General features: G+C 73.2%; 41 protein-coding genes and 1 pseudogene (1 of these 42 only partly in view). 20 read left to right on the forward strand and 22 right to left on the reverse strand.

The annotated features are described in order from the left end of the window. Window positions 1-674, forward strand: partial view of a LysR family transcriptional regulator gene (locus ACWGR4_RS38970; RefSeq protein WP_452132336.1) — the 3' portion only. 343 nt of this gene lie to the left of the window's left edge; only the last 674 of its 1,017 coding nucleotides appear in the window; its start codon lies off the left edge, out of view; it ends in the stop codon at window positions 672-674. A 30-nt stretch (window positions 675-704) separates the two neighbouring features. On the opposite strand, the gene ACWGR4_RS38975 is transcribed toward ACWGR4_RS38970, so the two are convergent. Further along, the gene (locus tag ACWGR4_RS38975; protein ID WP_452132337.1) at window positions 705-1,757 is read right to left on the reverse strand and encodes a 2-dehydropantoate 2-reductase; all 1,053 of its coding nucleotides are present in this window, start codon (window positions 1,755-1,757) and stop codon (window positions 705-707) included. Window positions 1,758-1,920: 163 nt separating this feature from the next. Between ACWGR4_RS38975 and ACWGR4_RS38980 the strand changes: the two genes are divergently transcribed. The 3 genes and pseudogenes from ACWGR4_RS38980 to ACWGR4_RS38990 all read left to right on the forward strand — a co-directional run. Next, window positions 1,921-2,685, forward strand: a complete 765-nt coding sequence (locus ACWGR4_RS38980) for an SDR family NAD(P)-dependent oxidoreductase (protein WP_452132338.1) — start codon at window positions 1,921-1,923, stop codon at window positions 2,683-2,685. Window positions 2,686-2,808: 123 nt separating this feature from the next. Further along, window positions 2,809-3,183 carry a MerR family transcriptional regulator gene (locus ACWGR4_RS38985; RefSeq protein ID WP_452132339.1) on the forward strand — a complete coding sequence of 125 codons (375 nt, stop codon included), beginning with the start codon at window positions 2,809-2,811 and terminating at the stop codon, window positions 3,181-3,183. Window positions 3,184-3,399: 216 nt separating this feature from the next. After that, window positions 3,400-3,829: pseudogene (locus tag ACWGR4_RS38990) on the forward strand (sigma factor); the annotation flags it as partial. A gap of 130 nt (window positions 3,830-3,959) precedes the next feature. On the opposite strand, the gene ACWGR4_RS38995 reads toward ACWGR4_RS38990, so the two are convergent. Beyond that, on the reverse strand, window positions 3,960-4,349 hold the full coding sequence (locus tag ACWGR4_RS38995; RefSeq protein ID WP_380003593.1) for a MerR family transcriptional regulator: 390 nt from the start codon (window positions 4,347-4,349) through the stop codon (window positions 3,960-3,962). Window positions 4,350-4,413: 64 nt separating this feature from the next. On the opposite strand from ACWGR4_RS38995, the gene ACWGR4_RS39000 reads away from it, so the two are divergent. The 3 genes from ACWGR4_RS39000 (at window position 4,414) to ACWGR4_RS39010 (ending at window position 7,271) form a co-directional block, all read left to right on the forward strand. After that, the gene (locus tag ACWGR4_RS39000) at window positions 4,414-5,631 is read left to right on the forward strand and encodes an MFS transporter (RefSeq protein ID WP_452132340.1); all 1,218 of its coding nucleotides are present in this window, start codon (window positions 4,414-4,416) and stop codon (window positions 5,629-5,631) included. Between the two features lie 93 nt (window positions 5,632-5,724). Further along, window positions 5,725-6,504, forward strand: a complete 780-nt coding sequence (locus ACWGR4_RS39005; RefSeq protein ID WP_452132341.1) for an SDR family NAD(P)-dependent oxidoreductase — start codon at window positions 5,725-5,727, stop codon at window positions 6,502-6,504. 197 nt (window positions 6,505-6,701) lie between these two features. Continuing rightward, window positions 6,702-7,271 carry a GNAT family N-acetyltransferase gene (locus ACWGR4_RS39010; protein ID WP_452132342.1) on the forward strand — a complete coding sequence of 190 codons (570 nt, stop codon included), beginning with the start codon at window positions 6,702-6,704 and terminating at the stop codon, window positions 7,269-7,271. Window positions 7,272-7,310: 39 nt separating this feature from the next. Here the strand turns inward: ACWGR4_RS39010 and ACWGR4_RS39015 are convergent, their stop codons facing one another. Further along, window positions 7,311-8,777, reverse strand: a complete 1,467-nt coding sequence (locus tag ACWGR4_RS39015; RefSeq protein WP_452132343.1) for an MFS transporter — start codon at window positions 8,775-8,777, stop codon at window positions 7,311-7,313. A gap of 230 nt (window positions 8,778-9,007) precedes the next feature. Between ACWGR4_RS39015 and ACWGR4_RS39020 the strand changes: the two genes are divergently transcribed. Continuing rightward, window positions 9,008-9,385: a VOC family protein gene (locus ACWGR4_RS39020; protein WP_452132344.1), complete on the forward strand. Its 378-nt coding sequence runs from the start codon at window positions 9,008-9,010 to the stop codon at window positions 9,383-9,385. A 72-nt stretch (window positions 9,386-9,457) separates the two neighbouring features. On the opposite strand, the gene ACWGR4_RS39025 is transcribed toward ACWGR4_RS39020, so the two are convergent. Beyond that, window positions 9,458-10,888, reverse strand: coding sequence for an aminotransferase-like domain-containing protein (locus ACWGR4_RS39025; protein ID WP_452132345.1), 1,431 nt, complete (start codon window positions 10,886-10,888; stop codon window positions 9,458-9,460). Between ACWGR4_RS39025 and ACWGR4_RS39030 the strand changes: the two genes are divergently transcribed. Beyond that, entirely contained in the window at window positions 10,887-11,804 is a 918-nt protein-coding gene (locus ACWGR4_RS39030; protein ID WP_452132346.1) for a DMT family transporter, read from the forward strand. The two genes, ACWGR4_RS39025 and ACWGR4_RS39030, sit on opposite strands and share 2 nt — an antisense overlap. Window positions 11,805-11,836: 32 nt before the next feature. Here the strand turns inward: ACWGR4_RS39030 and ACWGR4_RS39035 are convergent, their stop codons facing one another. Beyond that, entirely contained in the window at window positions 11,837-12,742 is a 906-nt protein-coding gene (locus ACWGR4_RS39035; protein ID WP_380003581.1) for a LysR family transcriptional regulator, read from the reverse strand. A 158-nt stretch (window positions 12,743-12,900) separates the two neighbouring features. On the opposite strand from ACWGR4_RS39035, the gene ACWGR4_RS39040 reads away from it, so the two are divergent. From ACWGR4_RS39040 to ACWGR4_RS39050, 3 genes are all read left to right on the forward strand, one after another. Further along, window positions 12,901-13,836 carry an NADP-dependent oxidoreductase gene (locus ACWGR4_RS39040; protein ID WP_380003580.1) on the forward strand — a complete coding sequence of 312 codons (936 nt, stop codon included), beginning with the start codon at window positions 12,901-12,903 and terminating at the stop codon, window positions 13,834-13,836. A 211-nt stretch (window positions 13,837-14,047) separates the two neighbouring features. Further along, on the forward strand, window positions 14,048-14,716 hold the full coding sequence (locus ACWGR4_RS39045; protein WP_380003579.1) for an alpha/beta fold hydrolase: 669 nt from the start codon (window positions 14,048-14,050) through the stop codon (window positions 14,714-14,716). Window positions 14,717-14,904: 188 nt separating this feature from the next. Next, window positions 14,905-15,543, forward strand: coding sequence for a LysE family translocator (locus tag ACWGR4_RS39050; RefSeq protein ID WP_452132347.1), 639 nt, complete (start codon window positions 14,905-14,907; stop codon window positions 15,541-15,543). 42 nt (window positions 15,544-15,585) lie between these two features. Here the strand turns inward: ACWGR4_RS39050 and ACWGR4_RS39055 are convergent, their stop codons facing one another. The 5 genes from ACWGR4_RS39055 to ACWGR4_RS39075 all read right to left on the reverse strand — a co-directional run bounded on the left by ACWGR4_RS39055 (window position 15,586) and on the right by ACWGR4_RS39075 (window position 18,662). Continuing rightward, window positions 15,586-15,945, reverse strand: coding sequence for a GNAT family N-acetyltransferase (locus tag ACWGR4_RS39055; protein WP_380003577.1), 360 nt, complete (start codon window positions 15,943-15,945; stop codon window positions 15,586-15,588). Between the two features lie 178 nt (window positions 15,946-16,123). Further along, the gene (locus ACWGR4_RS39060; protein WP_452132348.1) at window positions 16,124-16,306 is read right to left on the reverse strand and encodes a hypothetical protein; all 183 of its coding nucleotides are present in this window, start codon (window positions 16,304-16,306) and stop codon (window positions 16,124-16,126) included. 128 nt (window positions 16,307-16,434) lie between these two features. Continuing rightward, window positions 16,435-16,806 (reverse strand): hypothetical protein, encoded by a 372-nt coding sequence (locus ACWGR4_RS39065; RefSeq protein WP_452132349.1) that lies wholly within the window; start codon window positions 16,804-16,806, stop codon window positions 16,435-16,437. 103 nt (window positions 16,807-16,909) lie between these two features. Beyond that, window positions 16,910-18,031 (reverse strand): poly(ethylene terephthalate) hydrolase family protein, encoded by a 1,122-nt coding sequence (locus tag ACWGR4_RS39070; protein WP_380003573.1) that lies wholly within the window; start codon window positions 18,029-18,031, stop codon window positions 16,910-16,912. A 94-nt stretch (window positions 18,032-18,125) separates the two neighbouring features. Then, window positions 18,126-18,662 carry a helix-turn-helix domain-containing protein gene (locus ACWGR4_RS39075; protein WP_452132350.1) on the reverse strand — a complete coding sequence of 179 codons (537 nt, stop codon included), beginning with the start codon at window positions 18,660-18,662 and terminating at the stop codon, window positions 18,126-18,128. An 84-nt stretch (window positions 18,663-18,746) separates the two neighbouring features. Here ACWGR4_RS39075 and ACWGR4_RS39080 point away from each other — a divergent pair, with 84 nt between their 5' ends. Continuing rightward, entirely contained in the window at window positions 18,747-19,913 is a 1,167-nt protein-coding gene (locus ACWGR4_RS39080; protein ID WP_452132351.1) for a pyridoxal phosphate-dependent aminotransferase, read from the forward strand. A gap of 40 nt (window positions 19,914-19,953) precedes the next feature. Here ACWGR4_RS39080 and ACWGR4_RS39085 read toward each other — a convergent pair whose 3' ends face one another. Both ACWGR4_RS39085 and ACWGR4_RS39090 read right to left on the reverse strand, forming a co-directional pair. Beyond that, on the reverse strand, window positions 19,954-20,556 hold the full coding sequence (locus ACWGR4_RS39085) for a hypothetical protein (RefSeq protein ID WP_452132352.1): 603 nt from the start codon (window positions 20,554-20,556) through the stop codon (window positions 19,954-19,956). Window positions 20,557-20,691: 135 nt separating this feature from the next. Further along, entirely contained in the window at window positions 20,692-21,135 is a 444-nt protein-coding gene (locus ACWGR4_RS39090) for a MarR family winged helix-turn-helix transcriptional regulator (RefSeq protein ID WP_380003568.1), read from the reverse strand. A gap of 56 nt (window positions 21,136-21,191) precedes the next feature. Here ACWGR4_RS39090 and ACWGR4_RS39095 point away from each other — a divergent pair, with 56 nt between their 5' ends. Next, window positions 21,192-21,602, forward strand: coding sequence for a VOC family protein (locus tag ACWGR4_RS39095; RefSeq protein ID WP_452132353.1), 411 nt, complete (start codon window positions 21,192-21,194; stop codon window positions 21,600-21,602). Here the strand turns inward: ACWGR4_RS39095 and ACWGR4_RS39100 are convergent. The 6 genes from ACWGR4_RS39100 to ACWGR4_RS39125 form a co-directional block, all read right to left on the reverse strand. Then, window positions 21,599-24,862 carry a BTAD domain-containing putative transcriptional regulator gene (locus ACWGR4_RS39100; RefSeq protein ID WP_452132354.1) on the reverse strand — a complete coding sequence of 1,088 codons (3,264 nt, stop codon included), beginning with the start codon at window positions 24,860-24,862 and terminating at the stop codon, window positions 21,599-21,601. The two genes, ACWGR4_RS39095 and ACWGR4_RS39100, sit on opposite strands and share 4 nt — an antisense overlap. Window positions 24,863-25,053: 191 nt before the next feature. Continuing rightward, on the reverse strand, window positions 25,054-27,051 hold the full coding sequence (locus ACWGR4_RS39105; RefSeq protein ID WP_452132355.1) for a CocE/NonD family hydrolase: 1,998 nt from the start codon (window positions 27,049-27,051) through the stop codon (window positions 25,054-25,056). Between the two features lie 349 nt (window positions 27,052-27,400). Continuing rightward, window positions 27,401-28,354: an alpha/beta hydrolase gene (locus tag ACWGR4_RS39110; RefSeq protein ID WP_452134134.1), complete on the reverse strand. Its 954-nt coding sequence runs from the start codon at window positions 28,352-28,354 to the stop codon at window positions 27,401-27,403. A gap of 3 nt (window positions 28,355-28,357) precedes the next feature. Beyond that, window positions 28,358-31,354 (reverse strand): ABC transporter permease subunit, encoded by a 2,997-nt coding sequence (locus tag ACWGR4_RS39115; RefSeq protein ID WP_452134305.1) that lies wholly within the window; start codon window positions 31,352-31,354, stop codon window positions 28,358-28,360. Further along, window positions 31,347-33,689 carry an ATP-binding protein gene (locus ACWGR4_RS39120; protein WP_380003561.1) on the reverse strand — a complete coding sequence of 781 codons (2,343 nt, stop codon included), beginning with the start codon at window positions 33,687-33,689 and terminating at the stop codon, window positions 31,347-31,349. The genes ACWGR4_RS39115 and ACWGR4_RS39120 overlap by 8 nt, the downstream gene beginning before the upstream one ends. A 4-nt stretch (window positions 33,690-33,693) precedes the next feature. Then, window positions 33,694-35,028, reverse strand: coding sequence for a type 1 periplasmic-binding domain-containing protein (locus ACWGR4_RS39125; protein ID WP_380003560.1), 1,335 nt, complete (start codon window positions 35,026-35,028; stop codon window positions 33,694-33,696). A gap of 250 nt (window positions 35,029-35,278) precedes the next feature. Here ACWGR4_RS39125 and ACWGR4_RS39130 point away from each other — a divergent pair, with 250 nt between their 5' ends. Both ACWGR4_RS39130 and ACWGR4_RS39135 read left to right on the forward strand, forming a co-directional pair. Beyond that, the gene (locus ACWGR4_RS39130) at window positions 35,279-36,181 is read left to right on the forward strand and encodes an alpha/beta fold hydrolase (RefSeq protein WP_452132381.1); all 903 of its coding nucleotides are present in this window, start codon (window positions 35,279-35,281) and stop codon (window positions 36,179-36,181) included. 149 nt (window positions 36,182-36,330) lie between these two features. Further along, window positions 36,331-38,628, forward strand: a complete 2,298-nt coding sequence (locus ACWGR4_RS39135; protein ID WP_452132382.1) for an alpha-L-rhamnosidase-related protein — start codon at window positions 36,331-36,333, stop codon at window positions 38,626-38,628. A gap of 8 nt (window positions 38,629-38,636) precedes the next feature. Here ACWGR4_RS39135 and ACWGR4_RS39140 read toward each other — a convergent pair whose 3' ends face one another. Further along, window positions 38,637-39,278 carry a TetR family transcriptional regulator gene (locus tag ACWGR4_RS39140; RefSeq protein ID WP_380003557.1) on the reverse strand — a complete coding sequence of 214 codons (642 nt, stop codon included), beginning with the start codon at window positions 39,276-39,278 and terminating at the stop codon, window positions 38,637-38,639. Window positions 39,279-39,447: 169 nt separating this feature from the next. Between ACWGR4_RS39140 and ACWGR4_RS39145 the strand changes: the two genes are divergently transcribed. Then, on the forward strand, window positions 39,448-42,018 hold the full coding sequence (locus ACWGR4_RS39145; RefSeq protein ID WP_452132383.1) for a beta-glucosidase: 2,571 nt from the start codon (window positions 39,448-39,450) through the stop codon (window positions 42,016-42,018). Window positions 42,019-42,478: 460 nt separating this feature from the next. Further along, window positions 42,479-43,165, forward strand: a complete 687-nt coding sequence (locus ACWGR4_RS39150; RefSeq protein ID WP_452132384.1) for a hypothetical protein — start codon at window positions 42,479-42,481, stop codon at window positions 43,163-43,165. Window positions 43,166-43,182: 17 nt separating this feature from the next. On the opposite strand, the gene ACWGR4_RS39155 is transcribed toward ACWGR4_RS39150, so the two are convergent. Continuing rightward, window positions 43,183-43,716: a YceI family protein gene (locus tag ACWGR4_RS39155; protein WP_452132385.1), complete on the reverse strand. Its 534-nt coding sequence runs from the start codon at window positions 43,714-43,716 to the stop codon at window positions 43,183-43,185. A 123-nt stretch (window positions 43,717-43,839) separates the two neighbouring features. On the opposite strand from ACWGR4_RS39155, the gene ACWGR4_RS39160 reads away from it, so the two are divergent. After that, window positions 43,840-44,631: a TetR/AcrR family transcriptional regulator gene (locus ACWGR4_RS39160; protein ID WP_380003548.1), complete on the forward strand. Its 792-nt coding sequence runs from the start codon at window positions 43,840-43,842 to the stop codon at window positions 44,629-44,631. Between the two features lie 91 nt (window positions 44,632-44,722). Here ACWGR4_RS39160 and ACWGR4_RS39165 read toward each other — a convergent pair whose 3' ends face one another. Together ACWGR4_RS39165 and ACWGR4_RS39170 are read right to left on the reverse strand one after the other, a co-directional pair. Continuing rightward, window positions 44,723-50,191 (reverse strand): amino acid adenylation domain-containing protein, encoded by a 5,469-nt coding sequence (locus ACWGR4_RS39165; protein WP_452132386.1) that lies wholly within the window; start codon window positions 50,189-50,191, stop codon window positions 44,723-44,725. Then, window positions 50,188-55,197 carry an amino acid adenylation domain-containing protein gene (locus ACWGR4_RS39170; protein WP_452132387.1) on the reverse strand — a complete coding sequence of 1,670 codons (5,010 nt, stop codon included), beginning with the start codon at window positions 55,195-55,197 and terminating at the stop codon, window positions 50,188-50,190. The genes ACWGR4_RS39165 and ACWGR4_RS39170 overlap by 4 nt, the downstream gene beginning before the upstream one ends. A gap of 468 nt (window positions 55,198-55,665) precedes the next feature. Here ACWGR4_RS39170 and ACWGR4_RS39175 point away from each other — a divergent pair, with 468 nt between their 5' ends. Further along, window positions 55,666-57,603 (forward strand): glycerophosphodiester phosphodiesterase family protein, encoded by a 1,938-nt coding sequence (locus tag ACWGR4_RS39175; RefSeq protein ID WP_452132388.1) that lies wholly within the window; start codon window positions 55,666-55,668, stop codon window positions 57,601-57,603. The last annotated feature ends 49 nt before the right edge of the window (window positions 57,604-57,652 follow it).

Here is a 57,652-nt window from a genome sequence, read left to right on the forward strand (position 1 = left end):
TCGCCGAGGTGACCGAGCCGGACCGGTTCGGCGTCGACCCACCGGCCGAACCGGTGCACCTGGCCGGTCCCGCCGACATCCTGTGCACACTCGTCCTGCCCGCGCTGGTCCCGCTGATCGAGCGCGGCGTGCTGCTGCGGATCGCCACCGGGCTGACCGACGACCTCCTCGAGGGGTTGCGCGCGGGTCGGCACGACCTCGTGCTGGCCACGATCCGGCCGCGCGGCCGGACGCTGGCCGCCGTACCGCTGATGGACGAGGAGTTCGTACTGGTCGCGGCGCCGGTGTGGGCACGCCGGGTCGACCCGGCGCGGATCGCCGCCGAGGGCCCCGCCGCGCTGCGCGGGATCCCGCTGGTCAGCTACGCCGAGGACCTGCCGATCGCCCGCCGCTACTGGCGACACGTGTTCGGCACCCGGCTCACCGAACGTGCCGCGATCACCGTCCCGGATCTGCGCGGCGTACTGGCCGCGGTGGTCGCCGGCGCGGGCCTGACCGTCCTGCCGCGCTATCTGTGCGCGGCCGAGCTGGCGACCGGCGCGCTGGTACCCCTGCTCACCCCCGACGACCCGCCGATCAACACCGGCTTCCTGGTACGCCGTGCGGGCGCGGCGCAGCACCCGCATCTGGGCCTGGTGGAGCAGCGGTTGATCCGGGCCGCACGGGGGTGGTGAGGCGGGCCGCGATGGCTCGAGCCGCCTCGATCAGGCCGCCGCGACCGCCCGGGTGAGTTCGGCGAGCAGGTCCGCGCCGCTCCAGTGGCGGGATTCGCCCGGCGGGGCGGCCTCGGCCTCGCGGATCAGTTCGATCAGGCGCGCGTTGGCCGGGGCGGTCAGGCCGTTGCGCTCGGCGATGGCCAGGACCTCGCCTTGGACGCTGTCTATCTCGGTGGGCCGGCCGCGTTCCAGGTCCTCCCACATCGAGGAACGCGCCTGCGCGTCCACCCGCAGGGTCGAACTCGCCAACCGGCGGAACAGCGGGTCGGGCAGCGAGAGCAGTTGTCGGGTGCGCGCGGCGGAGGCGGGGCCGAGCTTGGCCGGGTGGATGCCCGCGGCCCGGAAGGCGGCCAGCGCCTCGCCCTGGCACAGCGCGAGGCAGGCCCGGTAGTCGCGGCGGCCGAGTTGGTCGCGCAGCGGCAGGCCGGACAGCGCATTGATTGCGTTGTTCAGGTTCATCAGCAGCTTGGCGTGTTGTACCTCGGGCATGTCCTCGCGGACCTGGATCGGTACGCCCGCCTCGACCAGCACGTCGACCAGCGGCAGCGCCCGGGGGTTCGCGTCGATCATCAACGCGCCCGAAGTGCCCTGGTGGAACACGGCGGGCTCGGTGCGTACGACGTTGAACGGGACCATGCCGGCCAACACGGTGTGCGCGGGCAGCGCGGCGCGCAACACGGCGGGATTGCGCACCCCGTTCTGCAGGCTGACCACGAGCGCGGCCGGGCTCAGCCGCCCCGCCAGTTCCCGGCCGGCCTCGGCGGTCGCCGCCGACTTGACGGTGACCAGCACGAAGTCGGCGCCGGCGACCGCGTCGGGCGTGGTGGCCACGGTCAGCCGCTCCGGTTCGACCACCGTCGGGGGCCGGCCCCCGCCCGTGACCGTCAACCCGTCCCGGAGCGCGTCGGCGAGGGCCGGTCGGCCGATGAGCGTGACGTCGGCGAATGCGGCGAGCCGACCGCCCAGGTAGCCGCCGATGCTGCCGGCGCCGAAGATCGCGATCCGGGTACGGGGCCGCGAACGGGGAGCGGGTTGGGACATCTACAACCTCCGCCTACGGGTGGCACGGGCCAGGGGCCGGCCAGGGAACCAATCCGCAAGGGTACGTCCCCGCACCGCACCCGTGTTCGAGGTGTCCGGGGCCGGCGCGTGGGCCGATGTGCGCTCGACCCTGCCGTTGGCGGCAGGGTCGGAGCATCGCCGCATGAACACCACCGAAACCCCCACCGCCGGCCCCCGCATCGTGCTGATCACCGGCGCCGGCACCGGCATCGGCCGGGCCACGGCCCGCGCGTACGCCGCCGAAGGCGCGCACGTGATCGCCGTCGGCCGACGCCGCGAACCCCTCGCCGAGACCGCCGAGGGCCACGCCCGGATCACTCCGCTCACCGCCGACATCACCGCCGAGGGCGAGCCCGAGCGCATCGTCCGCGCCATCGCCGAGGCGCACGGCCGGCTCGACGTCCTGGTCAACAACGCCGGCATCGTCGGCACCGGCGGGCTGGGCGCCTACACCCGCGCCACGATCGACCCGCTGCTCGCCACCGACCTGATCGCCCCGCTGCTGCTCACCCGGGCCGCACTCCCGCTCCTGGAGCGCGCCGGCGGCGTGATCGTGAACATCACCACGTCGGTCGGCCAACGCGCGTGGCCGGGCAACTCGCTCTACGCCGCGACCAAAACCGCGCTCGAACTGCTCACCCGCAGCTGGGCGGTCGAGTTGGCCCCGCGCGGCGTACGGGTGGTCGCGGTCGCCCCGGGCGCGGTCGGCACACCGATCGCCGAGCACAACGGGGTGAGCCCCGAGCGGCAGGCCGCCATCCGCGCATGGCAACTGGCCCACACCCCGCTGGGCCGCATCGGCGCCCCGGAGGAGATCGCGTGGGCCATCACGGCCCTGACCGCTCCGGGCGCGTCCTTCGTCACGGGCATCGTGCTCCCGGTCGACGGCGGCGCGGTTGTGGGTTAGGCCGGGGGCCGTTCCGCCGACAGCGGGGGGGTTCGACCGGTCCGCCCTCCCCGTACCCGCCGTGCGAGGATCGGGTGGATCGGGCCGGGATGCCGACCCGTCCAGGCGGACCGGGAGGGTCGGGTGCGGATCGGGGAGTTGGCGGACGCGACCGGGACCACCCCGCGCGCGTTGCGGCACTACGAGCAGGCGGGGCTGATCGAGTCGGCGCGGGCCGCGAACGGCTACCGGGAGTACGACGCGCGGGTGGTGGCCCGGGTCCGGTCGATCCGGGACCTGCTCGCCGTCGGCCTGACGCTGGACGACGTACGGGCATTCCTGCCCTGCCTCGACGCCGGCGTCGACGTCGCCGCCCGCCCCCCGTCGGGCACCGCCCTGCGCATCGCCCTCGACCGGCCGGCCGTACTGGACGCCCGAATCGCCGCACAGACCACGGCCCGCGACAACCTGGCAACGGCCCTGTGCCGCGCGGGCGTCGAACGCATCCGCAGCGCATAGGCCCGCCCGTGCCGGCCGCCGGCCGAAACCGCGATGTCACACCCGGCGGGGCTGTCTCGTCTCGGGTCGTGAGGCCGGTTTCCGATACGGGAGGGTGACGGGTATGCGGGTGTTCGTGGCAGGTGGCGGCGGGGTGTTGGGGCGGCGGCTGGTGCCGCGTGGGCAGCCGCGTTGCCCGTCGTGGCGGCGACGGGGGTTCGAGGAGGCGACGGCGTGATGTTCCGGGAAGGCGTCGGGGCGGCCCGCACCCGGGAGTTCGAGGAGTTGCGGCCGCTGCTGTTCTCGATCGCCTACCGCCTCCTCGGCAGCGTCGGCGAGGCCGAGGACGCGGCACGGAGACCTGGCTGCGCTACGAGACGTCGCCGACCCGGCCCGTGTCGGCGAAGGCGTTCCTGTCCGCCGTGGTCACCCGGATCTCGATCGACGTGTTGCGGTCGGCGCGGGTGCGGCGGGAGGGGTACGTCGGGCTTGGTTGCCCGAGCCGCTGCCGACCGACCCGTACCAGGATCCGGAACGGTCGGCGGAATCGGCCGACTCCATCTCGATGGCGGCCCTGTTGTTGCCGGAGCGGTCGAGTCCGCTGGAGCGCGCGGTCTTCGTGCTGCGCGAGGTGTTCGCGTTCGGCTTCCCGGAGATCGCGGCGGCTTGAACGGGAAGGGTGGGCAAGGGGCTTGGGGCCCGGGGGGACGGCCCGGGTGCGGAGTTGGTGGGCGTGTTCGAGTGGTGTGGGGCGAGGGACGGGCCCGGGCAGGGGGCGGTACCCACGCCGGGGGTCGTCAGGAGGGGGCCGTGGTGGTTTCCAAGGGGCGGTCGGTGCGGACTGCGTCCAGGTATTCGGCGATCGCGTCTCGGTTGCGGATCAGGCAGTTGACGCGTTCGGTCATTCGATCGCGCTCGTGTTCGAGCGTGGCGATCATCTCCGGCGTCGCGTCGGGGAAGTGGATGATCCTCGGCTTGTCGAGGCAGGGGAGGATCTGTCGGATGATCCGGGTCGGCAATCCGGCGTCGAGCAGGCCCCTGATCTGCATCACCCGGTCCACGAAGAACTCGTCGTAGTCCCGGTATCCGTTCGCCGAACGATCGGCGACGATCAGGCCCTGTTCCTCGTAGTAGCGCAGCAGTCGTCGGGGGGTACCGGTGCGCTCCGACAACTCTCCGATACGCATGTGATCCACCTCACGTCTCGTCGCTTGACCTTCACATCAATGTGAGGGTTCGAGCATACGCAGCATGAGCAACGACATCACCGCACAATCACCTTCCCACACCACGATCGCCCACCGAAAGCTGCCGATGGGCGCGCTGTTGGCACTGGCCACCGCGGTGTTCACGACCAGCCTGACCGAGACGCTGCCGGCCGGGGTGCTGCCCGCGATGAGTTCCGATCTCGGGGTCGGCGAATCCGCGATGGGCCAATCCGTGACGATCTACGCGATCGGCACCGCGCTGACCGCGATCCCGCTGTCGGCCGCCACCGCCGGTTGGCGTCGCAAGCGGCTGTTGCTGACCGCGATGGGCGGTTTCGCGGCGGCCAACACGGTCACCGCGGTCTCGGCGAACTACCCGCTCACCATGGTCGCCCGCTTCGTGGCCGGCGTGGCCGCGGGCGTGGCCTGGGCGCTGCTGGCCGGATACGCCCGCCGCCTGGCGCCCCCGCACCTTCAGGGTCGGGCGATCGCCATCGTCATGGCCGGCATCCCCGTCGCGCTGTCCCTCGGGGTACCGGCCGGCACCTTCCTCGGCGACGCGTTCGGCTGGCGCACCACCTTCTGGATCATGACCGCGCTGGCGGTGCTGCTGATCGGCTGGATCGTCGCGCTCGTCCCCGACCACCCCGGCCAACGCCCGGACGAACGTAAGCCCCTGCTGCGCACGGTGGCCATTCCCGGGGTGGGCCCCGTCCTGTTCGTCACGCTGGTGTTCGTATTGGCGCACACCATCCTCTACACCTACATCGCCTCCTACCTCGACCACGTCCACATGGACGGCTCCACCGACCTGGTCCTGCTCGTATTCGGCGGCGCATCGCTGGTGAGCATCTGGATCGTCGGCGCGCAGATCCACGGCCGGCTGCGCGCGCTCACCATCGCCGCCACGCTGCTGTTCGCCGCCGGAGCCGGGGTGCTCGCGGTGCTCTCCGACAGCCACGCCATGGTCTATCTCGCGGCGATCCTGTGGGGCCTGGGCTGGGGCGGTGCACCCACGCTCCTCCAGACCGCCGTCGGCGAGGCGGGCGGCGAGGACGCGGACGCGGCGCAGGCCATGCTCGTCACGCTGTGGAACGTGGCGATGGCCGGCGGCGGTGTGGTCGGCGCGATCCTGCTCGACGCACTCGGCGCCACGTCCTTCCCGTGGAGCGTGTTGGTGCTGCTCGTCCCGGTCCTGGCCGTGGTGATCGGCGCCCGTACACACGGCTTCCCGGCCCGACGCGGCTCCTCCGGCGAGTGATCCGAAACGCCGGTCGACGCCCCTGCGACACCGCCCGACGACCCGGCCCGACCCCCGCCTCCACGACGGGGATCGAGTCACTAGGGTGCGGACATGAGCGCGCAGGGATATCTCTCCGAACTGTTCTCGCTGGACGGCCGGGTCGCCGTGGTGACCGGCGGCAGCTCCGGCATCGGCCGGGCCATCGCCGGGGCGCTCGCCCGGGCGGGCGCGAGTGTCGTGGTCCTCGCCCGGCGCGAGGCCGAACTGGTGACCACCGTCGACGAGTTGACCGCCCGGGGAGCCAAGGCGGCCTGGGTGAGCGCCGACCTTGGCAGCCGCGCCGGGGTACGGACCGCGGCCGACGCGGCGGCCGAGATCTTCGGTGAACCCGACATCGTGGTCAACAGCGCCGGGATCAACCTGCGCCCGCCGATGGGCGACATCGACGACGACGTGTGGGACACCACGATGGCGGTGAACCTGACGGCGCCCTACCTGCTCGGGCAGCGGTTCGGCCCCGGCATGGCCGAGCGCGGCTACGGCCGGCTCATCCACGTCTCCTCGCAGCAGGCACACCGCGCGTTCGTGCAAAGCGGCGTCTACGGCGTGTCCAAGGGCGGGTTGGAGTCGCTGGCCCGCTCCCAGGCCGAGGCCTGGTCGCCGCACGGCGTCACTGCCAACACGCTGGTGCCGGGGTTCGTGATGACCCCGCTCAACGCCCGACTGTCCGCCGACCCGGAGCGGGTCGCCGCGCTGGCCGCCCGCACCATGGTCGGACGCAACGGCGTGGCCGAGGACTTCGCCGCCGCCGCGGTGTTCCTGGCGAGTGCCGGTTCGGCGTATGTCACCGGCCAGTCGATCTTCGTCGACGGCGGACTCTCGGTGCACTGAGCCCTTCGGGCTCGGCGGGGTGAAAGCCCGGGACCGGTGCGGGAGCGGCCTGTCCCGGCACCGGCAAGGGCCGGCGCGAGCGAGGACCGGCATGAGCGGGGGCCGAGGCGAGGCGGCTCGCGTCCGAACGGGCGATTGCGGCAGGGGCGGCGGGAAATGCGATGGACGGCCGCTCGACCGTCGCCGATGATCCGCTGGTGAACAATCCCGCTGATGCCTCCCGACCCCCGTCCACCACCTCCGAGCGGCAGGTCCGCTGGATCCCGCTGGTCGGCCGACCGCTGACCGCCCTGCTGGCCGGGGACCTGGCCGAGGCCCGTGAGCAGACCGGCCTCGACCTGCCCGAGTTCTTCGTGTCCGAAGAGGCGCGTTGGTTGTGGCGATACCGCTTCGACCAGGTGACCGCCGACCCGGCGAGCGCCCCGTGGCTGGTCCGGGCGGCGGTCTCCGAACCGGACGGCGCGGTGGTCGGCTACGCCGGCTATCACGGGCCGCCGGACGAGAACGGCATGGTGGAGATCGGCTACACCGTGGTGCCGGAGGCGCGCCGCCGAGGCTACGCGCGGGCGATGCTCGGGTCGCTGCTCGTACGCGCGGCCGAGGAGCCCGACGTGCGGATCGTCCGGGTGACCATCTCCCCCGACAACTCCGCGTCGCTCGCGACCATCCAGGGCTTCGGCTTCGTCGAGACGGGCGAGCAGATGGACGAGGAGGACGGCCTCGAAATCATCTACGAGGTCCCGGCCGATCGCATCCCGACCACCTGACCGACCCCGTCCCGGGCGGTGCGGCCGACCCACCCGTGGTCAGGACGCGCCGGCCCGGGAGCCCTCGGCGGCCGAATCCCGCTCCGCCGCCCGGTCGCCGCTCCCCGCCCGCCGGAAGTTCAGCGCGACCAGTGCGGCTGCCCCCGCACCGACGGCCGCGCCGAACACCGCGACGCGCAGGCCGTGTGCGGTCGCCACCCGCAGCGCCTCACCGCTCCGGCCGTCGCCCGTCCCGGAGTTGGCCAGTGCGACCAGTACGGCCAGGCCCATCGCCCCGCCGACCTGTTGCCCCGTGGACGCCATTCCCGACGCGACGCCCTGCTCCGGGGCCGGCACACCGGTCGCGGTGGCGGCGAACATCGTGGTGTAGACGACGCCTTGGCCGAGCCCGAAGACCAGCAGGCCGGGAACCAGGTCGAGGTAGGCGCCGTGTGCGGAGATACCCAGGCCGATCGCGACCACGCCGAGTGCGCTCGCGGCCAGACTGACGAGCAGCGTGGACCGTACGCCGAACCGGGTCGCCGCCCGGCCGCCGAGCAGCGAGCCGAGGAAGCCCCCACCCAGCGGGATCAGGAACGCGAAGCCGGTGCGCAGCGCGCCATACCCGTGTACACCTTGAAAGTAGACGGTCAGAAAGTACGGCAGCGTGCCGAGCGTGGCCATGAACAGGAACGTCACGGCCATCCCGGTGCCCAGGTTGCGGTTGCGCGGCAGGTGCGGCGGCATCAACGGGTCGGCGGTGTGCCGCTCGATCGGCGACAACGCGGCGAGGGCGACGATCCCGACCGCGCCGGCGGCGAGTACGCGCGGTGCGGTCCAGCCCTGTTCGGGCCCCTGCACGAGGGCGAACACGATCGACGTGGAGCCGACCGTCGCGGTCAGCGCTCCGGGCACGTCGAAGCGGCGGCCGACGGAGCGGTCCGGATCGGCCGGCAGTGCGACGAACGCGAGCAGCGCGGCGCAGCCGGCCAGGGGCACGTTGACGAAGAACACCGCCTGCCAACCCAGCGCCTGGGTGAGTACGCCGCCGAGCAGCGAACCGAGGATCAGCCCGCCGGAGCCGGTCGCGGCCCACACGGAGAGCGCCCGATTGCGCGCCCGGCCCTCCGCGAACGTGGTGTTGACCAGGGACAACGTGGCGGGGAAGAGGAGAGCGGCGCCCAGGCCCTGCCCGGCGCGGGCGGCGATCAGCGCTCCGGGGACGCCGGCCAGACCGCCCGCGAGGGAGGCGATCGCGAACAGGCCCATGCCGAGCACGAACATCCGCCGCCGGCCCAGCAGATCGGCCATCCGGCCGCCGAGCAGCAAAAACGCGCCGAAGACCACCGCATACGCACTCACCACCCACTGGAGGGTCTGCGCCGAGAAGCCGACGCCCGCGCCGATGTCGGGCAGCGCGACATACACGATGTTGTAGTCGAGCGAGGTGATCAGACTCGCGAAGGCGAGCAACGCAAGGGCGGCGCCGGGCCGGCGCAGACCGGGAGCGGTGTCGGATGCGGGCATGGCGAAGCCTTCCGGGCAGGGCGGGGAGGTCGCCGGTGGCCGTCCGAAAGGCGCCGGCGGTGACTGTCCGAACGCTGCCACGACCACGCCCCACGCAGCAGTGGAGCGCCCACCCTGGGATCGCCGGTCCCTGGATGTCCGGGTCTCTGCCGGCCGGTCGTCCGGCGATCGAGGATCAGGGGACACGGCGCGGGCCGGCCCCCGACGCGCCGCCCAGCCGAGGAGTCGAGATGCCGGTACAGCTCAACCACACCATCGTCGTCGCCACCGACAAGCGCCGCTCCGCCGCCTTCCTGGCGCATGTCCTGGGTCTGACCGTCGGCGCGCCCTACGGCCCGTTCCTCCCGGTCGGCACGGCGAACGGGGTCACCCTCGACTTCTGGGACGCGCCCGAGGAGCGGGTGGCCCCGCAGCACTACGCGTTCCTGGTCGAGGAGGCCGAGTTCGACGCGATCGTGGACCGGCTGCGCAGCGCCGGGGTGAGCGTGTACGCCGATCCGGACCGGCGCCTGGCCGGACGAATCAACACGTGGAACGGCGGCCGAGGCGCGTTCTTCGCCGACCCGGACGGCCACAACATGGAGATCATCACCCGGCCGTACACCTGACGGTGGCGGTCGATGGGCGAGGCAAGGGTGGTTCCGAAGCATGCTCCCGGTCGGGCGGGCCCGACCGGGCCCTCAAGCCTGCCCGGTGTAGGCCCGATACAGCCGCTCCACGCCCTCGACGAGCCGCTCCGGGCCCTCGGCGCACGCGTACCCCACGCGCAGGTACGGGGCCGGGGGCTCGGCGGTGAAGTAGCCCGGTCCGGGCGTGACCGCGACGCCGGCGCGCAGCGCGGCCGAGGTCAGCGCCCGGACGTCCCGGCCGTCGGGCAGCCGCAGCCAGAAGTGGTAGCCGCCGTACGGCAGTCGGGCCGGCAGCAGTTCGGGCAGCAGCCGGGTCAGCGCGTCGACCACGACCCGGCGTCGATCGCGCAGCGCGATGCCCAGCGTGCGCAGGTGTTGCGGCCAGCCCGGGGCGCAGACCAGTTGCAGGGCGGTCTCCTGGAGCACGCGCGGCACGAAGAAGCTGTCCACCGCCAGGACGGCGCGCAGCCGCTCGAACGCCGGTCCGCGCGCGACCAGGGCGGCGACCCGCAGGCTGGGCGAGCCGGCCTTGGTCAGCGAACGGATGTGCACCACCACGCCGTTCGGGTCGTCGGCGGCCAACGGCGCGGGCAGCGGCGGCGCGTCGGCGTGCCCGAGCCGGCGGGCGAAGTCGTCCTCCAGGACGAACGCGCCCGCCGCGTGCGCGATGCGCACCACCTCCGCGCGCCGCTCGGGGGCGAGCACCGTACCGGTCGGGTTCTGGAACAGCGGCTGGCAGACGAACGCGCGCGCCCGGGTGGCCGCGAACGCGTCGGCGAGCAGATCGGTACGCACCCCGTCGGCGTCCACCGGCACCGGCACCGCACGCAGCCCGGCGGCCTGGGCGACGGCCAGTATGCCGGGGTAGGTCGGCGATTCGACCAGTACCGGCGACCCGGGCGCGACCAGCGAACGCAGCGCCGTGGTCAGCGCGTTCTGCCCGCCGGCGGTGATCAGCACATCCGAGCCGGCGACCGCGCCGCCGATGTCCCGGGCGAACCAGGCACGCAGCTCGGTCAGGCCCTCGATGGGCGGCCGCTCCCACGCGCCGGGGCGCCGGCCGGCCCGGGACAGCGCGGCGGCCAGCGCGCGCTCGGGTTGCAGCGACGGGTGCAGATAGCCGCTGTTGAGGTCGATCACCTCGGGCGGGGCCACCGCGAGCGCGGACAACACGCCGGTCGCGTCCGGGCTGCGCCGGGGCGGGAGGCCGGGTTCGGCGCTGAGCGCGACCTCCTGCCAGGAGGTGTCGCCGGTCGCCGGCACCCGGCGGGTCGGCTCGGCGCGGTAGACGCCGGCACCGGGGCGGGAGACGACCAGGCCCTCGGCGGCGAGTGCGGCCATCGCGCGAGAGACGGTCACCGGGCTGACCCGATGGCGCTCGACGAGCGAACGACTGGACGGCAGCTTCTCGCCTACCGAGTAGCGGTCCAACTCACCACGCAGGAGCGCCACCAGATCGACCGCACCGCTACTGTTGTGCATGACAGCACAGAATAGCGCTATCCGCCCGGCGTCGGTAGCGGTCGGCGGAACGGCCCTGGCCGCACTGGCGATCCTGGCCTTCTCGCTCAGCTTCCCGGCCACCGTCTGGGCCCTGGAGAGCTTCGGCCCGTGGAGCGTCACGGGTCTGCGCGGCCTGCTCGCCGCGCTGTTGGCCGGGGCGGCGCTGCTCGCCGTACGCGCGCCGCTGCCCGGTCGGGCGGACCGGCTCGGCCTGGTCGTGGTCGCCGTCGGCTGCGTCCTCGGTTTCCCGCTGCTCACCACGCTCGCGCTGCAGACCTCGTCGACCGCGCACTCCGCGGTGGTGATCGGCCTGCTGCCGCTGGCCACCACGGTGTGCTCGGTGTTGCGCACCGGCGAGCGGCCGAGCCGGACCTTCTGGGCGGCGGCGCTCGCGGGGGCCGCGGTGGTCCTGGCCTTCGCGGTGACCCGGAGCAGCGGCGGCATCGGCCTGGCGGACGGATACCTGTTCGCGGCCCTGGTGTTGTGCGCGGCCGGCTACGCCGAGGGCGGCCGACTGGCCGGACACCTCCCCGGATGGCAGGTGATCGCGTGGGGCGTGGTGGCGGCGTCGCCGTTCACCGCCGCGACCGCCGCGGCGGGCCTGGCCACCGAGCCGGTCCACCTCGGCGGCCAGGGCGTCGCCGGCGTGCTGTACCTCGCGGCCGTCTCGCAGTTCCTCGGCTTCGTGGTCCTGTACCGGGGCATGGCGAGCATCGGCGTCCCGGCCGCCAGCCAACTGCAACTGGCCCAACCGCTACTGACGTTGCTCTGGGCGGTACTGATCCTGAACGAGACCCTGACCCCCTCGACCCCCCTCACCGCCCTCGCCGTCCTGGCCTGCATCGTCCTCACCCAGCGCACGAGATCGACACCGCCGCAGGGATCGAACGACTAGGGTGCGGCCGCGAGTTCGGGGCGGGAGGTGGATCACGTCGAGGCGCCCTCCGGGATGCCGGCGACCTCGCGCACGGTCTCGACGAACGCGCGTACCCGGGGCATCTGCCCGGCGCTCGGCCACAGCAGCCCGTAGGCGACCGGTGGGGCATCCCGGAAAGGGACGAATGCGACGCCGGGGCGGGCGTGGTAGTGGGCGGCGCGGGCGGAGACGGGAAACACGCCCTTGCCGGCCGCGACGAGGGTGAGCACTTCCGGCCAGAACGTGGTGACCGGTCCTCGGGGTATCGGCCGGCCCGAGGGCGTGTGGGTCGGGAAGTGGTGGTCCAGCCAACCCTGCGGAATCCTTCCGGCGACCGTCACCAGCGGCGCGTGGGCGAGGTCTTCCAGCGACAGGGTCTCCCGCCGGGCGAAGGGGTGGGCGGCGGGCACCATCAGGGCCCGAAGTTCGGAGAAGACCACGGGACCGGCCCGGATGTCGGGCTCGTCGATCGGGAACTCGGTGATCTGGAGCTGGAGTTCACCGGACCGCAGGGCGCCGAGCGGATCGCCGAGCCCGACCTCGCGCACCCGGACGTCACAGTCGGGATGACGGGCCCGGAACACGTCGCCGGCATGGACGACGAGATCACCCACCCACGGCGTGGAGTAGCCGACGTGCACGGTGTCGGTGATCCCCCGCCCGGTCGCGATCGCCCGCGCGATCGCGCGTTGGGTCTGCTCGTATGCGGGCAGCAGGTCGTCGCGGAGCTGCCGCCCGGTCGGGGTCAGGGCCACCCGACGGCTGGTGCGTTCGAACAGCGGTACCCCGATGCGGCGTTCCAGCTTCTTGATCGTCTGACTCACCCGACCCTGCGCCAGCCCCAGCCGCGCGGAGGTCCGCCGGAAGTGCAGCTCCTCGGCGAGCGTCAGAAAGGTCTCGATTTCGTGCCGTTCCACCGTCGCCTCCATTGGTGAGTTCGGATCACCGACCCTTGCACACTTCGGCCTTGATCCGAACCGGGCGAAGATCGACAGTGATCACGATCGAAAAATCGTGCGGACCGACCGTGCGAGCAGCGCGCTCTCGTTCCGGAGGGCCGGAAAAGGAGCGGACCATGCGTGCCATCGGCCAGGACTCGTTCGGCGGCCCCGAAGTGCTGAGGATCGTCGAGGTGGCGCGCCCCGAGCCGGGGCCGGCCGAGGTACTGGTGCGAGTACACGCGGCGGGGGTCAACCCGACCGACTGGTGGCACCGCGCCACCGGTGGACTGGCGGGCGACGTCCCGATCCGGCTCGGCTGGGACGTGTCGGGCGTGATCGAGGCCGTCGGGCCCGGCGTGACGCTGTTCGAGCCCGGCGACGAGGTGTTCGGCATGCCGTGCCAGCCGCGTCCGGCGGGGACGTACGCCGAATACGTGGTCTCGCCCGCACGGCACCTGGTCGCCAAACCGGCCGGGCTCTCGCATGTGGAGGCCGCCGCGTTGCCGCTGGCCGCGCTCACCGCGTGGCAGGCGCTGGTCGACACCGCCGATGTTCGTCCCGGTGGGCGGGTACTGATCCACGCCGCGGCGGGCGGTGTCGGGCATCTCGCCGTACAGATCGCCAAGGCCCGTGGTGCGTACGTGATCGGTACCGCCCGTGCGGCCAAGCACGACTTCGTGCGAGGGCTGGGCGCCGACGAGACGATCGACTACACCGAGGTCGACTTCGCGTCGGCGGTCGCGGACATCGACGTCGTGCTCGACACCATCGGCGGCGACTACGGACCACGCTCCCTTCGGACGCTGCGCACGGGCGGCATCGTCGTCTCGCTCGCCTCCCCGGCCGAAGCGAACCTGGCCGTCGAGGCCCGCTCCCTCGGACTGCGCTCCACCTTCATGATCACCGAAGCCGACCAGGCCGGTATGCGGGAGATCGCCTCCCTCGTGGCCTCCGGCCTGCTGCGGGCCGAGATCGCCGCGACCGTGCCCTTCGACCAGGTGGCCAAGGCGCACGAGATCGGTGAGACGGGCCGCACCACCGGAAAGATCGTGCTCACCGTCGCCGACTGATGCGATCGAGTGCTCGTCAGGACGCGTGCGCGGCGTCCACGCCGGCCACCAGGGGTGTGAGCTCGTCGGCCGGCCCGCGGCCAAGCGGGGTCGGCGTCACCCGACGGGTGTACCGACCCGTCCGACCGAACCCCCTCCCGGGGCCACCGAACCGCCGAAAGGATCGCCCTCCCATGCCCGATCACTCCTTCCCCGCACCACGAGGCGACCGATGACCACCTTCGTCCTCGTCCCCGGCGCCTGGCACGGCGCCTGGACCTTCCAGCCTCTGGCCCGGCGGTTGCGCGAGCACGGCCACGACGCCTACCCCCTGACCCTGACCGGCGTCGGCGACCGGAAACATCTGCTCACGGCCTCGGTCAACCTCGACACCCACATCGACGACGTGCTGAACCTCCTGGCGGACGAGCGAATCACCGACGCCGTACTCGTCGGGCACAGTTACGGCGGAATGGTGATCACCGGTGCCGCCGACCGGGCGCCGGATCGGGTGCGAGGGCTCGTCCATGTCGACGCCCTGGTGCCCCAAGACGGCGAATCGTGCTGGTCCCTGGTCAACGACCAGGAGCGCGAGTGGTATCTCCGGGGCATCGGCCGCGACGGATACTCCAGTGCGCCCCTGCCGTTCTTCGATCCACGGGCCACGCCGCACCCGCTGGCCTCGCTGATGCAGGCTGTGCGGCTCGAAGGCGGCCTCGACCGGGTGGCGCGGCGGGACTTCGTATACGCGACCGGCTGGGACGGAGAGTCGCCCTTCGAGGAGGTTCATCGGCGACTGGCACAGGACCCCACCTGGCATGTGCACAGCGTCGCGTCCGGCCACAACGTGATGCGCGACGCCCCGGACGAACTCCTGAAAATCCTCCTCGACGCCGCCTGATCGCTCATCGTGCCGCCCGAGAGCCTCCTGGATGTCCAGGAGCTCTACGACACCTACTTCACCGACAGCGTGTCCTGGAACGCGCGCCAGGTCCTGAACCCGCCTCCCCGAGACCGCCGTCACGCTCCCGGCGCGGCGCCCGGGGAAATGGGTGGCCGGGCGGGTTGTCTCGGGGTCAGGATGCCGGGATGACTCATACGTTGTTGGCGTTTCTGGGTGCCTGTGCGTTGATCGCGGCCAGCCCGGGGCCGAGTTCGGTATTGATCATTCGGCATTCGTTGCGAAGTCGGCGGGCCGGGTTCGCGGCCGTGCTCGGGAACGAAAGCGGGGTGTTCCTCTGGGGGCTCGCGGCGGCCTTCGGGCTGACCGGGTTGTTGGCGGCGTCGCACTTGGCCTACGACATCATGCGCATCGTCGGGGCCGTGGTGCTGGTCGGGTTCGGGGTGCAGGCCATCCGGGCGGCGCGGCGGGACGGGCTGACCGGGTTCACCGCCGCGGCCGAGGGGGCGGCGGGCGAGGAGGAGTCGGGCGGCAGGTGGCGGGCCTATCGGGCGGCCTTGACGCTGAACCTGGCCAATCCGAAGGCGGCGGTGTTCGCGATGTCGTTCCTGCCCCAGTTCGTCCCGAGCGGTTCGCCGCAACTGCCCACGATGGTCGTGCTGGCCGCGATCTGGGCCACCTTCGAGATCGGCTTCTACGGCCTGTACGTGTGGTTCGTCGGCCGCATGCGCACCGTGCTCGGCCGGGCCAAGGTGCGGCGCCGGCTGGAGCAGACGTCCGGCGGGGTGATGGTCGCCCTGGGCATCCGGATGGCCGTGGAGTCGTAGCCGGGACGGGTCCGCGGGGCCGCCGTCCGCCGCGGCGGGGGCTTACACCCCGAAGGCGTCGCGGCGGTCCTCCGGGACCAGGTGGGTGTACTCCGGGTGCTTGGCGATCCAGTCGCGGATGAACGAGCAGTACGGCAGCACCGCCAGGCCCCGCTCGTGCACCGCGTCCAGCGCCGCGTGGGTCAACCGCCCGCCGAGACCCCGACCGCCGAAGCGCGGTTCGATCTCGGTGTGCGTGAAGGCGACCTCGTCGCCGCTGACGAAGTATTCGGCGAAGCCCGCGAGTTCGCCGGCCCGCAGCGGCGGCGCGACCGGGCCCGAAGCGCCCTCTGCGGCGTTGTCGGCGGCGATGAATATCTCGTAGCGGGACTTCGCCGGGTTGTCGACGACGCGCGTTTCCATGCTGCTGCCTCCTGGCTCACGATCGAACGGTCGCACGATCGAGTCGGCGGCCCGGGAATCCGGACCCACGCGCACGCCCTCGGTCACACCGATCGCCGCTCGCGAACCCCAACCGTATCGACCCGGCGAGCGGGGCCCGCGGGCCGCTCCACGGGATCCGGCCGGCGGGATCCGCGCGTCACTCCTCCTCGTCGACGTACACCTTCGTCCCGTCCGGGTACACCTTGTACACGCGCCCGTTCTCCCCGCCGATCGCCGGCAGACCCGCCGCATGCAGGTCCGCGACGGCCTTCTCGACGGCCTTGGTCATCAATTCCGCGGCCCGCTCCCGGCCGATCTCGTCGATCAAGGACTTCGTCATCGATGTCTCCTCATCTCCGTAACCCCGTGCGGCACCCGCGACTTCGCGGCCCCACCCCCAGGGTGCCAGGCGTGTTGCCACCCCGACACCCCCGCACCGGGCGGCTCGGTCGGCGAACGGATGTGCGGTCAGGCGGGGTCGACCAGTTCGGTCCGGTCCGTGCCGCCCGATCTGACCTCGAACACGGTGAACCCGTGCGGCCCGGCCAGCACCTGGTGCACGCAGCCGGACGGGATGAACACGACGTCGCCCACCCGCATGTGCACTCCGCCGCTCAGCCCGTCGCCGGAGAAGACGTCGCAGCTGCCGGCGGTGAGCAGCACGACGGTCTCCTCCCCCGCGTGGTGGTGCACGGCCGTACGCTCGCCCGGTCCGAGCGTGGCGAAGAAGCCGCACAGGCGTCCGGAGCCCACCGTCGCGGTGGATACACGTTCGCTGATCCGGATGCCCTGGGCACCGACGAGGTCGGCGCCGGCGGGCACGAGCACGGCTTTGGTCATCGGTTCACGGTCACCCATGAGTTCAGGGTCGACGCCGCTCGAAGCCGGGAAACACACAGGAGAGCGAACCACACCAAATGGGCGAGTGTCGGCCTTCACCGCGCTAGCGGGCGATGCGCTTCTCCACCTCCGTCGTGACCCGTTCCACCCCTCGGGCCAGGTCCCGCACGAGCCCGTTGACCCGGAGCGCCAGCGCCGACGCCACCGTGCCGGCCGCGCCGACGAGGTCGCCGGCAACCGCCGCCGGCACCGCTGCCGCCGCCGCGCCGCGTACCCCCGCCGGCGCGGCGGGGAACGGCAGCGGCAACGGCCCCGCCACCGAGCGCAGGTCGGAGAGTACGCCGCTCGCCAGCGCCAGCAGCGCGTCCGCGCCGGACACGTGGGCCTCGCAGTGGCCGTATCCCTTCAGCGCCGCGTGCAGGAAGGCGGTCGCGTACACGTTGGTGATCGCGTGCTGCTCGGCGAAGGTGATCGAGGGCTTGCCGTCCCGAGGCAGCCCGGGCAGGTGGATGTCCACGTCGCACGGGTCGAGGAACTGCACGTGGTTCCCGCCGGAGATCTCGACGTACGCCTTGTAGCCGCGCGGAACCAGGTCGAGGTAGTGCAGCCCCGATCCGGGGGAGATCCGGTCGTTCTGACCGGACACGATCAGCGTGGGCGTGGCCACCGTGCGGATCTCGACGTCGATCCCCGCGTACAACGCGGCCTGCTTCACGTTGCGGCCCGGCGCGAAGCCCAGCACCGCGCGGATGCGCCTGTCCCGCGCCGCCGCGAGCAGCGCGCCGGCCCCGCCCAGGGACACCCCGACCGCCGCGAACGCGTCCCTTTTGATCAGGCCGCGCAGCGGGTTGAACCGGTCGTCGTCGATGTCCAGCAGCTTGTCGATGGCGTCGCCGATGGTGTCCGCGTGCATGTGCGGGTCGAGCGCGAGGATGTTCTCCGGGAAGTAGCGGAAGACGATGTAGCCGTGCCGCACCACGTAGTCGGTGAACCAGTCGTACATGTTCGAACCGGTCCAGGTCGCGGGCGCCATGATCACCGACGGGTACGAACCCTCGGAGGGGTCGGCCGGGGCCAGCCAACCGTCGTATTCGGCCGGGTAGCTGATCTTGGCGAGGGTGAACCCCGGCCCACCGGTCCAGAACGGGAACTCGATGGTGCCGATGTGGAAGGGTCCCGGCAGGTCCGGCCGAACCGGATCCCCGAGGACGAAAGAGGATGCCATAGCGGGAGTCAACCGCCCCGAACTCGCTGCGATACGACGAACGTTGGTCACAGTACGGTAACCCCGCCCACTTCCGGCGGCGCCGGCGCCGGGGTCAGTGATGCACCATCAGCAGCACCGCCCGATTGTGCTCGTCCAGCCCCCGGTACACGTGCGGCCGGGCCGCGTCGAAGCGGATCGAGTCGCCCGCCGCCAACTCCCGCGGATCGGCGGCCGGTCCGATCTCCACCCGGCCCTCGGTGACCAGCAGGCACTCCTCCACGCCGAGCCGGTGCGGGTCGGACACCTGTTCGGTGGTGTCCACGTCGAGTTCGTACAGCTCGACCCAGCCGCGCACGTGCACCCGGTGCAGCAGGCGGGCCCGGACCGCGTCGCCGCGCGCCGTCGGACCCTGGTCGGCCCGGACCACGGTGACGGCCGACGCACCGCCGTCGAGCAGGCCACCCAGCGGTACGTCCAGCGCGGCGGCGAGCGCCCACAGGGTGCTGAGCGTCGGGTTGGCCTCGCCCTGTTCGATGCCGTGCAGCGTGGTCTTGCTCAGCCCCGCGCTCGCGGCGAGGTCGGCGAGCGAGTGGCCGGCCGCCTCGCGGAGGACGCGGATGTTGTTGCCGATGTCGCGCGCGATGGTCATGCGGGTTCCCTTGCGATGGTCATGGCGTTCATTATGCTGGACCGACGTACCAGTTTACCGGCATGTTCGAGGGAGATCGGCATCATGGTCACTCGGGTAACCCGCCTCCGGCACATCCCGGGCATCGGCGTGGACAAGGTCGGCGACGCGGCCGACGCCGCGCACGACCCGGAGTTGTTGCGCCTGGAGAACCTGGACACCGACATCCGCCCGCCGGCCGTGGCGCTGGCCGCCACCCGGGCCGCGATCGACGACGACGACGCCAACAGCTACCTGCCGTTCCACGGCTCGGCGCGGCTGCGTGCGGCCGTCGCCGCGCACGTGGGCCGGATCGCGGGGCGCACGTACGACCCGGACACCGAGGTGGTCAACGCGGCCGGTGGCCTCAACGGCGTGCTCGACGTCCTGCTCGCCACCGTCGAGCCCGGGCGCGAGGTGGTGATCGCCGACCCGATCTACGCCGGCCTGGTCAACCGGATCCGCCTCGCCGGCGGCGTCCCGCGCCATGTGCCGTGCCGGCCGAGCGCCGCCGGCTGGCACACCGACCCGGACGAACTCGCCGCCGCCGTCGGCCCGAACACCGCCGCCGTGCTGGTGATGGCGCCGGCGATGCCCACCGGCGCGCTGCTCGACGGCGGCCACTGGGACGCGCTGGCCCGGGCGGTCGCCGAGCACGACTGCTGGGTGATCTACGACGCGGCGATGGAGCGCATCCGCTTCGACGGCAAGGGCCCCGACCACCCCGCCGCGCATCCGGGTCTGGCCCACCGCACGGTCACCTGCGGCGCGGCCTCCAAGGAGCTGCGAATGATCGGCTGGCGGGTCGGCTGGGTGGTCGGCCCCGCCGAGCTGATGGCCGACGTCAAACTCGTCGGCCTGAGCAATGTGGTCTGCCCGGTCGGCATCGCCCAGGAGGCGGTCGCCGCCGCGCTGTCCGCACCGGACGCCGACGCCGACGTCGCCGCCGCGACCGCGATCTGGCAGGGCCGCTGCGCGAGGATCCTCGACCGGCTCGCCGACTATCCGTGCGTCCGCCCGCACGGCGGCTGGTCGCTGCTGATCGACACCGTGGCGATGGGCCTGTCGCCCGAGGTCGCCGCCGAACGGCTGTTCCGGCTCGGCCGGGTCGCGGCCACGCCGATGAACGGGTGGGGGCCGGCGGGCGACACGTACCTGCGCCTGGTGTTCGCCAACGAGCCGGCCGAGCGGCTGGACGACCTGCGCACGCGGTTCGTGGCGGCGTTCGGCTGAGCGGGTGTGGCGGGCACGCCGGGCACGCCGGGGGTGCTCCTCAGCAGCTCGAATCCTCCGACACCAGGCGCAGGATCGGCCTGCCGGACTCGGTACGGCGCAGGTCGTCGGCGCCGAAGCCGAGTTCGGGGTCGGCGTCGTTGAGGATGCGACACATCGCCTCCCTGGACTGGTTGCCCTCGGCCAGCAGCCGCCGTATCAGCGGCTCGTCCTCCGGCCGGTCGGCCCGCTCCGGGTCGGCGCTGCCCTCGTACAGCCGCTGCACCAGGTCGAGCAGCGCGTGGTCCTCCGGCCGCAGCGCGCCGGGGCGTCGGTTCCGGCCCGCCGGGTGGTTGCGCCGCAGCGCCGCGCCGGCGGCCACGGCCCGGACCGAACTCACGTCCCGCATCGCGGCGACGGCCCGCGCGGCCCAGGCGCGCGGGCTCTGCCGGCGTCGGTAGTCGAGCCGGTGTTCGGGCGGCGCGATGCCCCGCCGGCCGGCCCGTACGGCGGCCACGTGGGCGCGCATCCGGTCCACCGTGGGCCCGTCGACCCACTCCAGGCCCCAGGCCGCGAAGCCGTCCACGACGAGTCGGACCTCGACACCCGCGACACGTGCCAACTCCCCGTCGAGGCCGTACTCCCGGATCCCGCGATCGCTCATTGGTGTTCCTCTCCGAGCGCGTGATCTTCGTCCGGCCACTGCACCGGATCATGCCCATGCCCGGATACTCGAACACACTTTGAATCCGCAGGCCAAATCGGCGCCTCGGGGGCGCGGGCACCGCCCGGTCTCGGATCAGCGAAGCGGCAGTTCGTGGTGCATCCGGAGCAGGAAGTCGTGCAGGAGCGCACGTTCCTCGCCGTCCAGCGGGGCCAGGATCTCCTCCTGTACGGCGCGCGCCGCCGCCTCCTGCTCGGCCAGCGCGGCGCGCCCGGCCGGGGTGAGCGTGACCCGCAGCCGGCGGCGGTCGGCCGGATCGCGCGTGCGCTCCACCCAGCCGGCGGCGGTCAGTTCGTCGAGGACCTTGACCACGTCGCTGGCATGGATCCCGAGGCGTGCGGCCAGGTCGCGCTGGGCGTGCGCGCCGAAGTCGGCCAGCGCGGCGAGCACGGCCGTGTGCCACAACCGCAGCCCCCGCAGCGCCAGTTGCTCGCCGAGCCGACTCCGGGCCGCCTTGCCGACGCGGGAGAGCAGGTAGGTGCTGAGCGCGGTCAGCGTCGGGGGTGTGGTCTCGTCCATGACGTTATTGTAGGGTTACACCAATCATTGGTGACAACCTATGAATAGGAGTTGCGATGGATGCCCTCTACCCACGCCTGCTCGTCGACCGCTTCACCGAGTGTTTCCGCTTCTACGACGCGGTACTGCCCGCGCTGATCGGCGCCACCCGGGCCAAGGGCGACGAGAACGGCCCGTACGCGAGCTGGGACGTGGGCACCGAGGGTGCGCTGGTCCTGTTCGACCGGGCGATGCTCGCCTCGGTGGTCGGCACCGGGGACCTGCCGGCCGCCGCCCCGGGCCCGACCCAGGACCGCACCATGCTGGTCAGCCGGGTCACCGACCTGGACGCGGGCTACGCCCTGTGCCTGGCGCACGGCGCCCGCCCCGTCACCCCTCCCACCCACCGCCCGGCCTGGGGCCCCACCCTGCACAGCGCCCACGTCCGCGACCCGGACGGCAACCTGATCGAACTCCAGCTCTACTAGCGCGGGTTCGGCGCCGAGTCGGCTCGGGCATCGGGGGTGAGCCGGGCGGTCAGCGCGGTCGCCGCCGCGTCCCGGGACAACGTCGCGCCCCGGTCGTAGGCCGCCCGGTGGTCCTCCTCGCCCAGGATCGCGACGAGTCGGTCGACCAGGGCGCGCAGATCCGGGCTGCCCGCGTCGAAGATCCCGCGCAGGGCCGTGCCAAGGCCCAGCACCTCGGCCGCGTCGACGGGCTGCCCCGTCGCCTCCAACAGCGCGGCGAGCAGCTCCGCCGTCGGCGCGACGTCGGCGAAATCGCCTCGCCGGATCGCGCCGGCCGCGGTGGTCGCCAGCAACTCCCGGATCCGCGCGGACACATCGTCGCCCTCGCCCTTTGCGGCCCGGGCCAGGAGGGTGGCCACGCGGCCCTTGGCGACCAGGTCGCCGACCATCTCGGCGGGCAGGGACAGGCTCTCGGCAAGCACGTCCAGCCGGTCGAGCGCCGCTTCGGCCGCCGCGAAATCGCCCATCCGGCGGTGCAGTTCGGCGCGACCGGAGAGCACGGTCAACTCCAGGTGCCGGTGGCCGCGCTCCCGTGCCCGCGCCTCGGCGACACGCAACTCGCGCTCCGCGCCCGCCAGGTCGCCGGCGCGCATCCGCTCCGCCGCGAGCATGCCCCGGTACATGGCCAGGTCGTCCTCGGAGCCGAGTTCGGCCATGAGCGCCACCGCCTCCTCGAAGGCGGCGACGGCCTGCGCGTGTTCGCCGCGGATCGAGTGGTGCGAGCCGACGGCCATCGACACCGACGCCAGGCCCCACCGCTCGCCCAGTGCCCGGAATCCGCGCAGCGCCTCGGCCCGCGCGGACGCGCCGGAGGTCCAGTCGCCGCGGTCGCTGTACACGAAGTCCGTCGCCCAGTGCGCGCATGCCCGGGCCCACGGGTCGGACCCGTTCGACATCCGGGTCAACTCGCGTTCGCCGATCTCGACGTTCCCGGACAGGAACGCGGCCAGCGGCAGCCCGACGGCGAGCGCCGGATAGCGCGCGACCACGTCCGTCCGGGCGCATTCGGCCAGTGCCGCGCGCAATTCCTCGCTGTCCGCGAGTCGGGGCACGGTGATCGCGGCCAGCACGTGCATCGCGCCGAACGCGGCCCGCGCGGCCTCGGGCAGCGCGTCGCCGAAGCCCAGCACCTCCGGGACGATCGTCTCGAACGGCGCGCCGATCCCGCGAATGCCCCAGTACCAGAACAGCGCGGCGGCGAACCGCGCGGCGGGCTCGGCCGCGCCGGCGTCCAGCGTGGCGCGCAGCGCGGCCATCAGGTTGGCGTACTCGGCGTCCAGGACCGCAAGCGCATGCAACTGCGCGGCGGTGCGCAGGAGCGGGTCGTGCCGCTCCGCCAGGTCCAGGCACCAGCGCTCGAACCGGGCCGCGAACTCGGCGCGTTCCCCGGCGCGGTCCAACTGCTCCGCCGCGTAGGCGCGTACCGTCTCCAGCATCCGATAGCGCGGTTCGCCGTCGCCGACCGCGTCCACGATCGACTTCTCCACCAGCGAGCCGAGCACGTAGAAGACGTCGTCCGCGGCCAACTCCCCGCCCGCGCACACCGCTTCGAGCGCGTCCACGGTCGCGCCGCCGGGAAACACCGCCAACCGGCGGGCGAGCATACGCTCCGGTTCGGCGAGCAGGTCCCAGCTCCACTCCACCACCGCGTGCAGCGTGCGCATGCGCGGCGCCTCGGCCCGACTGCCCGCGTTCAGCAGCCGGAACCGGTCGTCGAGCCGCCGGGCGATCTGCTCCACGCTCATCGCCCGCAGCCGGGCGGCGGCCAACTCCAGGGCCAGCGGCATCCCGTCGAGGCGCCGGCAGATCTCCACCACCGGGCCGATGGTGGCCGCGTCCAGTCGAAAGCCCGGCCGCACGGAGGCGGCCCGGTCCAGGAACAGCCGTACCGACGCGGCCTGCGCGACCGTGTCCGGGTCCGGCCCGGCGCCGTGCTCGGGGATCGGCACCGGTATCGGCAGCGGTCCGACCCGGCACAGCGCCTCGCCGGTGATCCCCAGCGGCTCGCGGCTGGTGGCCAGCACGGTCAACCGCGGCAACCGGTCGAGCAGGCCGTAGGCCAGCTCCGCCGCCGCGTCGACCAGGTGCTCGCAGTTGTCCAGGACCAGTACGGCCTCACCCACGTCGAGCAGTTCGGCCACCCGCTCCAGCGGCGAGCCGGTCCGGCGCGGGCGGGCGTCGGAGGAGCGCAGGTCCCAGGAGCCGAGCGCGGCCGACACCGCGTCGACCACGCCGTCCGCGCTGCGCACGCCGGCGAGCGGTACGAACCAGACCCGGCCGCGCCCGTGGGCCGGATGCCGGCTCACCGCCTCCACGGACAACCTGGTCTTGCCCGCGCCGCCGGCGCCGACCAGGGTGACCAGGCGGGAGCCGGCCATCAGCTCGCCCAGCAGCCCCAGTTCCGCGTCGCGGCCGAAGAAGCCGGTCAGCCGGGTCGGCAGGTGATCCGCGACCGGCTCGGGGCGGGCGACGGCGGGGCCGGCCACCTCGCCGCGCAACACCGCGAGATGGGTCTCGCGCAATTCGGGCGAGGGATCCACGCCCAACTCCCCGGCCAGCCGGCCGCGTACCTCCTCGAACACGGCCAGCGCCTCGGCCTGGCGGCCCGCCGCGTACAGCGCGCGCATCCGCATCGCCGCGCTGCGCTCGCGCAACGGATGTGCGGCGCAGGCCGCTTCCAGGTCGGCCAGCACCTCGGCGTGCCGACCGAGCCGAAGTTGTGCCTCGAACCGGTCCTCGGCGGCGTCCACCCGCAACCCGTCCAGGCGGGCGGCGACCGAGCGGGCGAATGGCGCGTCGGCCAGGTCGCCCAGCGCCGGCCCCTCCCACAGGGCCAGCGCGTCGGCCAGCACCGAGGCCGCCGCGGCCGGGCGGTCCGCCGCCAGCTCCCGTCGACCGCGCGCGGCCAGTTCCTCGAAGCGGCGTACGTCCACGTCCTCCGGGCGCAGCGCGAGCCGGTAGCCGCCGCCGACCAGGTCCACGGACACCCCGGCCGCCCGCAGCACCTTGCGCAGCCGCGACACCAGCGTCTGGACCGCGTTGCCGGCGTCCGCCAGGGGTTCGGTGCCCCACAGCCCGTCGACGATCGTGTCGACCGACACGACGTGCCCGGCGTCCAGCGCGAGCCGGGCCAGCAACATGCGCAGCCGCACGCCCCCGATCTCGATCGGCGTCCCGTCGTCCCCCTGAGCCCGAACCGTCCCGAGCAGTGCCACGCGCATCCGCCCAGGATCCCAGAGCCGCGAAACCGCCCGACGACCGGTGGTCGCGGGCGGCACGGATCGGCGCGACGCGGGTCACGGGCGGCGTGCCGGCGCGGCCGGCACACGGGCACGCGCCCGGTCGGGGATGCCTCCCCCGGCCGGGCGCGTGCGGGTCATGCCCTCATCGGGCGGTCATCGAGCGGGCACCGCTACGGGCACACGCTCGTGCACGCCGTGCCGAACGCCGAGGCCGGCGCCAGCGGGATGGTGACCGACGACGGGTTGGCGGGACCGGACTTGAGCTGCCAGATGCCGGCGAGCAGGCCCGGCGTCTGGGTCAGCGTGGCGGACAGGTGCGGGGTGTCCGCGGTGGTCACGTTCACCCGGATCCGGTGGCCGGGGGCGATCGAGGCGAAGGTCGGGAAGACCTCCACGTCGTAGCGCACGACCTGGTTCGTCGGCACGGACGACGTGGTCGCCTGGGTCGACGGGTGGTACGGCATCAGCATGCTGCCGTCCGGGGCGTACCAGCTCTTGGCCGGGTCGATCGCGCGGTGCGAGCCGGCCAGGGCGCCGGAGCTGAGCGGCACCGAGGAGCCGTCGGGGGCGACGTCGGTGACGGTCACCACCCAGTGCGTCTCGGGGGTGTTGGACTGGGCGTACAGGGTCGCGCCGATCGGGCCGGCGAGCACCTTGGTCTCGGTCATCGGGGCCGTGGTGTAGACGAGCGAGCCGGTCCCGGTCTCCCGCGCGGTGTTGCTGTCGGTACAGGCCGGGTCCTTGATGAAGCCGCCGAGCCACTGGGCCGTCGAGCGGGTGCACGGGCTGTTGTTGGCGGTCCAGCTGATCCACTCGCTGCCGTTGGCGGTGGGCGCGGTCGTGCTCAGCCCGCCGTCGTTGGCCGAGGCCGGGGCGCTGCCGGTGCGGCCCTTGTCCAGGTACAGGCGGGTGGGGTCGGCGCCGGTGAACGGGTAGGCGCGGGTGTCCAGCCAGCGGTTGGTGCCCAGTTCCTTGACGTGCAGCGGGTTGGGGTTCGCGGCGCCGGTGATGCCGGTGTCGATGCCCTTGAGCCACTTGTCGTACCAGCGCAGGTGCAGCGCGGGCAGGTCGAGCGTCGGGTCCTGGCGCGGGTCGTGGTACCAGGGGCCCATCAGGAGCTGGTAGCGGTCGGTGACCGGCTGGTCGGCGGTCATCGGCGCGCCGACCGGGCGACCGGCCCACGCGTTCTGCAGCCCGGCGTAGTTCATCAACGCGCCGCGCTGGAACAGGTCGTACCAGCCGCCGACCAGGAACGCCGGCACGCCGTTGGCGACCACGCTCGCCAGCATGTCGGCGGGGCGCCGCTGCTGCCAGAAGGCGCCGTCGTATGCCTGCGCGCCGCCGCCGAGCAGGCCGGTGAGGATGGGCAGGTTGGACTGGGCGACGCCGCCGAGGTGCTGGATCTCCAGGGTGAGGGTGTCCAGGATGTTCTGGGTCGAGCCCTCGCGCAGTGCCTCGGCCAGCGGCGCGGTCATGTGCGAGATGCCGGTGTAGGTGAGCCAGAAGGACATGAACTGGGAGTCGGGGATGCCGCCCATGGTGACCAGTTCGCGGTACAGGTCGTTGCCCGCCACAAGCGGGAAGATCGCCTTGATCGGCGAGTTCGGGCCGACGGCGGCGGCGGTCATGATCTGGTTGATGCCGGCGTACGAGCCGCCGTACAGGCCGACCTTGCCGTCGGCGTGCGGCAGCGCGGCGGCCCAGTTCGCCAGTGCGGCGCCGTCCTGGCCCTCGATCGGCGCCCACGGCGACCAGGAGCCGGCCGAGGTGCCGGTGCCGCGCACGTCGGCGCTGACGGTGATGTAGCCGCGCTGGGTGAACCAGGACAGTTCGGCCTCGACGCTGCCCCGGCCGTAGGGGGTCTGGGTCAGCAGCACCGGGAACGACCCGGCGGCGGGGGTGGTGGTGCCGGCGGCGGCGGGCGTGCGGACGTCCGCCCGGAGCACGGTTCCGTCGGCCATGGTGACGGGGACGTTGAGCTGTGTGGCGACGCCGTACTGCGCGACGCTGCCCTGCACGAGCGGCGTCGCGGCGGCGGGCGTCGAGCCGGCCGGGACCGCGCCGAACAGCGCGGCGACGAGGGCGAGGACCGAGCCGAGGGACACGACGAGGCGGCGTCTGGCCGCGACTTGCCGAGTGGCCCGCTGTCTGCGGATGTGGACGGACACCCTGACCTCCAAAGGTCGTGCGAGGGTGAAAATGAACAAAAATGGATGAAACGGACGAAGATGGCGCGTGTTTCGTCGGGGACGGTGGATCGGGGTGGATGGGAGTGAAGCGGGCCGAGGCGTGGGGGGGGGGGGCCCCGGGGGGGGCGGAGCCCCCCCCCCGGGGGGGGGGGGCCCCCGGGCGGGGGGGGCGCGGGCGCCCCCCNNNNGTACGTGGGGGGGGGGGGGGGGGGGGGGGGGGGGGGGGGGGGGGGGGGGGGGGGGGGGGGGTGGGGGGGTGGTTGGGGGGGGGGGGGGGGGGGGGGGGGGGGGGGGCCGGGGGGGGCCCCCCCCCCCCCCCGCGCCGGGGTCAGGGGGCCAGCGTGCCGGCGAGAGCGCGGCGCACCGACGCCGCGCGCAGGTCGCCCACGAGGGCGTGGGTGACGGTGCCGGGGATGACCCAGCCGCCGTGCAGGTGGGCCAGAACGCGGAAGGCGGCGGCGGGCACACCAGCCTCGTGCAGTCGGGTCAGGTAGCGCTCACCCTGGTCGCGCAGCGGGTCGTGCTCGGCGATGGTGATCACCGCCGGGGGCAGTCCGCTCAGATCCGGCTCGAACAGCGGGGACACGCGCGGGTCGCGCGGGTCGACACCTTCGGGCAGGTACAGGTCGAAGAACTCGTTGCACGCCTCGGGGGTCAGCCCGCCGAGGTCCGCGGTCGCCTCCGGGCCGGCGGAGGGTTCCATCCGGGTCAGATCCACGCCGGGTACGTCCAGCAACTGCGCTACCGGCATAGGCAGTTGCCGATCGCGGGCGACCAGGCACAGCAGCGCGGCGAGGTTGCCGCCCGCACTGCAGCCACCGACCGCGATCCGGTTCGGGTCCAGGCCCAGTTCGGCGTGATGGGCGTGCAGCCACGCATAGCCCGCGACGCAGTCCTCCAGCGGTGTCGGGTAGGGGTGTTCGGGCGCGAGCCGGTAGTCGACCAGCGCCACCGCGCAGGCCACCTGCGCGGTGATCGGCCCCAGTTCCACTTCGGCGGTGTCCAGGTCGCCCTGGAACCAGCCGCCGCCGTGGATGAAGTAGAACGCCGGTGCGACGGCGGGCAGTCCGGCCGGACGCAGGATGCGCACGGTGATCTCGCCGCCCGCAACCGGTATCCGGTGGTCGGTCGCGGTGACGTCGTCGGGGCGACCGGTGAAGGCGAGCCGCATCGTGGCGTTGGCGAGTTCGCGCCGCTCGGCCAACGTGCCCGGCGGCGGGTCGGCGGAACGGTGGTCGGCGAGCAGGTCGATGATGCGTTGGATCGGCGGGTCCAGGGGCATGGGTCAGCTCTCCGGCGCGGGATCGGCCGCGGAGTGCGGCGGGGCGGGAACGGAAACAGGAGCGGGGGCGGGAACGGGAGCGGCGGAAACGGAAACGGGTCGCGGCGCGACGGGGGCGCCGGCGCCGAGTGCTCCGGAGCGGTCGATGGCGCGGGTGTCGGTGCCGAGGTAGCCGGCGATCACCGCCGGGTCGGAGCGCACCTCCTCCGGCGTGCCCTCGCTGATCACCCGGCCCGCGCCCAGGCAGTACAGCCGGTCGCTGATCGACATCATGAAGGGCATGTCGTGCTCGATCACGATCATCGCGGCGTGCAACTCCCGGCGCAGCCGCAGCAGCAGGGGGCCCAGTGCCTCGGTCTCGCGCTGGGCGACGCCGGCGGTCGGCTCGTCCAGGCACAACACCTTCGCGTCGAGCGCGATCAGGTTGGCCAACTCGACGATGCGCCGGGTTCCGGTGGACAGTCGGGCCACCGGGGTGTCGGCGTAGCGGCCCAGGCCGACCAGGTCGATCAGGTCGGCGGCCTCGGCCCGCCGCCGGCGTTCGGCGCGCGTGGCGGCGGGCAGGAACAGCGCGGTACCCGCGAGCCCGGATCGACCGCGCGCCTCCAGCGCGACCAACACCGTCTCCCGCACCGTGAGTTCGGGGAAGAGCCGGGCCGCCTGGAAGGTGCGGCCCAGGCCGAGCGCGGCCCGCCGGGCCGGGGCCAGGCGCGAGACGTCGCGGCCGAGCAGTTCGACCGAGCCGGTGGCCGGCGCGAAGCCGCCGATCGCGTTGAGCAGCGTGGACTTGCCCGCGCCGTTGGTGCCGATCAGGCCCAGGATCTCGCCGGGGCGCAACTCGATGGACACCTTGTCGACGGCGGTGTTGCCGCCGTAGCGCACGGACACGTCGCGGGTGACCAGCACGGGCGCGTCGGGCGCGGCTGCCCCGTCGGGCGCGGCGGACGCCTGGGCCCGCTCCCGAACCCGCATGGGACGTTCCGGTTTCGGCGCCTGCGTCGACGCCGACGCGGGCGCCGAAACCCCGCTCGGCTCGGGGAGCCGCCGCTCGGCCCAGTCGAGGAGCGCGGCGCGGGCCGCGTTGCCGATCTGGGCGAGCCCGCCGGGGAAGTACAGGAGCAGGACGAGCAGCCCGATGCTGGAGGCGAACAGCGGCACCAGCGCATTGCCGGGGAAGAAGGCCGGCAGGCCGACCACCCACACGGAGCCGATCACCGGACCGATCGTGGAGCCGAGCCCGCCGATCACCACGATCGCCACCAGGGTCAACGAGTCCGACACCTGGAAGAACCGTTCGGTCAGCGGCACGCTCTGCACGCTGCCCGCGAGCAGCGCCCCGCCGAGACCGGCGATCGCGCCGGACAGGGCGAACGCGGTGACCTTGGTGCGCAGCGGCGGCACGGTGCAGGCCGCGGCGGCCTCCGGGTTGTCCCGTACCGCGATGGTGCGCCGCCCGATGCCGTGGGCGCGCAGTCGGGCGAGCAGCGCCAGGACCACGATCAGTACGACCAACAGCACGTAGTAGTAGGTGCGTTCGTCGGCCAGGTCCAGACCGAGCAGGTCGCCCCTGGGCATCGGCACGGAGGAGGCGTTTCCGTCGGTCAGGAACGGCCGGCGGTACAGGTAGGCCGCCGCGGCGACGCCGAGCGCGAAGGTGCTGACCGCGAGCAGCATGCCGTCCACCCGCAGCGCCCCGACGCCGACGATCGCGGCCAGCGCGGCGGTGACCAGCGCGGCCAGCAGCACGGCGGGCGCGAACGGCAGGGCCTGGAAGGCGATGGTGCGGTCGCCGCCGATGTCGATCGACACACCGCGCGTGAGCGCGGCGGCGGTGAGCGCGCCCAGTCCGGCGAACGCCATCTGGCCGAGCGAGAGTTGTCCGGCCCAGCCGGTGAGCACGGTGAGCGAGCAGGCGCAGATCGCGAACGCGAGGATCGTGCCGTAGAGCAGGTGCCGGGAGGCCTGGGTGACCACCAGCGGCAGCAGTACGGCGATCAGCAGCGGCACGATCAGCGCGAGCTTGTTCATGTGCCGGATCCACCACACCCCGCGCAGCCGTTCCGGGATCGGGGCCGGTCGTGGTCCGGTGGCGAACGCCCGGGTCCCGGCCCGCTGGTCGGTGCGCGCGTCGCGCCGAGCGCGCACCCACACCGCGGTGACCACGGCGCACAGCAGCAGGAAGTCGACCAGGCCGGTCTGTTCGACGAAATTGAACCGAACGGCCGCTTGGAGAACGCCGATCAGCACGCCCGCGAGCATCGACCAGCGGAACGAGGTGAGTCCGGCGATCACCGCGGCGGCCATCGCCCGCACCATGGTGTTGGGGCCCAGATCGGCGGTGGCCGAGACACGGCCCGACTGGCCGGCGATCAGGATCATCGCGAGCGTGGACAGCAGGCCGGCGATGGTCCACACCACGGTGGACACGATCTTGGGGCTGATCCCGACGGTGCGGGCCAGGTCGGGGTTCTCCGCGCAGGCGGTGACCGCCCGCCCCCGGGTGGTGCGGCCGAGGAACCAGGTCAGCGCGCCGGCCACGACGGGTACCACGACCAGGACGCACACCTGGGCGCCGGTGACCCGCACGCCCGCGATCTGCCACTGGGCGTCGATGGCCACCGGGTAGCTCGCCCGGACCGCGCCGTCCACGTCGGGCAACGAGCGCACCGCGGCCACGCACGCCTGGGCCACCCCGATGGTGGCGATCAGCACGGTGACCCGGGCGGAGTGGAACAGGCGGCGGATGACCGCGAGTTCGACGATGGTGCCGGCGAGCGTGCCGACCAGGAGCGCGCCGAGCAGCGCGGCCCAGAACGGCACGCCGTAGTTGATCACGGCCAGCGGCAGCAGTGCGGCGCCGATCACGCCGAGGTTGCCGACCGCGAAGTTGATCACCCGGCTCGATCGGTACACCAGCACCACGCCGAGCGCGATCAAGCCGATCGCCAGGCCGTTGACCAGACCGTCGAAGGCGATCTGGCGGGTCATCAGGTCAGCCATGGTCGACGCTCTTTCCGGATGCGCTGCGCTCGTGCGAGGTGTCCGCCGCCGCGTCGCCGCCCAGGAACACTGCCCGCACGAAGTCGCGTTCGGCCAGGTCGGCCGCCGCGCCCTCGAACCGGATGCGGCCCTTCTCCAGGAACAGCGCCCGGTCGGCGATCGACATCGCCACGTTCAGGGACTGCTCGACCACGATCATCGCCAGCCCCTCCGCCCGGAGCCGTTCGATCACCTCGAGGAGTTCGCCGACCATCGCCGGGGCAAGCCCGAGCGAGAGTTCGTCGATCAGCAACACCTCGGGGTCGTGCAGCAGCGCCATCGCCAACGCGAGCATCTGCTGTTGGCCGCCCGACAGCGCAGAGGCGGGCTCGTCGGCCCGCTCCACCAGGCGCGGGAACAGCGCGAGCGAGCGCTCGATGCGCTCGCGCACCAGGTCGGGGTCGGCGCGGTGGATGTACGCGCCCATCTCCAGGTTCTCCCGCACGCTCATCCCCGGGAACACCCCCGCCCCGCCCGCCAGCGACACGATGCCCATCCGCACCCGCTGTTCGGGGGCGACGAAGGTGACGGTGCGTCCGTTCAGCCGGATCACCCCGCGTTCGGGCGTGGCCAGGCCCGCGATCAGCCGCAGGATGGTCGACTTGCCCGCGCCGTTGGTGCCGAGCAGGGCCAGCACCTCGCCGCGGCGCACTTCGAAGCCGACGTCGTACAGGACCTGCACCTGGCCGTAGGAGAAGTCCACGTGGTTGACCTGGAGCACCGGCAGCCGGTCCGGTTCGGCCTGCCGGCGCTCGTGTTCGGCCTGCTCCTCGTGCAGTTCGGCGACGATCAGCGCGAGGTCGCCGTGCACGTGCTCGGCGCCGCGCATGATCAGCAGGCCGCCGATGATCGTGGCCGGGACCAGGGTGATCAGTACCGCGGTACGCGGACCGAAGCCGTCGATCAGCGGCGCGGAGACCAGGCCGCCGCCGGTGGCGCCGATGAAGAACACGTAGATCGACGCCATCGCGGTGCCCAGACCGCGCAGCCGGTAAGGCACGATCGTCTGCATCAGCGGGCCCATCAGCGCGAACGCGCAGGACAGCAGCACCACTTGCGGCACCCCGAAGACGGCGAACAACACCGGGTTCGGGGCGAAGAACTGGAGCGGCGCGAACAGCGCCGAGGGCACGATCAGCAACCCGATCAACCGCAGCGCGCGGGCCGGGTCCTCCTGGAACCGCCGGTCGTAGTAGCGGCCGACGAACGGCAGCACGAGCAACCCGGCGACCCCGCCCGCGGTGCCGACCATGCCGCGCTCGAACGCGCCCAGGCCGTACTCCTGTTCCAGGAACAGGTTGCCGAGCACGGGCGTGGTGAACAGGCCGAAGCCCATGGCGGCGAAGGCGAGGATGACCGTCTTGAGGGTGCGGATTCGGCCGAGGCGGGCGAACGCCGCCTCGATCGAGATCGGCGGCGGGTTCTCGTCCTCGATCACCTCGCCGAGCACGTCGGTCTTCTCCCACTGCCCGCGCGGGGGCTCGGGCAGGAAGAAGGCGAACGCGGCGAAGATCACCACCGGCAGGCCGAGCAGGTAGTAGGCCCACCGCCAGCCGTCGGGCCCGCCGACGGCCGCCGCGATCCCGCCGACCACCAGCGGGCTGAGCACCGCGCACAGCCGGCCGCTCACCCCGATCGAGGCGCCGAGCCGGCCGCGGATCCCGATCGGGTAGGTGTCCGCGAGCAACGACCCCTGCACGGGACCGCTGTTGGACTTGGCCACCCCCGCGCCGAAGCGGGTCCAAAAGAACATGAACGCGTTCATCGCGAAGCCCGACAGGAACACCATCATCGCGAAGAACGCGGTCGACGCGCCGATCACCGGGCCGCGCCGGAAGCGGTCCGCGATCCAGCCCATCGGCACCGCGCCGAGCACGGTGAACGCGCCCGCCGCGACGCCGAGGAAGACGATCGTGCCGTTGCCGACGCCCAGGCTGTCCCGGATGTCGGGGGCGAGCACCGCCAGTGCGGCGCCTTCGAGTTCGTCGAGCGCGGTCAGGATCAGCAGCACGGTGAACACCGAGGTGCCGCCGCGACGCAGCCCCTGCCGCAGGGTCGGGCTCTCGGCGGGGGGTTTGCCGGCCGGGTCGACACCGGGGACGGTGGTGTCGGCGCCGCCGGCGGACCGCCGGGTCCGGCCCGACGGCCGCGGCGCGGCCGTCGGGGGTGATTCGTCCAGGACCGCACCGGCGAGGTCGGCCAGATCGCCGCGCTCGCCTCCGGTGCCGTCCCGCTGGGGTGCGGCGGTGCCGCCGTCCATGTGCTGGGCCTTTCTCGGGATTTCGCGTGCCGTCACGGGCTCACTTGACGGCGGAGATCGGCGGTCCGGCCGGGAGCATCTGGCTCTGCGCCGCGTCCCAGCGGAATACGCCGACCGCGTCGCCCGCGCTGTGCTTGCCGGCGCCGAGCGAGGCGAGCGGCATGCCCGGCAGGGTGAGCCTGGTCAGGGATTCCGCGCCGCGCTGCCAGGACGCGGCGTTCAGGTCGCGGCCGGCGGCGTCGGACGCCTGGACGAACAGCCGGAACGCGGCGCACGAGTTGGCCACCGCGCTCAGCGCCTCGCGGCTCGCCGCGCCCGCGTCGAACTTCTCGCCCGCGCCGCCCGCGTTGTACTCCTCGACACACGCGGTCAGCCCGGGATCGGCCAGCAGTTCGGCCTTGGTCGGGATGTACGGCGCAGCCACCGTCACCCGCTCCATGGTGGCGGGCTTGATCCCGGTGGTCTTGACCACGGCCGGGCTCAGCGCCTGGGCCGAGGTCGCGTACACCTGCTCCGGCAGCCAGTTCGCGCGTTGCAGCGCGATCATCAGGTTGGAGAAGTTGGACGTGTTGAGGATGGTGTCCGCGCCCGCCGAACGCATCTTCTGCACCAGCGTGTCCAACGCCTGGTCGCCGGCGGCCTGGTCCTTGCCGTAGTCGTCGAGCGGGGTCTGCACGACCACGTCGACGCCGGCCGCGTCCAGCAGCGGCTTCACGGTGTTCTTGGTGACGGCCGCGTCCTGGGCCTCCCAGTAGAGCGCGACCTTCTTGCCCTGCAACGACTTCTGGTCGAGCAACGCCTTGACGGCGGCGGCGCGTTGCCGGTCGTCGGCCATCTCCAGGGCGACGAACGGCGCCTTCGAGCGGCGGTCGCGCTCGGCGGACTGGCCCCACTGGCCCAGGTAGGGGGTGCCGTGCGTCTCGGTGAAGCACAGCGGGGTGTCCCCGGTGAGGATGCCGATGGCCAGGAACACCTTCTTGTCCTCGCTCAGTTCCACGCACGCGGCCTGCGCCTCGGCGGGGCCGGTGGGCAGGAACGGGCGGAAGGCGAGTTCGATGGTGCGGCCCTGGATGCCGCCGCGCTTGTTCTGCGCGGCGACCCAGGCGGCGTACAGGTCCTTGCTCGCCGGGCCCTCGGTGGGCACGCCGAAGGCCTTGAGCTGGGCGGGGTCGGTGGCGGCGACGCCGAGCTTGACGGTGGTGTCGGTGACGCCTCGGGCCGGACCGCTCGGGGCGGCGGCCGGGCCCGAGGGCTTCTTGGCGTCCGACGTCTTCTCGACCGAGCAGCCGGCCGCGGCGGTCAGGCCGAAGGCGGCGAGCAGGACGCCTACAGCGATACGTCGCGCGGGAGCGGGTCCGTCTCCTCGGAGCAACACAACGGCTCACCTGTCCTTCAAAGGAAGCAATGGATCAACGGTGGTTCGAGCGCGGGTCCGGATCGCGGGTTGAGTCGCGGGTTTCGGATCGCGGGTTCGGGTGGTGCGGGCGGAGGTGGGGGCGATGCCGGGGAGCACCGACGTGCGACGGCGGATCGGGAGTCGAGACGGTGGGCGCGAGGTCCGGGCCGTCGGGAATCCGGGGGATTTGTGTGTCACATCACGACGGCGGGACGCTAACATCGAATACATGCCAGATGGAAGGCTTTCGTGGACGGCATCATCCCGACTCCTCGCCGGCGGTACCCGCGGCGAGGCCCGAGCGCATCACCCCGACCCACCCCGTTCGCCCTGGTCGGCGGCGGATCTGCGGTACCGCGACCTGCCCTCGGCCGACCCCGGATCGGGTGCGGCACCGCTGCTGTTGCTGCACGGATTCGCGGGCAGCGCCGCCGACTGGGACGGCGTGGCGCCGCTGCTCGCCCATGATCGTCGGGTGCTCGCGTACGACCACCGCGGGCACGGCGACAGCGCCAAATTCGGCGAGCGGTCGGCCTACACCTTCGACCACCTCGCGGCCGATCTGGAGTCGTTCACCGAGCGCATGTTGCCCGAGCCGTTCGACCTGCTCGGCCACTCGATGGGCGGTGTGCTGGCGCTGCGCCACACGCTGGCCCACCCGGACCGGGTGCGCTCGCTGGTGCTGATGGACACCGCCGCCGAACCCACCTCGACCGGGGTCCAGCGGGTGCTGAGCCGGGGCCTGAACGCGGTGGTCGGCCGGTGGGGCCTCGGACCGCTGCTCACCCTGCTCAAACCGTTCACCCGCGCACCCGCCGACGCCTCGCCCGAGGACCTGGCCCGCCGCGAGCGGCAGTCCCGGGCACTGGCCGGGATGGACCGCGCCGCATTCGTCGGCTGCGCGCAGGCACTCGGCACGTACCCGTCGCTGGTCGGCCGGTTGGCCGAGGTCTCCTGCCCGGTCACCGTCGTGGTCGGCGAACACGACCGGCGCCTGCGCGGCGCGGCGGAACAGTTCGCGGCAGGCATCCCGGGCGCGCGGCTGCGGGTGATCGCCGGCGCCAAACACAGCCCGCAGACCGAACAGCCACAGGAGTGGCTGGCCGCGGTCCGCGAGCATCTGGCCCGTTAGGGCCCCTCCGGCGGCCCCAGGCGGCTTCGCGCCGCCGGACCGGCCCCGGTGCCCGCCCCGGGCGTACGAGTGCCCAGGGCGTACGGGTGCGCCTTGCTCGCCTCCCCGGCCCGGCCGCACCCACCTCCCCGACACGAAGGAACGATCGCGTGATCGCCGATAACGACTTTCCGCCCGGACGCTGGCGGGCCCGCTGGATCTGGGCCGCATCGCCGGACGGCCCGCCCACCGGGCGGCACACCGTCGCGCTGCGGGCCGTCCTGGAGCTGGACCGGGTCCCCGAGCGGGTGCCCACGCGCCTGGTCGCCCTGTCCGGCTACGCGCTGGCCGTCAACGGGGTCGAGGTGGCCCGCGGGCCGGTGCGCGCGAATCCGCGCATGCGGCCGTACGACGACCTCGACCTGGCCCCGGCGCTGCGCCCGGGCACCAACGTCGTCACGGCGCTCGCCTGGGTACACGACGGCCCCACGGCGTGGTGGTTGCCGCCGTCGCCGTTCGCCAACGATCTCGTGCACGGCGCCTTCGTCCTGGAGGCCCGGCTCGGCTCGGACACCTGGTTCCACACCGACGAGCGCTGGCAGGGCCGGGTCCTGTCCGGCTGGACCGCCACCCCCGGCGGCGGCAGCGTCTCCGGGCGCGGGCGCGAACTGCTCGACGCCCGCGCGCTGCCCGCCGACTGGCAGCGTCCCGACCGCGACCCCGGCTGGCCCGCCGCGGTGGTGCGGCGGGCGATGACCACCGGCGAGCCCGGCCGCCCCGAGCCGCCCAGCTACCCCGGCGGCCCGTTCGGCGGCCGGCCGATCGCCTGGCCGCGACCGCGCCTGATCGCGCTGACCCCGGGCGAGGACGGCGCGTACACCGCCGACCGGGTGCTCTCCGGCACGCTCGTGGTCGACGCGAGCGGCCCGGCGGGCGCCGACGTGCTGGTCCACACCGCCGAGTTCGCCGACCCGACCGGGCGGCCCGCACCCGGCGAACACGACGCGAGCCTGGCCACGACCACCGACGGCACCCGCCGCGCCCTCGAATCCGTCGACTCCTACGGGCTGCGCGGCGCGCTCGTCGAGGCCGCCGAGGGCGTCGTCGTACATGGCGTGGCGGTGCGCGAACGCACCTATCCGGTCACCGGCGACGCGTGGTTCGCCTGCTCGGACCCGCGCCTGGAGCAGATCTGGCGGATCGGCCGGCGCACGGTGACGCTGTGCTCGGCCGACGCCTACCTCGACTGCCCCACCCGCGAACAGCGCGCCTGGACCGGCGACGCGGTGGTGCACCAGATGGTTGACTTGACCACGAACGCCGACTGGCGGCTGGCTCGTTGGCATCCCCGGCTGGCCGCGTCGCCGCGCCCGGACGGCATGTTGCCGATGGCGGTGGCGGGCGACGCCGAGTGGGCCGACTTCACCGTCATCCCGGACTGGGCGCTGCACTGGGTGCATTCGGTGTGGAACCTGTACCGCTATGTCGGCGACCGCGAGGAGATCGCCGAACTGCTGCCCGTGGTCGAGCGGGTGCTGCGCTGGTTCGTCCCGTTCCTGGACGAATCCGGGCTGCCCACCGACGTGTTCGGCTGGGTGATCATCGACTGGTCGGCCGTGCACACCGAGGGTGTCTCGGCCGCGCTGTGCGGGTTGTGGGGTCGGGCGCTGCTCGAATTCGCCGAACTGGCGTCCTGGCTCGGCGATCGCTCCCGAGCCGAGTGGGCGCGCGCCGCGCACGCCCGGTTGGCAGCCGGGTTCGAACGGTTGTGGGATCCCGAACGCGAGCGCTACGCCGACTCGATCGCCGATGGCGAGCGGCGCCCGATGGCGTCCCAGCACGGGCAGGCCGCGGCACTGGTCGGCGGCCTGGTCCCGGCGGCGCGAATCGATCGTCTGGTGCATGTGCTCACCGACGAAAGTGCCCTCGTACACGCCGCGTTCAGTGCCGCGAAGGGTCCCGCCGAGCCCGGTTCGGACACCGAGGTGGGCGGTGCGCACCTGCGGGCCGGGCCGCCCGAGCCGTGGTGGGACACCGGCCGGCAGGTGGTCCGGGCCCAGCCGTTCTTCCGCTACGTCGTACACGATGCACTGGCCCTGGCCGGACGGGCCGACCTGATCGCGGACCTGTGCCTGGACTGGCTCGTCCTGCTCGACCGCAGCGACACCTCGTGGAGCGAGACCTGGTACGGCGGCACGGTCAGCCACGGCTGGTCCTCGACGCCGACCCGCGACCTGATGACCCGGGTACTGGGCGTCGAGCCGGCCGAGCCCGGGTTCGCGGTGGCCCGGATCGAACCCGCGCTCGGGCGGCTGACCCGGGCCGAGGGCGCGGTGCCGAGCCCGGCCGGCCCGATCGGCGTGGTCGTGACGCCGACGGAGCTGACCGTGGACAGCCCGCTGCCGTTCGTGCACGCGGGCCGGCCCTACCCGGCGGGCCGGCACACGATCGCGCGTTCGGCCGGCTGACCGCCCGGCTACCGCTGCGCCGTTCCGCCGTCCTCGGGCCGCGGAACGGCCAGCACGGCCAGGAAACGGTCCAGGAACTGCCCGTACGCGGCGACCATGTCCACCCGATCGGGTTCGAGCAGCCACTGCACCTGGAGGCCGTCCATCGCGGCCAGCATCAACTCGGCGCAGTGCTCGGCGTCCACGTCGGCGGCGATGTCGCCGTCGTCCCGGGCCTGGGCCAGGTGCCGCGTGGCGATCTCCCGCGCGATCCGGTAGCGCTCGACGAAGTACGTGTGCGCCGGATGCGCGGGATCGGTGGCCTGCACCGACAATGTGGCGAACAGCCGGATCAGCAGCGGTTGCCGGGCGTTGAGCGCGACCACGTCCCGGCTCGCCCGCACCCAGGCGATCCCGGAGACGTCGACCGGCTCGTCCGGGGTGAGCGTCAACTCGTCCTTGTACCGCAGCACCGCCGTGAGCAGGTCCTCCTTGGACGCGAAGTGGTGGCGCAGCCCGGTATGGGACAGGCCCACCTGGGCCGCGATCTCGCGCAGCGACACCGCGTCGTACCCGCGCGTGGCGAAGACCTCCAGGGCCGCGTGCACGATCTCCTGCCGTCGTGCGACTCCTCGCGCGTACGGGCCCCGCGCCCCCGTGCGATCCGACATCCGTCCGGCTCCCCTCGTGAAAGCATTCCAGCTGGAATGTATTGAATGTAGTGTGCCCCTCGTGTCGCAGGCCAACGGTCATGATGACCGCACCCACCCCTTGCCCCCGGTCGCGACGGCGTACGGCGCCGCCGCGTCACCCGAAATCGACTCACCGGCCCCGCCGCGCGTGCCGGATCAGCGTGGACCGGATCCCCGCGCTCCGGAAGCCCGGGCCCGGGAGTCGGACCCGCACGCGCCGGTCTCGGAGCCGGATGCGTCGGTCTCCGATCCGCACGCGCCGGTCGTCGACCCGCACGCGCGGATCGAGGCCGCGCTCGCGGAACTGGATCTGGAACGCAAGGTCCGACTGCTCACCGGTTCGGGATTCTGGCGCACCGCCGCCGAACCGGCGATCGGACTGCGCGAGATGGTGCTGTGCGACGGTCCGGCGGGCGTGCGCGGCGAACGTTTCGACGAGCGTGAGCCGTCCGCCTCGCTGCCCTGCCCGACCGCGCTCGCCGCCTCCTGGGACGAGGACCTGGTCGAGCGGGTCGGCGTGCTGCTCGCCGGCGAGGCGCGTCGCAAGGGGGTGGACGTCGTGCTCGGCCCGACCGTCAACCTCCAGCGCAGCCCTTACGCCGGGCGGCACTTCGAGTGCTACTCGGAGGACCCGCTGCTGTCCGGACGGATCGGCGCGGCACTGGTGCGCGGCGTGCAGTCGCGCGGCGTGGCGGCCACGGTCAAGCACTACACCGCCAACGACTCGGAGACCGAGCGCTACTCGGTCGACGTGCGGATGTCCGAGCGGGCGCTGCACGAGGTGCACCTGGCCGCGTTCGAGGAGATCGTGCGCGCGGGCGGCGTCTGGGCGCTGATGGCCGCGTACAACTCCGTCGACGGCGTGACGATGACGGAAAGCCCGCTGCTGGAAACGCCGTTGCGCACCGAGTGGGGCTTCGACGGGCTGGTCGTCTCGGACTGGTTCGCGACCCGCTCGACCGAGGGCGCCGGGCGGGCGGGCCTGGACCTGGCGATGCCGGGCCCGGGTCCGGACCAGCCCTGGGGCGCCGCCCTGGTGGCGGCGGTCCGGGACGGACGGGTGCCGGAGCGGGCGGTGGACGACAAGGTGCGGCACCTGCTGCTCCTCGCCTCCCGGGTCGGCGCGCTCGACGGCGTACGCCCGGCCCCGCCGGCGCCCGCGCCCGCCCCCGCGCCGGAGCCGGCCGCGCTACTGCGCGAGGCCGCCGCGGCGGGCATCGTACTGCTGCGCGACACCGGTACGGCGCTGCCCCTGGATCCGGGCCGGCTGCGCCGGGTGGCGGTGCTCGGGCCCAACGCGGACACGCCGCGGATCCAGGGCGGCGGCAGCGCGACGGTGATCCCGCCGTACACGATCGGCCCGCTCGCGGGCTTGCGGGCGGCGCTCGGGCCCGAGGTACGGGTGGAGCACGCCGTCGGCGCGCGGATCCGGCATCGCCTGCCGGCGGTCACCGAGGCCGAGGTGCGCGACCCGGGGTCGGGCGCCCGTGGACTGCGGGTGCGCTTTTTCGGCCCGGACGGCGACGTGCTGCACGAGGAACTGCGGGGCGGTGGACGGCTGTTGTGGCTGGACGATCCGATCGTGGCGCGGGCCGTGGCGATCGAGGCGGTCGGCGTCCTGGAGGTCGGCGAGGACGGGCCGCACCGCATCGGGGTGGCCGGCGTGGGCCGCTTCCGGCTGGCCGCGGACGACGTCGTGGTGGTGGACGAGGACCTGGTCACCGACGATCCGCTCGGCGGCATCCTGACCCCGCCCGAGCGGTGGGCCGAACTGGACCTGAAGGCCGGCCAGGAGGTCGAACTGCGACTGCGCCACGAGTTCGCGTTGGAACGCCCGGGCACCGGGTTCGTCCTGGGCGTGGACCCGCCGGCGGCGCACGAGAACGAGGACCTGGCGCACGCGGTCGCGATCGCGGCCGACGCCGAGGTGGCGATCGTGGTGGTGGGCAGCACCGAGGAGAGCGACAGCGAAGGCCGCGACCGCATCCACCTGTCCCTGCCGGGCCGCCAGGACGAGTTGATCCGCCGGGTGGCCGAGGTCAACCCGAACACGGTCGTGGTGCTCAACAGCGGCTCGCCCGTACTGCTGCCATGGCGGTCGGAGGTCGCGGCGATCCTGGTCGGCTGGTTCCCCGGGCAGGAGTTCGGCGCGGCGCTGGCCGACGTCCTGCTCGGGCGGGTCGAGCCGGGCGGCCGACTCCCGGTGACCTGGCCCGCGTACGAGGACGACCCGGCGGTCTTGACCACCACGCCGATCGCGGGCCGCCTCGACTACACCGAGGGCATCCACATCGGCCACCGCGGCTGGGCCCGGGCGGGCGCGACCCCGGCCTACCCGTTCGGACACGGCCTCGGCTGGACCACCTGGACCCACGTAGCAGTCGAAACAGCCTCATCAGGCCCGGACTTCGTGGCCCGGGTAACAGTCCGCAACACCGGCACCCGCCCCGGCCGCCACCTCATCCAGGCCTACCTGAGCCGCCCCGACAGCACAGTCGAACGCCCGGTGTCCTGGCTGGTGTCCTACACCCACGCCACCGCCGCCCCCGACACGGAAATCACAGTCGACCTACACATCCCCGCCCGAGCCTTCCAACACTGGGCAGAGGGCAAGGGCCCCCAAACCGAACCAGGCACATACACCCTGCACATAGGCAGCTCCAGCACCAACCTCCCCCTCACCACAACCCTGACAATCCCCACCCCCAACCCAGCCTGAACCGCCCCCCGAACCAAACCCACCCAAGCCCGCCCCCAGCCCACCCAACGCTCAAGCACCCCAGCCGACCCGGCCGACCAGGCCCGGCCGGAGCGGACGAGCCGGGCCGGGCAGGGGCGGGCCGGGCAGGGGCGGGCCGGGCTGGAGCGGCCGGGCGGGCTGAGCTGAGCTGAAGCGGGCCAGGCCGAATGCACACGGTCCACAAACCCAGCCCGTCCGGCGCTTGAGGACCCGGTCGAAGGCCGAACCAAACGAAGCCCAACCGGGCGCCGGGCCGGGCCCGGCCCCGGGTGTCGCGAGCCGACCTCGGGCGGGCGGTGCCCAACGCACGCAGACAGCCCGAGCGCATGCGCGCTCCGACTTCGGAGGATCGCTACGCGTCGACCAAGTGGAAGCCGTCGCGCCTGTGCCTACCTGTACGCGAACGCGTGGTGTGTGCTCTGTGCCCAACCCGCCATCGTTGCCGACCACATCCCGCGCGCTCGCCCTCGCCCACCACCGGCGATCCACCGGCACCTGCCCCGACTGCGGCCAAGCCCATGTCGCCGCCCGCGCCGATACACCGCTACAGCGGCCCGCACCGTCGATCGCGTCCCGGCGAACCCGGCGCACCGCGTTCCTCCTGACCACCGGCCTCCTGCCGTGGATGGCCGTGAAAACCGTCTGGACGCTGGGCGGGGACGCCCTCGGCATCACCGCCGAACGCTGGAAGGCCTCCCACGCCGACGACTCCCGGCCGGTGCGCGCGCTCGCCGACGTGGGCATCGACGCGACCGTACTGGCCGCCTGCGTGGCCCTCTTCCTGATCGCCGGGCTGCTGTACCCATGGGGGCAGCGCTTCCCTCGTCCACTGCCGTGGGTGGGCGGCCGTCACGTGCCCCGACTCCTGCCGCTGGTGCCGGCGGCGCTCACCGCGTTCGGGCTCGCCCTGTACGGCGTGCTGCTGTCGGTGTACGCCCCCCTCGCCGCGCTCGACGTACTCCCCACCCCCGATCCGGACCCTCTCATCGGCGGCACCCGCTCCGGCACCCTGTGGCTGATCGCCTTCGGCGGCGCCGCGTTCGGCGGCCTGGGCTTCGCGCTCGCGGTGGCCGCCCGGTCGTACGCCGCCCGCACCCGGCTGCGCTGTACGCCCGCGTCCCGCTGAACGCCCGGCCCGAACGGTCAACCCGCGTGCACGAGTTCGGCGTGCAGGTCGAGGGTGGCCAGGCGGCTCACGCCGAAGCTGTTGCCGTACGTCAGGCCCGCCTCGAAGCGGTCCACCGTCCCGGTCGCCCGGGCCGTGGCGGCCGTGCCGGACGTCTGCACCGTGTACGTGGTCAGCGTGATCGGCGTGGCCCGGCCCCGAATCGTGAGCAGCCCCCGGATCACCCACGGGCCGCCCGCGCCCGGCCGCGCCACCTCGGTGCTCGCGAACAGCACGTCGGGGTGGCTCTCGGTGTCCAGGAAGTCGGGGTTGCGGACGTGCGCGTCCCGCTTGCGATTGCCGGTGGTGAACCCGGCCGCGTCCATCCGGGCGCGCACCTCGGTCGGCTCGCCGTCGGGGCTCACCGACACCGTCGCCTCATGGATCGGGAACGCCCCGCGCACCGAAAGAACCAGGAAGTTCTTGACCGCGAAGCCGGCCCGGCTGCGCTGCGGATCGACGGTCCACAAACCCGGTCGGATGGTCGGGGTCGCGGAGGTGGGCGCGGTCATGGCGACGGCCTTTCACGGGCAGTGACGGAAGCGCATGGGGCGGTCCCGGGATCGCTCGACGCGTCGATCCACTTCCAGCGTAGAACGAATCAGTTCCGGAACTCAAGAGTTCCGATACCGATCATGCCGGGCAGCCCGCCGGATCGCGACCCGAAGGTGGGATTCTGGGAGAACCGCCGCGACGACTCGCGACGGCGGGACGAAAACCACGAGCACCCCGAGCAGCACGAGGAGGCGGCCATGCCCGACACCGAGGTCGACGGGCCCGCAGGCCCCGCCGCGCCGCTCGACAACGGTGCGCTGCGGCGACCCGCCGTCACTCCGGCCGGGCGCGGTGGGCGACCGCGCGACGCGTACCGCGACGCCGAGATCATGCGTGCCGCGCTGGACGTGCTGATCGAGCAGGGCTACGACCGGCTCACGATGGACGCCGTGGCCACCCGCGCTCGGGCCGGCAAGGCGACGCTGTACCGGCGCTGGCCGTCCAAGGAGGCGTTGATCGCCGAGGCCGCGCTGTGCGCCGGCGCGGACGCCGAGGAGCCGGTCCCGGACACCGGGACGCTGCGCGGCGACCTGATCGCGATGCTGGCCGACACCGCCGACCATATCGACGAGGCGCACGCGCGCGCCGTGGTCGCGCTGCTGCCGATCCTGCCCGGCAATCCCGAACTGGCCCGCGTCGTGCGCGAACGCTTCGTCACCCAGTGGCAGGTCATCCTGCAACCGCTGCTGGCGCGCGGACGCGAGCGCGGCGAGGTGCATCCGGACCGGGATCCGGACCTGCTCGCCCTGGTCCTGCCGTCGATGGCCTTCTATCAGACCGTCTTCGCCGAACACCCGGTCGACGCGGCCGTGTTGATCCGCCTGATCGACGAAATCCTGCTGCCCCTGGCGGCAACGCCACCGCACCGGTGACCCGCAGGCCCGGTGCCTCGCACGCCCGGCCCGGTGACCCACAGGGCCGGGCGGCCCCGATCGCGCCCGCCCGGCCCCGCTTTTCGATCGATCAGCCCGTCGGCGACGCCCCCGATTCCGCCAACTGCCGGTCCGCCGCCGCCTGGATGGCGTCCTTGTCGCCGATCTCCACGTCCGGGACCGCGTCCGGCAACACGTCCTCCATCCGACTCAGCGGCCGGTACGCCAGCCCCAACAGGCCCCACACACCCAGGGTCAGGCCGACCAGAACCAGCAACAGCCCCGTACCGCGCCCCGGCCCCGTGCCCAGGATCGGCCCCAACGACCCGGCGAGCGCACCGTCGGAGCGCAGCAGCGGCTCGAACACCCGGTCCGCCAGCGGCCCGGCGGTCAGGAAGCCCAGCGGCATCATGGACATCGCCAGCATCTGATTGGTGGCCAGCACCCGGCCCTGCAACTCCATCCCGACCTTGGTCTGGATCAGCGCCATCCAGTGCGAGTTGAGGATCATCAGCGCCGCCCACAACACGAACAGTCCGACCGCGACGAAGACCGGCTCGGGCCGACTGCCCGCGAACACCGCGGCCACGCCGACCACCGAGGTGAAGCCGATCATCCCGGTGGCCCGCCGCGCGGTCCCGCCCCACAGGGCCATCACCAGCGCACCGAGCACCGCGCCGATCCCGCCCACCGCGGTGACCACACCCAGCGTCACCGCCGAACCGTCGGCCAGCACCATCGGGGTCACCAGCACGGTCGCCACCGCGAAGAGGTAGTTGAACACCACGAAGAAGACCACCATCGCGACCAGTCCGCGCCGCCGCACGATGTAGCGCCAGCCCGTCACCACCTCGCGCAGCAGCGGTTCCTCACGCTTTTCGAACAGCGTGTCCGGGAAGCGCACCCGCAGCAGTACGGTCACCCCGACCAGGAACGTCGCCATGTCGAACAACACGACGCCGTGCAGCCCGACCGCCGCGACCAGTACGCCGCCGGCCAGCGCGGCGAGCATGTCGCCCGATCCGGTGCCCAGTTGGGCCAGGCCATTGGCCTGGCCGAGGTAGCGCTTGGGTACCAGTTGGGCGATCGCCGCGATGTAGGCGGGCCGTTGGAAGGCGTTGCAGACCGACCCGACGCAGGCCACCACATATACGTGCCACAGGTCGAGATATCCGGTCCACAACAACACGCCGAGCGAGAGCATCGCGGCGGCGGCCGCGGTATCGGTGACGATCATGATCCGCCGCCGGTCCATCCGGTCCGCCACCGCCCCGGCGATCGGCAGCAGCAACACCGCGGGCAACACCGCCGCCACCGAGATCATCGCGAAGTCGAAGGCCGATCCGGTCCGCAGGTAGACCCAGACGCCGAGCGCGAACGTGGACAGCGCGGTACCGATCATCGACACGAACTGCCCGCCGGCCACCTTGGCGAACGTGGCCAGATTCGGCCGGGCCGCCGCCGGTCGCGCGGAAGGGAGTTCGGCCGTCGGTGCCGGCCCGGCCGACCACCGGCCGAGCAACCGGGCCAACTCGCCCGCCTGGTGCTTGAGGAAGTAGTGGCCCGCCCTCGGGATCACCGCGAGTTCGACGCGCGGCCCGAAGTGCTCCCATTCCGCGTAGCGTTCCTCGTACAGCAGGGTCGCCCGGTCCTTGTCGCCGACCACGCACAGGATCGGCGCGGCCACCGGCACGGGCCGCTCGTCGCCGTAGGCGCGGGTGTAGAAGTCCTCCGCCTGGCGCACATCATGTCGCAACGCCCGAATCAGGAACCGCTGTTCCGCCTCGTCGTAGACGTCGGTGAAGCCGCCCATCGCGCGCAGATAGTCGAGGTAGGCCCGGTCGGAGAGCATGCGGTCGCCGGGCAGCCGCGCGGCCACCCACGCCGCGAGCCGGCCCGGGAGCCGCGCGGCGGGGAAGGTGCCGCCGAGCGCCAGACCGCGCAGTTCCGCGCCGGCCGCCTCCAGGCGCGCGGCCAGCGCGGTGGCCAACGCGCCGCCCAGGCAGTGCCCGTAGAGCAGGATCGGCCCCTGGATCCGGGCGACGATCTGCGCGGTCAACCGGTCGGCCAGCGCGTCCAGTTGCTCGGGCTCGTCGTCGGGCCGGCCCGGATCGTGTCCGGGCAGTTCCACCGCGTACAGCCGATGTCCGGCCGGCAACGCGTCGGCGAGCGGTTGGAAGGTGATCGGACTGCCGCCGCCGTACGGAACGCAGACCAGGGACAGCGTGGTCGGCCCCGCGTCCCGGGTGAGCCGGTGCAACAGCGAACGATCGCCCTCGTCGGGTTCGGGGCCGCCGGCGCGGCGGTCGATCAGGGCGGCGAGTTCGCCCACCACCGGGTGCTGGAACAGGTCGATGATGGACAGGCCCCGCCCGATGGCACGCACCGCGCGGACGGCGGAGAAGCTGTCCCCGCCCAGCGCGAAGAAGTCGTCGCCGGCGCCGATGTCGCCGGTGCCGAGTACCTCGGCGAAGGTGGCGGCCACCGCCTGTTCGGTGGCCGTGGCGGGCTCGACGCGGGTATCCGGGGCGGGCGCGAGGTCGGGCTCGGGCAGCGCCGCGCGGTCCACCTTGCCGTTGGGGGTCAGGGGCAGTGCGGGCAGCACCACGACCGCCGAGGGAACCATGTAATCGGGCAGACGGGTGCGCACGGCGGCACGAATCGTGGCGCCGTCGGGGGCGGTTCGGCCGGCCGGCGCGGCGGCCTCGACGACCACGTAGCCCACGAGCTTGCGGGCCGCGCCCTCGCCGCGGGCCACCACGACCGCCTCGCGTACCCCGGGCAGCGCGCCGAGTTCGGCTTCCACCTCGCCGATCTCGACCCGAAAGCCGCGGATCTTGACCTGGTGGTCGGCCCGGCCCAGGAACTCGATCAGGCCGTCGGGGCGCCGCCGGACCAGGTCGCCGGTCCGGTACGCACGCCGCCCGTCGAGGTCGACAAAACGCTCCGCGGTCGACGCGACCGGCCCGAGATAGCCCCGGGCCACCCCCGCGCCGGTCACGTACAACTCGCCCGGTACGCCCACGGGAAGCGGTCGGCGCAGCGGATCGAGCACATGCGCGCCGACGTTGCCGAACGGCAGCCCCAGCGGCGCGCTCGCCGCGCCGGCGGGCACCTCGGTGACAGGTGCGCCGAGCATCGAGACGGTGGTCTCGGTCGGCCCGTAGTGGTTGTGCACGGTCAACTCCGGCCGCGCCGCCCGGATCCGGTCGAGCAGTTCGGCGCGGAGCGGTTCGCCCGCGCAGATCAGCAGCTCGCGCGGCAGCGCGTCGGCGAACCGGCCGCCGACCGCGGCCAGTCCCTCCAGGTGACTGGGCACCAGCTTCATCGCATCGACGCGATGCGCCGTCAGATACGCGGCGAACGCGTCCGGGTCGGTGGCCTGGTCCCGGGTGAGCAGGTGCAGGCAGCCGCCCGAGGTGAGCGCGCCGAACACGTTGGTCGTGCCGAGGTCGGCGGCGAAGGTGGACACCAGTGCCCAGTTCCACGGCCGGCCGTCGGCCGCCCGTCCGGGCCGTATTCGCTCACGCAGCCCGTACAGGTAGTTGAGGTAGTTGCGGTGCTCGACCGCCACCGCCTTGGGCGTGCCGGTGGAGCCGGAGGTGAACAGCACGTAGCACAGGTCCGTGGCATCGACCGGTGTCGGCGGGACGGCCGGGTCCGAGACCGGGACCGGGTCGGCAGGGGCGACCGGGTCGGGGGCGACCACCGGCAGGGTGTCGCCGACGCGGGCGTGCAGATCGGCGGTGGCGACCACGGCGACGGCGTCCGCGGCGGTGAGGAGCGAGCGGATGCGGTCGTCGGGGTAGAGCGGGTCGAGGGGCAGATAGGCACCGCCGGCCTTGAGGATGCCGAGCATGCCGACGATCAGCGCGGCCGAGCGCTCGACGAACAGCCCGACGACACGATTCGGGCCGACCCCCAGGGCGGTCAGCCGCCGGGCCAACACTGCGGCGCGAGCGTCGAGTTCCGCGTAGGTGAGCGTTTCGTCGGCGCCGCGCACCGCCGGTCGGTCCGGGGTGGCACGGGCCTGGGCCTCGATCAGGCCGTGCAGGGTACCGGCGGTATCCCACGCGCGTGCGGTGTCGTTCCAATCGGCGAGCGCGCTCTCCTCGGCGGCGGTGAGCAACGGCAGTTCGGCCACCGGCCGTTCCGGGTCGGCCGCCATCGCGTCCAGGACGGTGGCGAGGTGGCCGAAGGTGCGCCGGGTGGTGGACTCGTCGTAGAGCGCGCTGCGCCAGACCAGGTCGGCGCGCAACTCGTCCGCGGGTCCGGTGTCCAGCACGGCGATCGACAGGTCGAACTTCGCGGCGCCGGTGTACGTGTCGCGCCACTCGACCTCGACGCCGGGCAGCGTGGGGTGTACGGAGGTCTGGTTGTGCACGTTGAGCAGTACCTGGAACAGCGGTGTGTAGGCGAGTTCGCGTTCGAGGTCGAGCGCGTCGACGAGTCGGTCGAAGGGCAGTTCCTGGCGGGCGAACGCGGCGAGGGTCCCCTCCCGGACCCGGTCGAGCAGTTCGCGCACGCTCGGTTCGCCGGACAGATCGGTGCGCATCGCGAGGGTGTTGACGAAGCAGCCGATCAACGTGTCGGTGCTGCGGTGCGTACGTCCGGCCACCGGGCTGCCGACGGTCACGTCGGTGCCGCCGTTGTACCGGGCGAGCACCACCTGGAGAGCGGTCAGCAGCACCATGTACGTGGTGGTGCCGGTGCGTTCGGCCAGGGCCCGGACGCGGCGCGAGCGGTCCGCGCCGAGGGAGACCTGGATGCGCTCGCCCGTGGTGTCGGCCACGGCCGGACGCGGGCGGTCGGTGGGGACGGTGATCGTGGCGGGTGCGCCGCGCAGCCGGTCCAGCCACCAGGCGCGCTGCCGGTCGAGTTCGGCGGCGAGGGTGGTCTCCTGGCGGTAGGCGACGTCGGCGTACTGGACCGGTAGGAGCGGCAGTTCGGGTTCACCGCCGGCCAGGCGGGCGGTGTACGCGGCGGTCAGCTCGCGGAACAGCACGCCCACCGACCAGGCGTCGGCCGCGATGTGGTGCAGCACCACGCTCAGTACGTAGCGGTCGTCGGAGCGTAACATTGCGGCCCGGATGGGCAGTTCCTCGGCCAGGTCGAAGGGTTGGCGGGCCTCGGCGGCGAGCCGGTCCGCTACGTCCGGCTCCGGCAGGTCGAGGACGGGCATCGCGAACCGGTCGACGTCCAGAACGGTGGGCAGCACGTGGCCGTCCACGCTGGGGTACACCGTGCGCAGCACCTCGTGCCGGGCCACCACGTCGGTGAGCGCGGCGCCGAGCGCGGCCTCGTCGGGGCGGCCGGTCAGGCGCAGCACGAGCGGCATGTTGTAGGCCGCGCCGTCGGGTTCGTACTGGGCCAGGAACCACATCCGGCGTTGCGCGGCGGACAGCGGCGTGGGCACGTCGGCGGGCCTGGGGGTCAACTCTGCCCGGGGTGTGGCCGATCGCGCCCGGGCCAGTCGGCGGCGCAGGTGTTCGCGGCGGGCGCGCTCCGCATCCCGGTCGGGGTCGGGGCGCGTGGTCAGGATCTCCTCGGAGTCGGTCATCGTACGTCCCGCACACTCGGGTCCGGGTATTCGGTCGGGCCGGTGTGGTCGACGACGTCCGGATGGTCGTCGAACTCTCCGGGGTCCTCCGGTTCGGCCATCAGAATGTCCTCGATCCGGCGAGCCATCGCGGCCAGGCTCGGCGCCTCGAAGACGACGCGCAGCGGGAAGGTGATCTCGAAGCGCTCCTCGACCATGGCCGCCATCCGCAGTGCCTGGAGCGAGTTGCCACCCAGGCCCAGGAACCGATCGTCGCGGCCGATCCGGGCCGGCCCGAGCAGTTCGTGCCAGATCTCGGCCAGGATCTCCTCACAGTCGCCCTCGGGAGGTGCGCCGCTGCCGCCGGGGCGCGGCTCCGGCAGGGCCTTCCGGTCGATCTTTCCGGCGGGGGTCAGCGGCAGCGCGTCGAGCGGGATCAGTACGCCGGGGATCAGGTGTCGGGGCAGCCGCTCGGCGAGGGCGGCGGTCAACTCGTCGGCGACGAAGGGAATTTCCGAGACGACGTAGCCGACCAGGGTGGGCCCGGCCGGCGCGTCCCACACGCTCGCGACGGCGGCGGTCACCTCGGGCAGTGCGGTCAACCCCGCCTCCACCTCGCCCAGTTCGATCCGGAAGCCGCGCAGCTTGACCTGGTGGTCGGCCCGGCCGTGGAATTCGAGCGATCCGTCGCGGCGTCGGCAGGCGATGTCGCCGGTGCGGTACATCAGCGCGCCGGGCGGACCGAACGGGTCGCGGACGAAACGTTCCGCGGTGGTTTCGGCGTTGCCGAGATAGCCCAGCGCGACACCGGCGCCGGCGATGCACAACTCGCCGGGCGCGTTGACGGGTGCGGGGCGGCCGGCCGCGTCCAGCACGTACACCCGGGTGTTGTCGATCGGCGTACCGATCGGGACCACGCGCATCGCGGCGTGGGCGCGCTCGACGCGCAGCAGGGTGGACCAGACCGTGGTCTCGGTCGGGCCGTACATGTTCCACACCCGCGCGCAGCGGTCCAGCAGCGCGCCGGCCAGGTCGCCGGTCAGTGCCTCGCCGCCGCAGAGCGCGACCAGGCCGGGGCGGCCGGGCCAGTGCGCCTCCAGGAGCATGCGCCATGTGGCCGGGGTGGCCTGGCACACCGTCACCTCGCGGCGGTCGAGCCAGTCGGCCAGTCGGCGGCCGTCGGCGCTGATCTCCCGGTCGGCGATCTCCACCCGGGCGCCGACCACGAGTGGCAACCACAGTTCCAGGCCGGCGATGTCGAAGGTGAGCGTGGTGACGGCGGCCATCGTGTCGGCGGCGGTCAGTCCGGGTTCGCGGGCCATCGAGAGCAGGAAGTTGACGATGGCACGATGCGGGACGGCGACCGCCTTGGGACGGCCGGTGGAGCCGGAGGTGTGGATGAGGTAGGCCGGGTCCTCGGCCTCGATGCCCGGGTCCGGGGTGGCGGCGGGGGCAAGGCGAACCTCGTCACCGTCCACGAGGACCACGTCGTAGCCGGGGTCGGCCAACAGCGGCACCCCGGCCGCGTGCGCGCTCTCCCCGACGATCAGGGTGACCTTGGCGTCGTCGAGCAGGGCCCGGCTACGGGCGATCGGCTGGTCGGTGTCGATCGGCAGGTAGGCGGCGCCGGTGCGCAACACGGCCAGGAGCGCGGCGGGCAGCAGGTGGCTGCGGGGCATGGCGACCGCCACGCGGGTGCCGCGCTCGGCGCCGTAGTAGCGCAGGGTGCGAGCCAACCGGGCGGCGAGAGCGTCCAGTTCGTTGTAGGTGAGGGTGCCGCTCGCGGCGGAGACGGCGATCGCGTCCGGGGTGCGGGCGATCTGCGCGGCGATCAGCTCGGGCAGGGACACGTCGGGGTGCGCGGTCGGGGCGGGGTTGGCGGCCTCGACCACCCGCGTGTATTCGGCCGGATCGAGCATGATCGTTTCAGCAATCGGCAGGTCGGGCGCGGCCAGGCCCTCGGCGAGGATCGCCATCAGGTGGTCGACGATCGTCGCGATCGAGGCCGCGTCGTAGCGCCCGGTGCGGTATTCCACGGACAGCAGCGGCCCGCTCGCCGGGAACTCGACGAACATCGACAGGTCGGTCTTGGCCCCGCCGTTGCACATCTCTTCCAGGAACTCCAGCGTCAGACCAGGTAGTTCGACCGCCGCGCCCGGGTGGTTCTGCACCGCGAGCAGCAGTTGGGACACGGGTGTGGAGGTGTCGGCGCCGGCCACGCCCGCGAAGCGCAGCTGCTCCAGGTAGGGCAGCGCGCTGTGGTCGAGCGCGTCGAGCACGATCGGGCGCAGCCGGTGCACCAGCTCGCGGAACGAGTCGGTGCCCTCGACCCGGAAGCGCAGCGGCACCGTGTTCAGCAACGGGCCGACCACATCCTCCAGTTCCGGCAGCGGGCGGACCGCGAACGGCGTGAGCACGGCCTGGTCGGTGCGGCCGGTGTAGCGGTTCACCAGGATGCCGAGGGCGGCGAGCATGGCCATGTACAGACTGGCCCCCTCGCCGGCCGCCCACTCCTCGGCGGCGCGTACGAGGCCGGCGTCGAGGCGGCGGGCGAACCGGGCCCCGCTCGGGTCGAACGGGTCGGCGTGTGTGCGATCGCCGGGGATGTACTGCTCCGGGCCCAGGTCGGCCAACCGGGCGGCCCAGCGGCGTGCCTCGTCCTCGTGCGCGTCGGCGTACCGACGCTCCCAGGCGGCCACGTCGCGGTACTGGAGCGCGGGTTCGCCGAGCGGCAGGCCCTGATAGGCCCGGGCCAGATCGTTCAGGAGCAGCCCGATCGACCAGCCGTCCATCGCGATGTGGTGGATCACCAGCAGCAGTTCGTACCGGTCCGGGCCGGTGCGCACGGCGACCGCGCGCACCAGCCGGCCCTCGGCCCGGTCCAGCGGCCGGCGCGCGTACGGGCGCAGCGCCGCCTCGACCTGTGCGGGGTCCGCGTCCGGCAGGTCCAGCAGCGGCACCTCGACCGGGTAGGGCGGTCGAATCTTGGCCACCGGCGCGCCGGCGCGGAACATCAGCGCGGTGCGCAACACCTCGTGGCGCCGCACCAGTTCGCCCAGTGCTCGACTCAGTTCGACCGGATTCAGTGCGCCGGTGGCCCGGATCCGCAGCGGCACGTTGTACAACGCACTGCCGGGGGCGACCAGTTCGTGCGTGGCGAACTCGCGTTGGACGGTGCTCACCAGGACGGGGGTGCGCGGGTCGCGGTACGGCGGTTCGACCCGGGGCCCGGTCGAGCCCGGTTCGGCCCGCTCGACCCGTTCGGCCACGGCGGCGGGAGTGGGCAGGGCGAAGAAGGTGTCGAGCGGGATGCGGATCCCGAACTCCCGCTCGACGCGGGCCAGCAGTCCGACGGCCAGGAGCGAGTTGCCGCCGGCGTCGAGGAAAGGGTCGTGCACGCCGATGCGGGGCACGCCGAGCACGTCGTGGAAGATCGCCACGACGCGGGTCTCCGCGGGGGTGCGGGGGCCGATGAACTCGGTGGCCACGAAGCGGGATCGGGTGGCCTCGGGCAGCGCCTTGCGGTCGATCTTGCCGTTGAGGGTGAGCGGCAGCTCCGGGAGCAGGGAAACGGCGTCGGGGAGCATGTAGGCGGGAAGCCGGGTGAGGCAGTGGGCGCGCAGGTCGGCGGGACCGGCGGCAGTCGCCTCGGCGCCCGGCCCGGCCGCCCCCGGCCCGGCAGCGGTCGCCCCGGCGGCGGGCTGCACGAACGCCGCCAGGAACGGTCCGGCCGCGTCCTCGCGCAGCACCACGGCGGCGGCCTGGACTCCGGGGTGTCCGGTCAACACCGCCTCGATCTCGCCGAGTTCGATCCGGAAGCCGCGCAGCTTGACCTGCTGGTCGACCCGGCCGTGATACTCCAGCGCGCCGTCGGGTCTGCGTCGCACCAGGTCGCCGGTGCGGTAGCGGCGCTCCCCCGCCACCGTGACGAAGCGCTCGGCGGTCAGGTCGGGGCGGCCGTGATATCCCTGCGCGAGGCCGTCGCCCGCGAGGTACAGCTCGCCCAACTCGCCGTCCGCGACGGGGGCGCCGTCCTCGGCGTGTACGTGGGCGGTGGTGCCGGGGATCGGTACGCCGATCAGCGGCTCGGCCCGGTCGGCACGGTCCACCACGGCCCAGGTGGAGTACACGGTGTCCTCGGTCGGCCCGTACAGGTTGTACAGCACCTCGACCTGCGGGCACGCGTACACCTGGTCCGCGACCCGCCGCGACAGCGCCTCGCCGACCAGGTTGATCGTGCGCACCCCGGCCGGCAGTCCGGGACCGCGCAGCAGCGCGGCGATCGCGCTGGGCACGGTGTTGATCAGGGTGACCTCGTCCCGCGCGGGCGCGTCGGCGAGCGCGAGCACGTTCTCGACGAGGATCACCGTGCCGCCGACGGCGAGCGGGAAGAACAGTTCGTAGACGGAGATGTCGAAGCACACCGAGGTGGAGCACAACACCCCGCGGACCTGGTCGGGCCGATAGGTGTCGGCCGCCCAGCGCAACATCGCCACGACCCCGCGGTGGGTCACCCGGACACCCTTGGGCCGGCCGGTGGAGCCGGAGGTGTAGAGCACGTAGGCGAGATCGTCCGGGCCGGTCACCGCGCGGGCGGGCGTCGGATCGGCGGGCGGCGGGCCGTCGACGTGCACAAGCCTGGTCGCGGCTGAGGCCAGGAGGTGTTCGTGGGCGTGGTCGGTGACCACGACGGGGGCCTGCGAGTCGCCGATCACCCACTCCAGCCGGTCGCGCGGGTACTCGGGGTCGAGCGGTACGTACGCGGCTCCGGCGCGGAGGATCGCGAGCAGGGTGGCGACCAGATGGGGTGTGCGGGGCAGGCAGACCCCGACCAGGGTGCCCCTGGTCACCCCGGCCGCCGCGAGGCGCGCCCCGACCAGATCGGCCTGCTCGCCCAACTCGCGGTAGGAGAGCCGGTGTTCGCCGGCGATCACCGCAATCGAGGCGGGCATGTGCACGATTCGGGCGTCCACCGGAGCGGCCAGGGGTGCGGCCGGATCCAGCTCGGGGAATGCGGTTGAACTCATCGACTCTCCTGAAGGGTCCTCATGCCGATTCGTGGTCGGCGACGCAGGCGATGTGCTCCCGGGGAGATCGTGGAGGAAGGATTTGACTGTGCCTAGCATCTTCCCCCCACTACTTCGGGTTGGCCGAAAGCAGCCGTAGCACCGTCACGCCCGGAGGGCGACGAACCGGGTCGAATCGCACCGTGCCGGCCGGCTTCGTCGAGAGCAGGTGTATCGCGCAACGCTTGCGAAACGCTTGGCGCACACCGGAGTTGAGGCGGGCCGAGGTTGGCGGGGAAGGGAGTGGGTCGGGAAGGCAACCGGAGCCCCGGGGTGCGCGGGGGCGGCTTCGGCGGGCTCGGGGCGTATGTGACGTGATAGGCGGTTCGCCCGTCTGTCGGCTGCCGGACACCCGGCGGACCCGATCGTTGGTCCGGGCTTCAGGCACGTGTGGTCGGCGGTTCGTCGGCGATCCCTACCGTTTCGGGCATGCCTGCACAGACACCCGCGTCACCGTTCCGGCTGCCTCGGCGGCACCGCTCCCGGCTCCGGGCCGGCGCCCTGGGCACCGCCCTGGGTCTGGCCGCGACCGCCGTGCTCGCCGGCGTCTCGGTCGCCGCCTCGCCCGACTCGGCCCGGGCCGCGCCCGCCGTCGGCGACGTGGTGGTCTCGGAGGACTTCGCCGGCTCCGCGCTGCCCGCCGGCTGGCGCGCGGTCGAGGGCGACTGGAAGGTCGAGAACGGCCGCCTGGTCGGTACGTCCGCCAACTCCGGTCAACAGAGCCGGATCACCTTCGGCCGACACCTGGAGGACTTCCGCTTCGAGGCGGTCGCCCGCTTCGAGAGCGCCGTCGACGCGGCCCGCTGGACCGCGTTCGGCCTGGACGTCCCGGCCACCGGGAACACACCGTGGTCGATTGCCACCATGCGTACCGGCACCACCGCCGCCAACGGCCTCGAATTCGCCCAGCGCACCACCGCCAACGCCTGGAACGTCACCGACACCGGCTCCGCGCCGACCGCCGCCGGCACCGGCCGCGACGTACGGGTCGCGGTCGAGGTGCACGGCGGCCGGGCCCGACTGATCGTGGACGGGCGCGAGGCGCTGCGCACGACCCGGGTCCAGCGCTCCGCCGACGGCGGCCAGGCGCTCCTGGTCAACGGCGCGCGCGTCTCCTTCGACGACGTCAAGGTCACCACGCTCGCCCCGGAGGCCAACGCCTACCTGCGGGCACCGGGTGCGCCGATGTCGGTCGTCGCGCACCGGGGCGCGTCCTCCGCCGCGCCGGAGAACACGCTGATCTCGGACGAGACCGCCCGCCGGGCCGGCGCCGACTGGATCGAGAACGACGTACAGCCGAGCCTGGACGGCATCCCGCACATCCTGCACGACGACACGGTGAACCGGACCACCGACGGCAAGGGCCGCGTCCGCGACCTGACGGCCGCTCAACTCGCGGCCCTGGACGCGGGTTCGTGGTTCTCCCCGCTGCACACCGGGGCCCGGGTGCCGACGCTGCGCGCCCAGTTGGACGACCTGCGCACGCGCGGCGGCAACCTGCTCCTGGAGATCAAGGGCAAGCACACCCGGGACGAAGTGGCTCGCATCATCCGGGACATCAGGGACACCGGAATGAGCGGCCGGGTGTTCGTCCAGAGCTTCGAGGTCGACGCGCTGGAATTCACCCACGAGTTGGCGCCCGACCTGCCGCTGGGCCTGCTCCGCAGCGCCCTGGACGCGGACCCGGTCGCCCTGGCCAAGCGCCTCGACCTCAAGGCCTACAACCCCTCGGCCGGCGGCCTGGCCGCCCGCCCCGGCGTGGTTGCCGACCTGCATCGCGCCGGCGTCGCGGTGATGGTCTGGACGGTCGACGACGCCGCCGGGTGGAAGACCCTGGAGGCGGGCGGCGTGGACGCGGTGATCACGAACCGGCCGGCCGAACTCGCGGGCTGGAACGCGGCGTGGCGCCAGAACGGCACACCGCCGACGCCGGCCGCCCCGACGGTGCGCATCCTCGCCCCGGCCGCCGGAGCCCGCGTCGAACGCGCGGCCTCCCCGGTGCCGGCGCTCGACACCACCGGCGCCGAGTCGGTGCGACTGACCCTGGACGGCAAGGAGTTCGCGGCCGGCACCCCGATCGACACCACCGCGCTCCCCCTCGGCACACACACCCTGCGCGCCGAAGCCAAGGGCCCCGGCGGCACCACGGTCGCGGAATCCACCTTCACGATCACCGCCACGCGCACCGGCCTGGCCCACCTGATCCTGACCTCCGGCGCCGACCGGGTCGCGGTGGCGACCCTGACCACCATGCTCGCCCACGACCAGTACCCCCAGCTGGCCAACTGGGCGGAGAACCAGTCCGGCCGCACCATCGCGGCCCCCAAGGCCCGACAGATTGCCGGCGACGCCCGCGCCCTGAGCTGACGAGCATCGCCGCACACACCGCGACCGCGGTGGACGCACAAGCGTCCAC

Source organism: Embleya sp. NPDC055664 (assembly GCF_053618075.1).

Excerpts from the sequence above, each read along its gene's own strand:
- ACWGR4_RS39005 (WP_452132341.1), top strand. The coding sequence starts at position 5,725 with ATGAGCGCGCAGGGATATCTCTCCGAACTGTTCTCGCTGGACGGCCGG.
- ACWGR4_RS39090 (WP_380003568.1), bottom strand. The coding sequence starts at position 21,135 with ATGGACGAGACCACACCCCCGACGCTGACCGCGCTCAGCACCTACCTG.
- ACWGR4_RS39140 (WP_380003557.1), bottom strand. The coding sequence starts at position 39,278 with ATGTCGGATCGCACGGGGGCGCGGGGCCCGTACGCGCGAGGAGTCGCA.
- ACWGR4_RS39100 (WP_452132354.1), bottom strand. The coding sequence starts at position 24,862 with ATGCGCGTGGCACTGCTCGGGACGGTTCGGGCTCAGGGGGACGACGGG.
- ACWGR4_RS39015 (WP_452132343.1), bottom strand. The coding sequence starts at position 8,777 with ATGCCCGCATCCGACACCGCTCCCGGTCTGCGCCGGCCCGGCGCCGCC.
- ACWGR4_RS39055 (WP_380003577.1), bottom strand. The coding sequence starts at position 15,945 with ATGGAAACGCGCGTCGTCGACAACCCGGCGAAGTCCCGCTACGAGATA.
- ACWGR4_RS39040 (WP_380003580.1), top strand. The coding sequence starts at position 12,901 with ATGCGTGCCATCGGCCAGGACTCGTTCGGCGGCCCCGAAGTGCTGAGG.
- ACWGR4_RS39025 (WP_452132345.1), bottom strand. The coding sequence starts at position 10,888 with ATGCACAACAGTAGCGGTGCGGTCGATCTGGTGGCGCTCCTGCGTGGT.
- ACWGR4_RS39050 (WP_452132347.1), top strand. The coding sequence starts at position 14,905 with ATGACTCATACGTTGTTGGCGTTTCTGGGTGCCTGTGCGTTGATCGCG.
- ACWGR4_RS39155 (WP_452132385.1), bottom strand. The coding sequence starts at position 43,716 with ATGACCGCGCCCACCTCCGCGACCCCGACCATCCGACCGGGTTTGTGG.
- ACWGR4_RS39045 (WP_380003579.1), top strand. The coding sequence starts at position 14,048 with ATGACCACCTTCGTCCTCGTCCCCGGCGCCTGGCACGGCGCCTGGACC.
- ACWGR4_RS39115 (WP_452134305.1), bottom strand. The coding sequence starts at position 31,354 with ATGGCTGACCTGATGACCCGCCAGATCGCCTTCGACGGTCTGGTCAAC.
- ACWGR4_RS39060 (WP_452132348.1), bottom strand. The coding sequence starts at position 16,306 with ATGACGAAGTCCTTGATCGACGAGATCGGCCGGGAGCGGGCCGCGGAA.
- ACWGR4_RS39000 (WP_452132340.1), top strand. The coding sequence starts at position 4,414 with ATGAGCAACGACATCACCGCACAATCACCTTCCCACACCACGATCGCC.
- ACWGR4_RS39030 (WP_452132346.1), top strand. The coding sequence starts at position 10,887 with ATGACAGCACAGAATAGCGCTATCCGCCCGGCGTCGGTAGCGGTCGGC.
- ACWGR4_RS39095 (WP_452132353.1), top strand. The coding sequence starts at position 21,192 with ATGGATGCCCTCTACCCACGCCTGCTCGTCGACCGCTTCACCGAGTGT.
- ACWGR4_RS38975 (WP_452132337.1), bottom strand. The coding sequence starts at position 1,757 with ATGTCCCAACCCGCTCCCCGTTCGCGGCCCCGTACCCGGATCGCGATC.
- ACWGR4_RS38995 (WP_380003593.1), bottom strand. The coding sequence starts at position 4,349 with ATGCGTATCGGAGAGTTGTCGGAGCGCACCGGTACCCCCCGACGACTG.
- ACWGR4_RS39110 (WP_452134134.1), bottom strand. The coding sequence starts at position 28,354 with ATGCCCCTGGACCCGCCGATCCAACGCATCATCGACCTGCTCGCCGAC.
- ACWGR4_RS39080 (WP_452132351.1), top strand. The coding sequence starts at position 18,747 with ATGGTCACTCGGGTAACCCGCCTCCGGCACATCCCGGGCATCGGCGTG.
- ACWGR4_RS39065 (WP_452132349.1), bottom strand. The coding sequence starts at position 16,806 with ATGACCAAAGCCGTGCTCGTGCCCGCCGGCGCCGACCTCGTCGGTGCC.
- ACWGR4_RS39085 (WP_452132352.1), bottom strand. The coding sequence starts at position 20,556 with ATGAGCGATCGCGGGATCCGGGAGTACGGCCTCGACGGGGAGTTGGCA.
- ACWGR4_RS39170 (WP_452132387.1), bottom strand. The coding sequence starts at position 55,197 with ATGAGTTCAACCGCATTCCCCGAGCTGGATCCGGCCGCACCCCTGGCC.
- ACWGR4_RS39165 (WP_452132386.1), bottom strand. The coding sequence starts at position 50,191 with ATGACCGACTCCGAGGAGATCCTGACCACGCGCCCCGACCCCGACCGG.
- ACWGR4_RS39130 (WP_452132381.1), top strand. The coding sequence starts at position 35,279 with ATGCCAGATGGAAGGCTTTCGTGGACGGCATCATCCCGACTCCTCGCC.
- ACWGR4_RS39070 (WP_380003573.1), bottom strand. The coding sequence starts at position 18,031 with ATGGCATCCTCTTTCGTCCTCGGGGATCCGGTTCGGCCGGACCTGCCG.
- ACWGR4_RS39160 (WP_380003548.1), top strand. The coding sequence starts at position 43,840 with ATGCCGGGCAGCCCGCCGGATCGCGACCCGAAGGTGGGATTCTGGGAG.
- ACWGR4_RS39075 (WP_452132350.1), bottom strand. The coding sequence starts at position 18,662 with ATGACCATCGCGCGCGACATCGGCAACAACATCCGCGTCCTCCGCGAG.
- ACWGR4_RS39020 (WP_452132344.1), top strand. The coding sequence starts at position 9,008 with ATGCCGGTACAGCTCAACCACACCATCGTCGTCGCCACCGACAAGCGC.
- ACWGR4_RS38980 (WP_452132338.1), top strand. The coding sequence starts at position 1,921 with ATGAACACCACCGAAACCCCCACCGCCGGCCCCCGCATCGTGCTGATC.
- ACWGR4_RS39175 (WP_452132388.1), top strand. The coding sequence starts at position 55,666 with ATGCCTGCACAGACACCCGCGTCACCGTTCCGGCTGCCTCGGCGGCAC.